The sequence below is a fragment of the Limnobacter sp. genome (assembly GCF_046297615.1).
GTDB lineage: Bacteria > Pseudomonadota > Gammaproteobacteria > Burkholderiales > Burkholderiaceae_B > Limnobacter.
In genome coordinates this window covers 113,937-171,607 of sequence record NZ_JBKBHM010000004.1, presented here as the reverse complement: position 1 = coordinate 171,607, position 57,671 = coordinate 113,937, and the positions used below count along the sequence as shown (strand labels likewise).

The following is a 57,671-nucleotide window of genomic DNA, read 5'->3' as shown; positions in this document are numbered from 1 at the left end:
GCCGCATGCGCGGAGAAAAGCCCTTCATTTTCTCCAACCTGAAGGTGGCCAAGGGCCTGGACGACATCATCGCTTTCATTGTGAAAGAGGGCATGCTGCCCCAGAAAGTGATGCCCCCCGCAGAAGCGGTCATCTGAATACAGGACATATCGATATGTTTAAACACATCAACACAAAATCCGTTCAATCCACGGGGGTGGCGCTTGGCCTGTCGAGTGTGGCCAGCCTGGCGCTGGCGCACGATGGCCACCTGCATAGCCTGGCCGATACTGCGTCCACCGGTATGGCCCTGTTGTCTGGCTTGATTCACCCCGTTACCGGCCCGGACCATCTTCTCATGCTGTTGTGTGCAGGCCTGTCGCTGAAAGCGGGTGCAGCTTTCAGGCAAGGGGGCATGTATGTTCTGGCCATGTTGCTCGGTGCCTTGGTGGCCTCGGCAGGGTGGGTTGTCCCCGGCCTCGAATGGGTGCTGGCAGCCACTGTGTTGGCCGGTGGCCTGTTGTTGCTGATACATCCACAGTCAATTCGGGGCCACGCCAGTGGGCTGCTGGCTGTGGGGTTGTCAGTCGCTTTGGCGTGTCATGGTGCAGCCCACGGGCTTGAAGCGCCCGCCGTGGGTTTTAATGCGTTCATGGCCGGTATGCTGCTGGCCAGTGGCGGATTGCTGGCGGTGGGGGTCAAAGCCCGCGAATGGCTTCAACGTTCGGCCATGCCCCATTGGAATCACTGGGTGTCGGCGGCAGTGTCCGCGTCAGGGTTGTTGATGCTGGTGACCCGGTAAGCAGACAGGAACTCCGGGGGCTGTCGTTTTGGGCGCCCGGTGTTCATGTCGATACACACCCACTGGGTGCTGCCTGTTGCAATGGTGGCCAAGTCGCTGGCCCGCACAAAGTGGTACTGCCGCAGCATGTCGGTTTTGCCTTCGTTGCGGCTGATCCACGTGGCCACCCACAGCGTGTCCCCGGCAAAACTGGGCCTTTTGTAATGAATGTCGTGGTGCCGTGCCACGCAGCCGCTGCCCAAGGCGACAAAGTCATCAAAAGTCAGCCCCAAGTGCTTGGAATGCAGCGCTGCCACGGCTTGCATCCACACCAAGTACACCGTGTTGTTGGTGTGGCCAAATTCATCCATGTGTTCCGGGCCCACAGTCAAGCTGGCCACAAAGGGCGAAGGGCAGGGCCACAGGTCGGGGCGGTGTTCGGCATCCGCTTGGCGCGTCAGCAAGTCGGCTTTGAAAATCAGTGTGGACATCGGTGGTGAAATCAGACCTGGTACAGGCTTGCCAGTGTAGCCGGGTTACCCCGCGAACGGGGCCGCAAGGCTATACTGCCAGCACGTGACTGATCAACCCAGCCTTGCCTTCCGTGAAACTGACCGAGCGCCTGCAGCACCTGTACCAAGCCCTTGAGCTGGCCATGGCCAGCCAAACCAGCCTAGTGCCGCCCAGCAGCGCGTGTTTGATGGTGTCCTACACCCATGGGGACACGCGGGCCACCGTGCTGCATGAACATGCCCCTACGCTGAAAGCCGCCTGGGAAGCACTGCTGGGCCGGTTATTGCAGCGGCCCGATTTTGCACTGACGCCCACCCTGCTGCTGCGCCTGGACGTGGCTGCCGATGTCCGCATGACCCACTGGGGGGCCTTGAAGGCCCATTTGGGCACTATCAAACGGAATTATTTTCGTGAAGGCATCGCCTTGGACGCCCAATGCCGTCATGTGTTCATGGACATGGAGTTGGCGGGCAATGCCATGCTGTACGGCAGCAACGAGAGCGAGTTTGCCCAATTGCATGAAGGCAATTTCAACCGCTATGGCCGCCTCAAGTACGGTGCCGATTTCACCCTGGATGCGCGGGACGCCCAACCCGTCTGGCTGTTCAAAACCGTGGGTGTGGTGCTGGAACCCGGTGCATCAAAGGCCTTGCCTTTGCAGTTGGTCGGCCCACGCACGGGGAGCCGCGTGTCGGAACCCCTGGATGCTCAGTCTTGCGAGGCCTTCATCCGGCGGTCCAGCGAGTTTCTGGCTGAGCAGGTGTATGCCCCCGGTAATTCAGAAGGGGTGGCTGCTGGCCGCTTTGTTTACGGCCTCTTTCCCTGTTTCGACCGCCGTGTGCCCAGCTACAACGCTTTGCGGCATGCCAGTTCCACCTACGCCATGATTGAGGCCTGGGAGGTGACGCAAAGCGACTCCCTGAAAGAATCCATCGACGCCGCGCTGCATTACCTCACCACCGAGTTGATCAAGGTGTGCGACCTGCCCCGTGGGCCCCAAGCGGCTTTCTTGGTGGACACCGGTAATGAGATCAAACTGGGCGGCAATGCCGTGTGTATCCTGGCCCTGTGCAAGTACACCGAGCTGACCCGTGACGAACAGTACTTGCCGCTGATGCACCAGTTGGCCATGGGCATCGGCGCCATGTTGAACACCGAAACCGGGCGATTCGTGCATGTGCTGAACTATCCCGACCTGTCGGTGAAAGAGCCTTTCCGCATCATTTATTACGATGGCGAGGCCGCCTTTGCCCTGATGCGCCTGTTCAGGCTGACGCGGGTCATGTTGTATCTGCAGATTGTGGAGAAGGCGTTTGAGTATTTCATCGCCGCAGGCCATGACAACATTCACGACCATTGGCTCAGCTACTGCGTCAATGAACTGACCCGCTACCGGCCGCAACGCCGTTACTTTGAGTTTGGAATCCGCAACGTGGCGGGCCACCTGGACTTTGTGCTGGAACGCATCACCACCTTTCCAACCTTGCTTGAATTGATGATGGCGGCTGAGCAGATGCTGCAACGCCTGGCCGCCAACCCCGAGCTTGAAGACTTATTGGCCCAGGTGGATGTGGACAAGTTTTACCGCGCCATGCACCACCGCGCCAACTACCTGCTGACCGGCTATTTTTGGCCTGAGTGGGCGATGTTCTACGCCTGCCCGCACAAAGTGGACGGCAGCTTTTTCATACGCCATCACGCTTACCGGGTGCGTATTGACGATGTGGAGCACTACCTCTCAGGCTTGGTGGCTTATCGCAAATTTCTGCTTCAGCGCAAACCGGTCGTGGTGCCCGAACGCCTGCGCTACAAGCCAGCATTGGGCAGGGTGCGACAACCGCACCTGCAACCGTGGGCAGACACCGCGGTGTGTTTTCTCAACCTGAACCTGGATTTTGAAATGGCGGGTTTGGAATACGCCAGCCTGCAACGCGCTGCGCTGTTTGACCGGCACCTGAACAAGCCGGTGACCGTGCTGACCACCGCCTACAACCCGCATGCCAGTGCTGCGGTGCTGGCTTTGCGCGAGCAGGGGCGGCTTAGCGACCGAACCACCGTGGTCAATTTGTTTGACAGCGTGCAGGAGATTCCCGATGGCCTGCACACACTTGGCCTGACTGCCCGACTGGTGATTCCTGAAGGGGGTACCCAGCAGGCCGTGGCCAACAGCATAGACTTCAAGGTGCACGATGCGCAGGGCCGCTTGCTGATGTATGCGGTGCATCATGGACGCACGGGCCGACTGTCGCATGTGAACCATTTTCTGGCGGGGCGCAAAGTACGCCGCGACCGCTATGACCACCGGGGTTTTCTGAGCCAGACCCAGCACCTTGACGCTAACACCGGGGCTGTGCGCCTGGAGCAATGGTTCCGGCCCGATGGTTCTGTGGCCCTTGAGCACGAGCGTTTGGCGGGTGACCGTGGCGATGTTCTCACGCAGTGGCGCATGAAAGACCGTCATCACGCCGTGGTGGCCACCTTTGATCAAGAGGCTGACTTGCGCCAGTGGTGGCTTGAACAACTGATGATGTCTGGGCAGCGCAAGCATCACCTCCTCATGGTGGACAAAAACAAGCCGTGGTTTGAAGTGGCCTTGGAGGCCCGCACCCAGTGCGAGTCCAAAGGTTTGCAAATCGCCGTGGTGCCATGCCTTCATGCGGTGCACACTCAAAGCCTGGGCCAACCGATGAGTGCGCCGCTGCTGACCGATTACCGCGCAGTGTTGAAGGGGGCTGACCAGCTTGATGGCTTGGTGACGGCCACCCAAAGCCAGGCCGCGGACTGGAAAGCACGCAGCCCAAGCAGCCCCGTGTGTGCTGTGCCGCACCCCTACGATGCCAAGGGCACACCAGTGCCTTGGTCGGAGCGCAGCCGCTTCAAGGCCGTGGTGTTGGCCCGTCTCAACCCCGAAAAGCGAATCCACTTGGCCATCGACGCCTTCGCACTCGTGGCTGCACAGTGTCCACAAGCCAGCCTGCACATTCATGGGCGGGGTGCCTTGGACGGTGAGATTGGCCGCGCCTTGCATCAGCGCATCGAACAGCTTGGCCTGAACGGGCGGGTTCATTTGTCCGGCTGGGCCGAGCACCCCGCGGAGGTGTTTGAGCATGCTGGCTTAAGCCTGTTGACCAGTGAACGCGAAGGGTTTGCCTTGGTGGCCTTGGAGAGCCAGGCCCATGGTTGCCCGGTCATTGCCTTTGATGTGCCCTATGGCCCGCGCGACTTGATCCTTCAAGCACAGACCGGCGTGCTGTGCCCCAGCGGCGATGTGCAGGCCATGGCGCGTGCCATGGCTGCGGTGTGGGCTGATGAAGCGGCCCACAAAGCGCTGTCCAACAATGCCCGCTTGCACGCCGCCCAGTTCCGAAGTGGGGCAGTGGCCCGCAAGTGGGCGCAAGCCTTGGCGCAATGGGGCTTTCAGGGTGTTACCTTGGGGAATTGAGTCATGCAGATTCGAATAAAAAGCACCATGATGGCCTGTGCGGCCGTGTTGCTCACCCTGTGCGGCCACGCATTGGCCCAGTCGGACGCCCCGGAATGGCCCGCCTTGCCCACTTGCCAACAAGGGGTGGCCAATGGCAAGGAATGGTACAACCGGGTGTTGATTGCAGGCCCGTTTCGGCTGTTCTATGCCACTGAAGGTGAGCACGCACCGCCCGATCTGACCGATACCGATGGCAATGGTCACCCCGACCGTGTGGACGACATTGCCACACAACTGCGTGCAGCTTATTGGTTTTACACCGAGCGTTTGGGCTTGGTCTCGCCATTGAACCAGCCCCGGTATGCGAACAGCGGCGCCATTGAAATCAGGCTGCTGCGCTTGAAGTCGGGCTTGGGTTTGGCGTTTGACGAGCCCACTGGCCCCAACCCCTGGCCTGCCGGTCAAGCCGTGGGCAACAGCAAGGAAAACACTGGCGCTGCTCGCGTCTGCACCTTGAAAATCAATATGCAGTCGTCGATTCAGGCCTCGCGCGCTTCAGTGCCCGCGCATGAGTTGTTTCACCTGTTTCAGTACGGCTATTCCCCATTCAAAACCCGGTGGTACCTCGAAGGCATGGCCAGTTGGGCCGAGTCTGCTTTGGCACCGCAGCGGCCAACCATCGACACCGGCGCACCCATGGCGTGTGTGGATGCGGTGCGTTTGAGCTACCGGGCAGACCGGTTTTTTCAGCAATTGTCCGTGGGGCCCGCCGCGGGTGGCCTGGCTTTGGAACCCCCGGCGCGTGGTGATTCGGCGTGGGCAGGCAAGAAATATCTGGATGGTGCCCCAGTCTTCAAACCCGGCTTTTTGGTGAACACGGCGGCACCCCGCAAGTGGTTGACCGTGGCGGGTGAATTCGGTGAACTGAGTTCGAAGCGAGCAGGGCAGGACCCACGCCGATGGCCCGAAGACCTGCAACGCAGCACGGTGTTTGACGACGAATTGTGCCGCCTGTTTGTCGAGTCTGTGGGGCGGCCTTGACAGTCATCGGCCTGCGCTGCACCGGCTGGAACCCACAGGTGCAAGGCTTGTACCAGCAATTGCAGCCGTGCGCTGACCGCGTGGTGGTGTTGCCCGATGCCCGAACCGCAGGCCCTTGCCCGACAGGCTTGAATGTTGAGGACTGGGCGCCCGTGTTGCCTGCTTTGTTGCCAATACAGGCTGACCGCTTGCCCGCCAATTACGGATGGCGCTGCGGGGACTTGGCTTTCTATACCTTGCAGCGGCACCTTGAGCAGTTGGGTGTTCAGCCCTCGTTTTTCTGGCTGGTTGAGCCTGACGTCGCTTTCCTGATGGACCCGTTGGCGTTCTTCGCTCCATTTCAGAATTCAGACACTGATTTTCTGGCGCAGGGCATTCGGCCTTCTGACGAATCGTCCATGTGGCATGCCTCCATGTTGCCCTACGGACCGGTGATGCGGTGCCAGTTTCCCTTGGTTCGCTTGTCCCGCAGGGCTTTGGCACTGTGCCTGCTGCGTCGCAGGCAACAATTGGCCGACAGTGTTGAACCAGACAGGGATTGCCCGAACGATGAAGCCTTGGTGTGCAGCACGGTGTTCAATGCGGGCATGAGTGTGTCCACGCTGGAACAAACCCACCCGGGCTGTTTTCGGTACTTTTCCACCACGGCGGCTTACCCAGACACTCCGACATTTCGCCAGCATGCGCGTGGGCAGGTGGTCCACAGTTTGCGTGACTGGCCCGACTTCGAAAAGAAGCACTTTCTGTGGAAGGCCAAATACGTGGAACCCACCCAGTGGCCTGCGTATTTTTCACGCCGCCTCAAGGCGTGCCAACCCTGGTTAAGCCCTGCGGAATATGACCAACTTCATGCCCTGTTGCTTGCTCGGGGTTACTTGCCCAATACGGCTTAGGCTTCACGGTTTGGAATTCACGACTTGGGGTTTGCCCGCATTTGGATGGGTTTGGCCCTGTGATGTCCGATTTTCGTTACCCCGCCTGCATCTAAATTTGGCCCTCGGTGGTAAAGTTCTACAGAGCCGAAAAGGCCATACAACAACGAGGAACGACCGGCTGCAGAGTGACGCATTGAATGCGCAGGCAGACCAGGCCGACCCGAACCACGGTCTTCAAACAAAGATCGACCATCGCTTCAAGGTTATGCAGTGCCGCCCATGCGTTCAGCCAAGCTGACATGGGCGCAGCCGTTGTTCGTTCAACGGAAACAATAACCATAAAGAGGAGATGCGATGTCGATGTTCAAACTCAAAACCCTGTCGGGCTGTGTCTTGGTGGCCCTTTTGGTGTCTGCCTGTAATTCCGGCGATTCTTCAAGCCCTGCGGCCTCTGGCGGCAGTAACGTGGCCCCCAATGGCGTCATTGAGACAGTGACCGGCACTGGTGCCTCTTGTGCCGATGCAAGCACCTTGGGCTGCTTCACGTCCCCGTTTGAAGAACCGATGGTCTACCGCCGTGATGCGGCCAACGACGCCAACCCCGATGCACAGGGTGTGCCCAGCGCCGACAAATGCCTGTACGACCCCGTCACCGAGCGCCTGCGCTGCAAACCTGCAGCAGGCACCATTTCGCTGCTGCCCAATGGCGACTTCCTCTACTTCAATGCCCTGGAAGGCACAGAAGATTTCGAAACAGGCATTTTGACCGACTTCGGCACCAAAGCCATCAACGACCAGACTCGGGTGATGCGCATTCCGCAGGGCTCCAATGCAGCCACAGCGTGGACGCGCCCACGGGATGTTGGGTCCGGTGCCAACCCCAATGGCTACCCAATCACCGAGCTTATTCCCGGCTTGACCAACAAGAACACCAACGGCGCGGATGGGGCATTGTTCTGTGCCGACGTGGCCATGCTGGGTGACGGGCGCATCATGGCCGTGGGCGGCACCGCCTACTACAACGAGCCGGGCATTGACGCCTTGCCCGTGGGCCTGATTGAACTGGAAGGCCTGAAAACCAGCCGTGCCTACAACCCGAACAACAACAGTTGGGCCCAACTGGCCGACATGAACTTTGGCCGCTGGTACCCCTCGGTGGTGACCTTGGCCGACAACCGCCTGTTTGTGGCCAGTGGCGTGACCAAGCTGCTCAAACCCGTCTATCCGCAGGCCCCTGAGCAGTCGGGCCGCAACGTGGTGGTGACAGAGACTTTCACGCCGCCAGCCTTGGGCTCTACCGACAAAGGTGTTTGGAAAGCCAACGGCCCTGCCGCACAACGCACCTTGCCTTTGTACCCGCGCCTGCATCTGTTGCCCAACGGCCATGTGTACTACAACGCGGGTGGGCAATCCTTCAACCCATTTGGGCAAAGTATCGACCAACCCCTGTGGAACATTGCAGCCACCTACAACCCGGGCACGGACTCCTGGTCTGACCTGGCGTATGCGGGCCTGCCCTTCAGCTTCAGTGATGCTGGGCTTGAGTCTTTCACCAAGCTGTTCAACTACACGGCGCCCAGTGAAATTGCAAAATCACTGCAAGGCTTGCTGTCGCCCAATGTGTTGATGAAGTCCCCGGCAGCCTTGCAGGCTGCAGCCACCAAGCTGAACGCGTCCAACCCCACGGCTGTGGTGCAGAAAGTGTTGGGTAGCGGCATGCGTGGGTCGACTTTTTCCATCATGATGCCCCTGCGCCCTGATGCAGACGGCAAGTACCGCGATGCATCCTTCCTCACCGCCGGCGGTGTGTTGGCCTTGGTGGCAGCGGGTTCGCCCGGCTCCTATGTGGCGGTCAGTTCTTCACGCATCGACACCGTGAAAACCCAACCTGCGGCCACCGCCAAAGAAGGCAAAGTGGTGGATTACAACAGCGAAATCACAGGCTCATTGAATGAGCCCCGCTGGTACGGCACTGGCGTGTTGCTGCCCGATGATTCCGTGATGGTGTTTTCCGGTGCAGACCGTGATGGCGTGGTTGCCCCCGGTGTGGAAATGGCCCGCCGCACCGCAGAGCGTTTCGACCCGGTCACCAAAACCTGGACCCGAATGGCCACAGCCAATAAGCCCCGCACATACCACAACACCGCATTGCTGATGCCTGATGGCCGGGTGCTGGTGGGCGGTCACGCCCCCATTTCCACCCTGTACTTCAAGAACGTCAATTTGGCGGCCTTGGGCCTGGGGCCCAACGATGGTCGGGACCCGTCGTTTGAAATCTATTCTCCACCCTACATGAGCAGTGCAGGGCGCCCAGTGCTGGCCAGCCTGGGTGGTGGCGAGAGCGTGGCGGATGTCCCCGGTTTCAGTCAGATTCCCTTGTTCCGCCCCGGCCAAACCATGAGTGTGAACATGGCGTCCATGGGCGGTGGAACCTTGGATTCCATCACTTTGGTGCGGCACACAGTGATGACCCATTTGATCGACGCTGACCAGCGGACCGTGGTGATTCCCGCGCAGGCTGTGAATGTGGGCGATGGTTCCCTGAACTTCCGCATTCCCGACCAAATGGCCATCCTGCCCGACGGGGCTTACATGGTCTTTGTGCGTGTGAAAGACGCCCAAGGCAAACTGCTGCCGTCAGCCTCGCGCAGCTTCATGCTGAGGAAATCGTGATTGTTCGACTCACATCGGCGCTGGCTGTGGCGCTGTGTTGGCTGCCCACAGCCGTGTTCGGTCATGCCGAGCACGGCCATGGGCAAGCCGAGCCCATGGTGGACCCGAAGTTTCGCCTGCCAGCGGGCGTTCAATTGAGTGTGGCCAAGAGCAATGTGCATCAGTTTGTGGTGTCCACCGACGGCCAACGCACGGTGGAAGTGATTGATGCCAGTGGCCGCCCTTATCTGAAAATTCAAGGGGGCAAAGTGCTGGGCGATGCCAACAACCCAGCGCTGTACCGCATGGTTCAGCCAGGTGGTGGCCGTGTGCCGGAGCACCTCAAGGACGGTCGAAGTTACCGCGCACTGCACGCCAAGTGGACCGAACTTGCCCAGCAGACCGGTTATGGGTGGTACGACGCGCGCCTGGTGGATGAATCAGCCAAGCCATTTCAGCTGACACTGCGTGTGGATGGCCGCCCCATGCGCGTGCCTGTGAAGTGGGGGCACCCCAATGCCTTCAAAGGCTATTGGGAGCCCCAATTTGTGCAGGTGCCCAACTCGGCCGACTTTGAAGCCCTGCTGCCTGGGCTGACCAGCGGCACACTCAGCTTGAGGGCGACAGCCAGCCGCAAGCAGGACGTGGAGGTGTTGGACAACCAAGGCAAACCCGTGATTCGCCTGACGGACCATGGGGTGTTTGTGAACAGCCAGCATGCTTGGGCCAGCCAGTTGGGGCTTTACTATGAAACTTCGGCGGCAGCGGGGTGGGTGAAGGTGTCCGAAGGCAGCATGGTGACTTACCAGGACCCACGATTGAAAGCCCCCGAGGGCAGCCAAGGTCGGCAGCGTTTTACCTGGTCGGTGCCTGTGCGCCTCAGCCAAGCGGGCAAGCCCCCACAGTCGTATCAAATCAACGGTGTTTCCGACTGGAAACCCGCCTCTTGAGCGTCGGGGCCGATGTTGGATCGGCCCCACTCTTCACTTGAAAATCTGTGATTTTTGTCACAGCTGCATCTAAATTTTTCAGAATTTAGCACCCCAACTCTAAGGGTTTTACCTATCATGGGTGATTACTGCGGAGTGGTTCTATCGTTGCCCTCCGGATTGGTCGGCTTTGGCGTTGATGCACCGCCACCGCACCCTCACCCCCATTTTTGATCAGGCAGACAAGCAATGAGCACAATTCAACTGAAATCCGGAGAACTCACCGTCACACGCGATGGACAGGCCATGAAGCTGTCCGTGGGCGATGCAGTGCTGTTCAATGACGAGGTCGTCAACACGGGTTCATCCGATGCAGTGGTCGAAATTCCTGCCTTGGTTGGCGGCCAAACCCCGGCAGTGTTGACCCTGCAGCCTGAAGCCAGTGCGCGCATTGTGCAGAAGGTGGACGTGGCCACCGGCATTGAACAGGCCGAAGTGGTGCCCACTTGCCAGAGCGGTGTCAGCATTGAAAACGAAGACGATGAATTGGCCTCAGGCATTTTGAATGCTGGCGATGGCTGTGGCTATGTGGGCTTGGTGGGTGCAGGCTTGCTGGCCGCCGGTGTGTCCCCCTTGGCTGCCGCGGCTGTTGCTGCTGGCGTGTTTGTGGCGGTTGACGACAACAACGATTCAGGCGGTGGCACAGGCGGCGGTTCATCCGGTGGTGGCAGTGGCGGCGGCGTGCCCCCCACAGGCCCGGCGGACAGCGCCGGTGGCTTGGCGGGCACTGTTGATGGTCTGAGCGAGTCAGTGTCGCAGACCCCCCTGGCCCCTGTGACTACAGTGTTGGAGCCTGTGGCCGATGCCCTGACCCAAGCCGGTGGCGCATTGAATGACGTGGCCGCCAACGACCCCACGGGCGTGGTCGGTGTGATTGCCGAAGTAGTCGGTGTAAGCACCCCCGGTGGTGGCTCGGCCGACCAAGGCTTGGTGGGTGGTGTCAATTCCGTCGCCAGTGCAGTGGCCAATGGCACTGAAGGCACGCCCTTGGCCCCGGTGGGCGAGGCGCTGGCCCCTCTGGTGGGTTCCAGCAATGGCAGCACCTCGGGCCTTGCGTCCGGTTTGGGGGCCATCGGTACTGTTTTGAACAACGACAGCAGCCCCTTGGCCCCTGTTACCTCTGGTTTACTGGGCCCTGTGGTGGGTGGTGAGGGCACCGGTGCCCAAGGCCTGCCCGGCACATTGAATGCGGTGGCTGATGGCGCGAATGCCTTGACCGCAACGGGCCCCTTGGCCCCCTTGGCCCCTGTGACTGATGCCTTGGACCAGGGCCTGAACGCGTTGGCTGGCGGCCTGTTGACCGCAGGCAACACACTGGACGAAAACAGCAGCGCCGACCCAACGGGCACGCTGGACACCGTGGCGGAATTGCTGGGTGCCCCAGTCGAACCCAAAGGCCCTGCAGCCCCCGGTGCCACCAACACTTCCTCTGGTGCAGCAGGCACCGTGGCCGATGTGGGCACCGCCCTGGCCGACACGCCGCTGGAGCCATTGACGGCAGCCACCACGCCTTTGGCCAATGGTTTGCTGACCGCTGGCAATGCAATTGGTGGTTTCAGCGACCAAGACCCCACCGGCGTAACCTCGGTGCTGGCGGGTGTGTTGGGCAGTACCGGCACACAGGGCTCTTCTGAAAGTGGATTGGCCGGTGGTGTAAATGCCCTGTCGGATGGACTGGAAGCTGGCGCGCACGACACCCCACTGGGCGAACTCATCACCCCGGTGACAGAAACTCTGGGTGCCGACAACGGCGCCATGAACGGTGTGGCCCAAGGTCTTGCCGCTGTGGGTTCGGTACTGAGCAACGACAGCAGCCCCTTGGCCCCCCTGACTTCGGGCGTGTTAGGCCCTGTGGTGGGCGGTGACAACACCGGTGCCCAAGGCCTGCCGGAAACCCTGCATCAAGTGGCTTCGGGCTTGAACGACCTGACCGCCACTGGCCCCTTGAACCCCTTGACCCCAGCCACTGATGCGCTGGCGCAGGGCGTGAATGCATTGGCCGATGGCCTGGCCACAGCCGGTGCCACACTGGACGAGAACAAAGCCGCAGACCCCACCGGCACGGTGGACTTGTTGGCCGAATTGCTGGGTGCACCGGTTGAGCCCAAAGGTGCTACAGCACCGGCCGCCACCACCGGCACCACAGGTTTGGCCGGCACACTGGCCGATGTGGGCCATGCGCTGGAAGCCACGCCACTGGCCCCTGCCACCGCCTTGACTGGCCCCCTGGCCGATGGCGCTTTGACTGCAGGCAACGCACTGGCTGGTTTTTCTGAACAAGACCCGACGGGCCTGGCCGCCCTGCTGGGCAAAACACTGGGCAGCAATGCCGCCGCCAGCAGCACAGACGATGGTTTGGTGGGCGGATTGAACGCCTTGGCCACCGGCCTGGACAAAGGGGCCGAAGGTTCACCCTTGGCTGACGTGGTGGACCCCCTGTCACGCACGGTGGGCAGCGATGAAGGACAAACCTCGGGTGTGGCCTTGGCCTTGTCCGAGATTGGTGGTGTGCTGGTTGGCGATTCCAGCCCACTGGCACCGCTCACCTCAGGGCTGTTGGGCCCTGTGGTCGGCACCCATGGCAACGAGCACGGTGGTGTGGTTCAAACCCTTGAAGGTGTGGCTGATGGCGCGAATGCCTTGACAGCCACTGGCCCATTGGCCCCCTTGGCCCCCGTCACTGACGGTGTGGCGATGGTGCTCGACACCGCGGCGGGTGGTTTGGGTACTGCGGCCGATGCACTGGCCGGTAACGCCGGGGCAGACCCCTCAGGCACCCTGCAACTGATCAGCGACCTGCTGGGCGGGCAAGCCACCGGCGGTGGTGCCCCAAGCCCCACCCCCAATGCCGACGGCTTGGCCGGTGCCTTGCTGGATGTGGGCACTGCGTTGAACAAAACACCCCTGTCGCCTTTGGCTGCAGTCACCGACGCCCTGGGCAGTGGCCTTCTGGCCGCGGGTAGCGCCTTGGGCGATGTGGCTGCACAAGACCCCACCGGGCTGGCCACGCTGCTGACCCATGTGCTGGGCACCACCGACACCCAGGTCAGCACCGATTCCGGCGTGGTGGGTGTGTTGAATGCCATCGCAGCCGGGCTGGATGCGGGCACCACAGGTTCCCCGCTGGAAGGCCTGATCGACCCCGTGTCTGAGTTGGTGGGTTCTCAAGAAGGCGCCACCAACGGTGTGGCCGCGGGCGTGGCTGCCTTGGGCACAACCCTGGCGCTGGACGACTCCCCATTGGCCCCTTTGACCAGCGGTATTCTGTCGCCAGTGGTGGGCCAATCCGCGGGTGTTGAAAGCGGCTTGCCTTCAACTTTGCACCAAGTGGCCTTGGGATTGGGCGACCTCACCACCGACAGCGTGCTGGCCCCCCTGGCCCCCGTGACCGACGCCTTGGCCACCGTGCTGGACACTGTGGGCGGTGGTTTGGCGCAGGGTGGGGCGGCCATCACCGACTTCTCCGCGCAGGACCCATCCGGCGTGGCCCACCTGTTGGGCGACTTGCTGGGCGGTGGCAGTGGTGTGGGCATTGCTTCCACCTCAGTGGACTTTTCGGCATTCGAGCTGCCCCGTCTGCCCGCCAACCTGCCGTTCTAAGCGGTATTCAGTGCCGGTGAAATTTTTTTCATCGGCACTGCCTCCAATGGCATAGCCCCCGTGTACTGGGTAGGACAGCCTGTTTTACGGCTGCACTAAACCCTGTATTTTCTGGAGCTTTGCAATGACCTCTCGCATTCTGTCCGGTGCCGCTGTTCTGGTGGCCGTATCTACCCTGTCCGCCTGTGGCCTGTTGTCCACTCAACCTGCGTTTGATCAATCCAGCTTGCCCGAGGCCGTGAAAGTGCCCGCTGGCAATGCGGTTGCCCTGGAAACTGTGGGTGTGGGCGAAATCACCTATGAATGCCGTGACAAGAAAGACGCCGCTGGCCAGACCGAGTGGGTGTTTGTAGGCCCCAAAGCCGTGTTGAACGACCGCAAAGGCAAAATGGTCGGCAGCTACTACGGCCCCCCCGCCACTTGGGAATCGGCTGACGGTTCCAAGTTCACTGGCACACAAGTGGCTGTTTCCCCAGCCGCCGCTGGCAACATTCCCCTGCAACTGGTCAAGGCCAACCCCGCCACCGGCAATGGTGCGTTCAACGGCGTGACTTACGTTCAGCGTGTGGCCACTGTGGGCGGCGTAGCCCCCAAAGCCGAATGCAGCCCAGCCACCAAAGGCCAGAAACAAGTGGTGCAGTACCAGGCTGACTACATTCTGTACAAAGCGAGCAGCTACTGATCGACTCAGGCCAACCCCGGTGACCTGTGAGGTGTACCCGGGTTGGCCCATGGCCGGTGGCAAAGCTGTATAGTGATCGTATTCATGAATTCTTGCTGCGCCCCCGGCCTGGTCCTTCACCCCATGTCTGCTCTGCCCACGCCTGCTTCAAACTCTGGCGAATTCCCTTATGACGATGAAATCCTGCGTTGTGCGCAAGGCGACCATCGGGCCCTTGAGCGCCTGTACCAGCAGGAATCGTCGAGGTTGATGGGCGTGGCTTTCCGTATCCTGAACGACCGGTCTCAAGCTGAAGACGTGCTTCACGACACGTTTGTGAATGCATGGAACAAGGCCCACACCTTTGACCCCCGGCGTGGCCTTGGGCGGGCCTGGCTGTACAGCATTACCCGGCACCTGGCCCTGAACCTGATCCGTGACAACCACGGGCAGGCCACCTTGGACGAAGACACACTGACTGCGATGGACACCGAGGCGGCCATGGACCGTTGGGCCGACATGCAGGACCATTTTCAATGGCGCAGCATGGAAGGCCGGTTGACCCACTGTTTGGGGCACCTGGAAACGGTGCGCCGCAACTGCCTGTTGCACGCCTATGTGGATGGTTTGTCGCACAGCCAGATTGCCCAAAAACTGGATGCCCCTGTGGGCTCGGTGAAAGCATGGATCAAGCGTGGCTTGGTGGCCCTGCGGGAGTGCATGGCATGAGCAAGCCCTGGGACACCATGACCGACGATGAATTGAACAGCCTGGCCGGTGAATACGTGCTGGGCACCCTGAGTGGCGACAAGCGTGCGGAGCTTCAAAGCCGCTTGGACCGCGACCCTGCCCTGTTGGCAGCAGTGCAGTATTGGGAAAACCGGTTGACGGGTTTAAACGCGTTGACGCAACCCGTTGAGCCACCTGCCCATGTGTGGGCCCGCATTGCTGCGTCCACGGCGGCTACTGCCGCCACTGCAGCCGCCACCGCAGCCCCCACCGCAAGGGCCATTGTTCGCCCCGGCTTGCTGGCCAGCCTGTGGAACAACCTGAATGTGTGGCGTGGCTTGGGCCTCGGTGGTGCCGCAGCGGCTGCCGCCTTGTCGGTGGTGCTGATGGTGCAAGGCCCGCACAGCGGGCCATCAGTGAAGTATGTGGTGGTGCTGGTGGCCCCACAGGCCAATACACCGGGCTGGGTGGTGCACGCCCGGGATTCCCGTTATGTGGAGCTGATTCCCTTGGGGATGCAGGAAGTGCCCGAGGACAAGGCCCTTCAGTTCTGGACCAAGGCTGACGGCTGGGCTGGGCCTGTGTCGCTGGGTTTGGTCAAACCCGGCCAGCCTTTGCGCGTGCCGGTGGACAGTCTGCCGCCACTGACCCAAAACCAGTTGTTTGAGCTAACCCTTGAGCCTTACAACGGCTCGCCCATTGGCAAACCAACCGGGCCGGTGCAGTTCATCGGCCGTTCGGTGAAGGTTGACTTGTAAGACTCGCGGCTTCTGGTTAACCCACAACGCAGGCATTCAATCTCAAGCCCTCGACTAAATTTGAGAGCCCCAAATCTGCTCGGATGTAAGTAACCCTTTCGGGGGAGTGGCATCCGCGGAGCAGAATCAGTCTGCAAATGGCATACATTGGCGTTTTTTGGCGTGTTTGTTTTTGCTGGTATCTGGCATAACTTATCGATACCAGTTCGCTTTGCTTGATATTGACTTTTGATTCTTTTCAATAAAAACAAAGGGATAATGGTTTAATGGGTTTGTTTTCTTGATCTGGCACTAAACTTGCGCATACAGTCATAGTGTTAGCTCTTCAGGATGACTGCCATGACTCTTGACCCCGCTGTGTTGGCCCGTGCGCAATTCGGCGCCAACATCACATTCCATATCTTGTTTCCCACCATCACCATCGCCTTGGCGTGGATTCTGTTGTTCTTCAAGGTGCAATCCAACCGAACCGGTGAGTCACACTGGATGCAGGCCTATGGCTTTTGGGTCAAAGTGTTCGCGCTGACTTTTGCCTTGGGTGTGGTGTCTGGGGTCACCATGAGTTTTCAGTTTGGCACCAACTGGCCCGGCTTCATGGAAACGGTGGGCAACGTGGCGGGCCCCATGCTGGCCTACGAAGTGCTGACCGCCTTCTTTCTGGAGGCCACCTTTCTCGCGGTGATGCTGTTTGGCCAAAAGCGGGTCAGCAACCGCATGCACACCGTGGCCACTTTGTTGGTTGCGGCGGGCACCACCTTCTCAGCCTTCTGGATTCTGGCCTTGAATTCCTGGATGCAAACCCCCGCGGGTTTTGAAATGGTGAATGGCAAAGCCATGGTGCTTGACTGGTTTGAAGTCATCTTTAACCCATCCTTCCCTTACCGTTTGGCCCACATGTTGCTGGCCTGCGGATTGACCGGTGCTTTCTTGGTGGCAGGCGTCTCCGCCTGGCAATGGCGCAAGGGGCAGCGCACACCTGCAGTGGCTGCTGCTTTGCGCACGGGGGCAACGCTGGCTGCCGTGCTGATCCCCATCCAGATCATGGCCGGTGACATGCATGGCCTGAATACCTTTGAACATCAACCCCAGAAAGTCGCCGCGATGGAAGGTGTGTGGAACACCGAGAAAGGTGCGCCTCTGTTGTTGTTCGCCATTCCTGATGAGAAGACGCGCAGCAATCACTTTGAAGTGCCGGTGCCCAATGTGGCGTCCTTGATTTTGACGCACGACCCTGAAGGTGAGATTCGTGGCTTGAATGAATTTGTTGGGGAGCATCCACCCGTGCTTCCCGTGTTCTGGGGTTTTCGCGTGATGGTGGGCGTTGGTTTGCTGATGCTGGCTGTGAGCTGGCTGGCGGTGTGGCGCTTGTGGCGTAAGCCCACTCTTCAGGCGGCGTTGTCACCCTTGACCTTGCGGTTGTTGGTGGCCATGACGTTCTCGGGCTGGGTGGCCACGGTGGCCGGTTGGTACGTCACTGAAATGGGGCGTCAACCTTATCTGGTCAGTGGTGTGTTGAGAACCGCCGATGCCATTTCAAGTGTGCCGCCCACCATGGTGCTGTCCACCTTGGTGGCTTACATCCTCATTTATCTGGGCTTGATTGCCGCGTATGTGAGCACGGTGTTTTATCTGGCGGGCAAGCAAGGTGTATCCAAGCCCGCCGCCGCCCTGAGTGAAAAAGGAGCCCATCATGCACATGCCTGAGCCCATGACTTTTGAAACCTTGTTGCCCGTCATTTTCATGTTCCTCATGGGCATTGCCATGCTGGCCTATGTGATTCTGGACGGCTACGACTTGGGTGTCGGTACCCTGATGGGGCTGGCCGATGACTCCGAGAAAGACACCATGATTGCGTCCATCGGGCCATTCTGGGATGCGAATGAAACCTGGTTGGTTTTGGGGGTGGGGCTGTTGCTGGTGGCATTCCCCATGGCCCATGGCTTGATTCTCAGCAAGCTGTATTTGCCAGTCACCCTCATGCTGTTCTCATTGATTCTGCGCGGTGTGGCTTTCGATTTCCGTGTGAAAGTGCCTGCTGAACGCAAGCACCTGTGGAACAAATTGTTTGTGCTCGGTTCTGTAGGCGCTGCGCTGTGCCAAGGGTACATGCTGGGGGCTTATCTCACCGGTTTTAAGTTCACGGTGATGGGCGGTGTGTTTGAGTTTCTGACCGCGCTGTGTTTGTTGGCCGGTTATGTACTCATGGGTTCTGGCTGGTTGTTGATGAAAGCCGAAGGGGCGCTGCAATTGAAAGCCGTGACTTGGGCACGCGGCAGCTTGTGGGGTGCGGGTGTCGGGATTGCCGCCATTTCCGCAGTCACCCCCTTCATCAGCGAGCGCATTTTTCAAAAATGGTTTGCAATTGAAAATTTCTTTCTGTTGTTACCCATTCCCTTGGCCACGCTCGGTTTGTTCTTCATTGCGGACCGCACCCTGCGCCGCTTGCCCAGCCGCTTAGGCCAAGGCAACGAGTATGGCGTGTGGGTGCCGTTCGCCTGCACAGTGGGCATTTTCTTTCTGTCCTTTTATGGCCTGGCGTACAGCCTGTTCCCCTACCTGGTGCTGGATCAGGTTGATGTGTGGCAAGCCGCCAGCCACCCAGATTCACTCAAGGTGATTCTGTGGGGCGCACTCATCGTGTTGCCCGCCATTCTGGCCTACACGGTGTATGCCTACCGTGTGTTTTGGGGCAAGGCGACCAGTTTGAGTTACGAGTAAAAAATACAATTGGAGAGGTGAGATGAACAAGGTTTTGGAACAGAACATCACAGTGTCAGGGCAATTGAGTCAAGACGATGTACGCACACTGGCCGCCCAAGGCGTGAAGGCCATTGTCAACAACCGGCCTGACTTTGAGGAGCCCGGCCAACCCACCAACGCGCAATTGGAGGCTGTGGCCCATGGCTTGGGTGTGCAGTGGGTGTTTCTGCCGTTGGTGGCCGGCCAAAAACCTGACCTGACGCTGGCCAAAGCCTATCGCGATGCAATGCGGGCCCAACAGGGGCCTGTGCATGTGTTTTGCCGCACCGGGCGCCGTTCGGAAATGATTCATCAGGCTGCATCGGGCTTGATGCAAGAGTCGAGTCAGGGGCGTGCGTTTGATGTGCTCGTGGTGGGTGCTGGCACGGCTGGTATCTCGGTCATCACCAGTTTGCTCAATCGGGATTCAAGCCTGCGCATCGCCGTCATTGACCCTGCAAAAACGCACGATTACCAAGCAGCGTGGACTTTGGTGGGTGGCGGAGAATATGACTCTGCGGCCACGCGCAAACCCATGGAAGCGGTGATTCCCAAAGGGGTGGTGTGGATCAACCAGCCAGTCGACACCTTCCAGCCCGAACAGAACCGTGTGACCCTGGCCGATGGTACCGAAGTGGCTTACCAGCAGTTGGTGGTTTGCCCCGGGCTGAAGCTGAACTGGGCGGCCATTGAAGGCCTGACGGACACCCTGGGCAGCAATGGGGTGACCTCGAATTACCGGTATGATCTGGCGCCCTACACTTGGGAACTGGTGCAGAAAACCCGGCGAGGCCGTGCCATCTTTACACAGCCTGCCATGCCCATCAAATGCGCCGGTGCTCCTCAAAAGGCCATGTACCTGAGCTGCAGCGAATGGGAGCAGCGGGGTGTACTCAAGGATGTTGAGGTTGAGATGTACAACGCAGGCGCTGTGGTGTTTGGTGTGCCCACCTTTGTGCCCCCTTTGATGGAATACATCAAAAGGTATGGTGCCCAAGTGAATTTTGCGCACAACCTGGTGAAGATTGATGGCCCCGGCAAAGTGGCCACCTTTGAAGTGGTAGGGACTGATGGCAGCAAGACTCTGGTTGAGCGTGAGTTCGACATGATTCATGTGGTGCCGCCCCAAGTGGCCCCTGACTTTGTGGCCCAAAGCCCACTGGCGAATGCCGCAGGTTGGGTCGATGTGAATCAACATTCCATGCAGCACGTGCGGTATCCCAATGTGTTTGCGCTGGGCGATGCCGGGTCCATGCCCAATGCAAAGACCACAGCCGCCATTCGCAAACAGGCGCCGATTGTGGCTGCCAATGTGTTGCGGGTGCGTCAAGGGCAGCCCGTGATGAATGCTTATGACGGTTACGGGGCCTGCCCGCTGACCGTGGAAAAGGGCAAGGTGGTGTTGGCTGAATTTGCCTATGGTGGCGCGTTGGCCCCCACGTTCCCTCTGAACCCCGCTGTGCCACGTCGGTTCAACTGGGTTCTGAAAAAATACGTGTTCCCGGCCCTCTACTGGTTTGGTGCCTTGAAAGGGCGCGAGTGGTTGACGGCCTGCGGCAAAGTGAAGGTGTGAGGACCTGGCGCCATGAACCCTAAATCCTGGTTGGGTTGCCTGCACTGGTTGCCCGGGTATGACAAAGCCACCTTGGCGTCTGATGCTGTGGCGGCGCTGGTGGTGACCATCATGCTGATTCCGCAGAGCCTGGCTTATGCGCTGCTGGCGGGTTTGCCCCCGCAAGTTGGCCTGTACGCCAGCATGGCTCCGTTGCTGGCTTATGCGGTGTTTGGCAGCAGCCGAACCATGGCGGTGGGCCCGGTGGCCGTGGCCTCGCTGATGTCGGCTGCCGCTGCCGGGCAATTCGCGCAAGGCGATGTGGCCCTGTTTTATCAGGCCTCGGTGGCCATGGCCTTGCTGGGTGGTGTGGTGTTGTTCACCTTGGGGGCATTCAAGGCAGGTTTCGTGGCGAACTTGCTCAGTCACCCTGTGGTGGGTGGGTTCGTCACGGCCTCGGCATTGCTGATTGCGGTGGGTCAGTTTGGTGCCCTCATTGGGGTGTCGGCCAAAGGTGAAACCTTTGTTCACACCGTGATGGCGTTGATCAAACATTTTCCGTTGTTCAATGCATGGACTGCCGCCATCGGCTTGAGCAGCCTGTTGTGGTTGTGGCTGGTGCGCAAACGTGGCAAGCAAGTGCTGGCTGGTCTGGGTTTGAGCGGCCTACCTTTGGAATTGTTGTTGCGCGGTGCGCCTGTATTGGCCTTAGTGGTCAGCATTGTTGTGGTCAGTGTGTGGGCACCGGAAGGTGTGCGCACCGTTGGGGTGATCCCTACGGATTTGCCGGGGTTGATGTTGCCTGCATTGAGTCAGGACCAGTGGCTTTCCCTCGTGGTACCCGGCAGCTTGATTGCCTTGGTGGGCTTTGTGGAGACCGTGTCGGTGGGGCATGCCTTGGCGGCCCGTCGCAAACAGCGGATTGATCCGAATCAGGAGTTACTCGGTTTGGGCGCTGCCAATGTGGCCTCGGGCCTGTTTGGCGGGTACAGCGTGACGGGTGGTTTTTCCCGTTCGGTGGTGAATTTCGATGCAGGTGCGCAAACGCCCATGGCGGGTGTGTTCACAGCCGGTGGTATTTTGCTGGCCACCCTGTTCCTGACCCCTTGGTTGGCTAACCTGCCGCAGGCCACCTTGGCAGCCACCATTGTGATTGCGGTGGTGGCCTTGATTGACACCGACTTGCCTCGTATGCTTTGGCGCTATTCCCGCAAAGACTTTGCAGCCTACGCAGTCACCGTGGCCTTGGTGCTGGTGGCCGGCGTGGAAGCAGGCATCATGGCCGGTGTGGGTTTTTCTGTGTTGGCTTTGTTGGTCTCGATTGGAAAGCCCCATTGGGCCGTGGTGGGGCAGGTGCCGGGCACCGAGCATTACCGCAATGTCAAACGCCATGCAGTGACGACAGTCGACGGCGTACTGTCCGTGCGTATCGATGAAAGCCTGTATTTTCCCAACGCGCAGTGGCTGGAAGATTTGCTTTTGCGGCTTGCGGCGGACCTGGGCACCACACGCGCCTTAATCCTGCAGTGCAGCGCCATCAATCACATTGATGCCAGTGCGCTGGAAAGCCTGGAGAAGGTGGATGAGAACCTGCAGGCCATGGGCGTGCGTTTCTACCTGTCCGAAGTAAAAGGCCCTGTCACCGACAAACTCAAGAACACCCATTGGTATTCCTCGATTCAAGCGAGGATTGCCTTGACCCACACCGATGCCATGAGCATGGCAGTATGCGAGATGAAGGAGTAACACCATGGACTTTGCCCCCATCAATTTTCAGGTCGATCTGACTCAGGTTCCCAAGGTTCAACATTTTTTTGATGAACAAAGCAACACCTTCAGCTACGTGGTGCAAGACCCTCACAGCCAGTCGTGCGCCATCATCGACTCGGTGCTTGACATAGACTACGCTGCCGGCCGATTGAATTACGCTGGTGCCGATGCCATCGTGAATTATGTGAAGGCCAACGACCTGAAGGTCGAATGGATCATCGAAACCCATGTGCATGCAGACCACCTGTCCGCCGCCCCTTACCTGAAAAGCAAGTTGGGTGGCCTGATCGGCATTGGCGAGCGAATTGATGTGGTGCAGAACACGTTTGGCAAAGTGTTCAATGAAGGCACTGATTTTCAGCGGGATGGTTCGCAGTTTGACCGCTTGTTTGCCGATGGGGACTCCTATCAAATCGGCACTTTGGTGGCCCATGCACTGCACACCCCAGGCCACACACCCGCCTGTATGGTGCATGTCATCGGTAATTCCGCATTTGTCGGTGACACCATTTTCATGCCAGATTCCGGTTCCGCACGCGCAGATTTCCCCGGTGGTGACGCACGCACGCTGTTCAGGTCGATCCACCGGGTGCTCAGTCTCCCCGAGGAAGTTGTGCTTTACATGTGCCATGACTACGGCCCCAATGGCCGCGAATTGAAGCACGTAAGCACCGTGGGCGAGCAGCGCCGCCTGAACATTCATGTGGCTGATGCCATTTCCGAAGACGACTACGTCAAGATGCGTGAGGCACGGGATGCCACTTTGGCCATGCCCAAACTCATTATTCCGTCGATTCAGGTCAACATGAAGGCCGGGGACTTGCCTGCGCCTGACAGCAATGGCACACGCTATTTGAAAGTACCGATTAACGGACTGTGATGCGATGGCGGCATCGCGGTACAGATGGACCTTGGGAGTGACAAAAGCTGCCTAACATGGCATTTTTGTCACTCCAAGGATTCGAAAGACGAAGCACCCAATGAGTAGCCTTCAGGTCAATAACCTCATTTCCTACCTGGAACACGACCCTGACCCAGCCATCGTCATGGATGTGGACTACACCATCCTCGGTGCCAACCGGGCCTATCGCCAGCACTATGGGTACGATGGTATGGTTGGACCAGTCGGTCGAAAGTGCTTTCAAATTTCACATCGTTACGACAAGCCCTGTGACCAGTCCGGAGAGCAGTGCCCCATGAGCATGGCCCGTCAAACGGGTGGGGTGGCACGCCTGCTGCACATCCACTACACCCCCAAGGGTCAGGAACATGTGGACGTGGAGCTGCGCCCCATTCTTGATGAGGCTGGCGAAATCGTGGCCTATGTGGAGCGTATTCGCACCCTGCGCACAGCATCGGTGGGGCCGACGGGCCAGGGCTTGGTGGGCTCTTCGAGGGCATTCAATCAGGCCTTGTCCGATCTTTCCCGCGTGGCACCCACCGATTTACCCGTGTTGTTACAAGGCGAAAGCGGAACGGGCAAGGAGTTGTTTGCCCGTGCGGTGCACGACGCCAGCGAACGAAAACTCAACCCCTTTGTGGTGGTGGATTGCACGGGGCTGTCCGACACCTTGTTTGAAAGTGAGCTGTTTGGTTACGAGAAAGGCGCCTTTACCGGGGCAACACAGGCCAAGGCCGGTTTGATTGAAACCGCCAATGGAGGCACTGTATTTTTCGACGAGATTGGTGATGTGCCCTTGACGATGCAAGTCAAGCTTCTGAGATTGCTGGAATCGGGCACCTTCCGACGCGTGGGCGGCTTGGACACCAAAACCGCCGATTTCAGGTTGGTGGCGGCTACCCACAAGCCTTTGCAGCGCATGGTGGACGAGGGTACCTTCCGAGCCGATTTGTTCTACCGCATCTGTGTGTTTCCCATCGAGCTGCCCTCGCTTCGGCAACGGGTTGAGGACATTCCGCGTTTGGTGCATTCCCTGTTGCGCCGTGGGGCAGGGCCTTTGGGAACCCAATACGTGGTGAGCGAAGCCGCCATGCTGGCGTTACAGCGCTATGACTGGCCGGGCAATGTACGCCAGTTGAAGAACGTGCTGGACAGGGCCCGCGTGTTTGCAGACGATGGCCGCATCGACCTGGACCAACTGCCCAATGAGGTGTTGCGTGGCGCCACTGCTGTGCAGCTTTTTCAGCCCAAGCCGGATCTACCGCTAATTCCACCAACCCCGGTGGGTAAGGCCAAAGGCATCAGGGCTCGCCGTTTGGACGGTGCCACCCTCAAGGCCATGGAAGCTGAATTCATGGGCTCGCGCAAAGAACTGGCCGCCCAGTTGGGCATCAGCGAACGCACCCTGTATCGAAAACTGAATGAGGACTCAGCGCAGTAGCGCAGTCAACTTTCGTTGAGATTCAGCACAGCACTGGCCAATGTTTTGCCGTTTATCAGCAGCTCTACCCGGTGGGTACCCGGGTGGTGTTTGCGCGTGGACAACTCGGCAAATGCGTGTGTCTTGTCGATCATCACCGTGTCCCCCCCGGCCAGTGTCAACGTTCGTAGCTTGAACACTTTGGCGTTGGTGCGGCCATTCTTCTTCACGTAGTGCACGGCATAGTCCACCACCAGCGTTTGTGGGTGCTCTGCTGAAGAGGCAATAGTCATGTGCAGTGTGGTGCTGTCTCCAATCTTCAATTGGTTGATTGAAGCGTGCAAGGTTGCGCTGATACCCTCCGTGGCTTGCGCACCCACCAAGGCCAAGGCGCGCGGGTGTCCGGCCTTGATGAGTGTGCGAAGGGCATGCTTGGCCACCCAGCGGGGGTGGGCCTCTTGCAGTGGCCAGCTTTCCAGGGTGTCCAACAACCATTCCGGGTGGATGCGGGACAAGTCATTCAAGGTGTTGGCCACGGATTTGCGCACATAGGCGCTGGAATCATTGCGCAGGGCATTGAGCACAGGCAGGATTCGTTCGGGCGGGTGGGCCAGTTGGTCCAGCCGTTTGCCCCATGGCAAGCGGGGCCGCAAGGCCTCACTGGCCAGTCGTCGGGTGTGCGGGTCGCTGTGGTGGGTCCACTTCAGGCACTGCGCAATCACCGCGTCGGTGTGTTGTTCCACCCAAGGGCGGATGGCAAATTCAGAGGTGCCAAAACGCGTCAGCCTGCGCAGGGCGTCCAGAACCTCGTCCTTGCCCCATTGGCCAGCCAGGCTTGCACAGGCTGACATCGCCATGCCACAAAATGCATTGGGCACTGTTGGTCCAATTGCCTCAAGGTCATCCACCAAGGTGTGGTAGGGCCCAGGGTGGCACTGGGCCAGAGCATGGGCAGCTGTATGGACCCGTCGCATGATGGATTCCTGCGCCAATTGGCTGTTACAAAGCTGCAGGAATTGATTAAGGTTGAATTGTCGCTGTTGCTCAAGCATGGCTTGGCCCAATTGACGAACCGTCGCGTCATCCAACAGGTTTTTCAGGGCAGGGTAGGTGTGGGTGCTCATGGGGCGGCGAACGATCTGGGTTTTGCGACAGCGCAGTGCGCAAGCATAGCCCGTTTTACCCTAGGTGCGACCTTGTGTCGCATCGACACGCGCCGGGGTGCGCTGCACAATGAAGTCATGAACTTCAATGAATTGCAGGTGTTGTGATGAAAAAAACAATCGCTGGTTTGATGATGTGCGTGTTGGGTGCGCTGCACTTCAGCGCCCAAGCCTGCCCTGACCACGATGCGCCCAAGGCTGACCTGAAAACGTCGGCGCCTTCCACACCCGTACCGCCTAAATCCTGAGCTTCACTCTCTCAGGTTTTTCATGGGAGCGACGATCCCCGCTCCCTTTTTTGCATTGCGCAGCGGGTTTTAATGGGTGCGGCGTCCGCCTGCATGGTTTTGCAAGGCGGATTGGTATTCCAGCATCTCAGGGCGGGTGATGACATACCCCGATTTGTTCTTCAGCACCAAGCCTTCTGCCTGAAGTTTGGACAATTCACGCGCCACCACTTCCCGCTGTGTGTTGGCCCGCATCGCAATTTCCTGATGTGTGGGCAGGTTGTCCACGTACAGGCCGTCTTCGCTGGCGCGTGCCAGCTCCAGCAACACTTTCTGAATGCGCTGATTGGCCTTCAAGGTCACCAACTCAGCCATCCGGGTGTTCATTTCACGCAGATAGCCGGTCAACTGTTGCATTTGGCGCAGGGAAATATTCGGGTTGTGGGTGAGCAAGGTCAGGAAGTTTTTCTGGGAAATGAAACCCACCACGCAATTGCTCAGGGCGGTGACATTGGCTGAGCGGGGCAGGTTGTCGATGGCAGCCCAGTCGCCAAACAGCTCGCCTTGGTGGATGTCCCGAATCATGACCTGTTTGCCTTGCGCGCCAGTGCGCGTCACCCGTGCGGAGCCGCTGCACATGGCCAGCACGTGGTTGCTGGAGTCATTTTCGCAAATGATGCTCTGGCCTTCGGCAAAGGTGCGTGTCTCAAAGTAGTGGCTCAAGCCTTGAATTGAGCGTTCATCAAGGTCTTTGAGGATCAGAATCGATTGGAGGTGCTGAATCAGGGGGCTGCTGTTCATGGTAGTCCTCGCATGGATATGAATCTGGCTTGGCTCCAGATTCTTTAATTTGTGCCGAGTCTACCAATGTCAATTTCCCGAACATTGCAGAACATTGCAATTTACTGGGGCTGTTCGGTATCGCGTCCTAAAAGCGACAATTTTTCTGGGTTGGGGATGAGATAGCTGCTTTTTTGTTTGACCAATAAGCCCAGCCCTTGCAGTTTGGACAGCTCCCGGGCCACCACCTCCCGCTGTGTGCTGGCGCGCATGGCGATTTCATGGTGAGAAGGGGCGTCTTGAAGCAAAAGCCCGTCCGGGCTTGGGTTGGCCAGTTCCAGCAATACCCGGTGAATCCGCTGATTGGCCTTCAAGGTGATCAGGTCGGACATGCGCACATTCATGTGGCGAAGGTGGCCAGTCAGTTGCTGCATCTGGCGCAGGGCCACTTGCGGGTTGTGATTCAGCAGCGTCAAAAAGTGCTGTTGGCTGATGAAACCAACGCAGCAGTCGGTGAGCGCTTGAACATTGGCTGACCTTGGCAGGTTGTCGATGGCAGCCCAGTCGCCGAACAATTCGCCCTGAAGAATGTCGCGGATTAGAATCTGCTTGCTCTGGCTGCCGGTATAAGTGACTCGGGCCATGCCATTGCACATGGCCAGCACATGATGGCTGTCGTCATTCTCGGTGAGAATGAATTCACCAGCCACGTACGTTTTTGTTTCAAAAAAGTGAGAGATGCCCTGTATGGAGCGCTCGTCAAGATCGCGCAGGATCAGTATTGACCTGAGATGCTGCGTCAGTAGGCTGTTGGGCATTCTTGGGGTTGTCCGGTTGTCCTCAGGTAGCCGCATGACCGCCATTAATCACCGGCTACTATTTAACTATAGCGTTTTCTGCGCTTTCTTGGTGACTGCGCCCGCATTTGCGCAACAAACCGTGTTTCCGGATGCGTTTGCCCACGAGCCCCCACGGGTTCGGGCCGCGCTGGAAACGGCCTACATCACTGCGGATGCTGGCGAGCGATTGGGCGGCCCGAACATCGCGTACCTGGAGTATTGCGAGGCGGCGCGCATGGGCAGTGCCGAAGGGCATTACCGGGCAGGTTTGGTGGCCATGGGGTTGAATCAGGACGCTGCCAACAGGGCTCTGTTCCATTGGCGGGCTGCTGAAGAACTGGGGCATGCCGGTGCCAGCCTGGCCTTGGCGCAGTTGGTGATGCAACTGAAGGGCCAGCCCACGGACATGCGGGTTCTCAGAGACCCGCCCGATTGCCTTGTCAGCCCACCTGACCTCATTGCCTTGAAGGCCTTGGCGCTGGCCCCGGCGGTGGCGCCCGGCCTGGATTTCGAGGTGTATGCCCGCCGTCTGCCGGTGGACAGGCGAACGGTGCTGGACATTGTGCAGAAGCTGGCGGCCAAGTCGGCAGTCAGCCCGGCGTTCATCATGGCGATCGCGGCTGCTGAGTCCAACTTCAATTCCCGCGCTTTGTCCCCGAAAAATGCCATGGGTGTGATGCAGTTGATTCCGGCCACGGCCCAACGCTTTGGTGTACGCGACCCCTACGACCCCCACGACAACATTCGGGGAGGCATTCGCTATCTGGAGTGGTTGCATGCCCGTTTCAAGGGGGATTTGAAGCTGGTGGCGGCCGCCTATAACGCCGGTGAAGGGGCGGTTGAACGGCACCGTGGAGTGCCCCCTTACAACGAGACCCAGCTCTATGTTCAGAAGGTATTGCGTTTCACAGGCCATGGAAGCGGTGCACAAAAGTGATTTATTGCACTGTCGCGGCCAATGAACGGACCCACTTTGGTTCGATTTAACATTATTTAAAAAATACTCCCAGCGGCTTAATCAGTTGGGGGGATACACTAAAGCGTATTTGTCTATCCACCCAACTTGTCTGTCCAACGAGAGTATGCGTCGAACCACCATCGCCCTGTTGATTTCTGGCCTGATTTCCAGCGCCACCTTGCTGGCTGTAGCCCCTGTGCACGCCCAGTCAGTTAACCAGAACTCCAAGATAGAAGTACGCAACACCAGTGATACCCTTCGCCTGTCCATGGATTTGGACGCGGGTACGCTCGGAACCGTTAACCTCGCCCAAGGCAAGAAGGGGAGTGCGCTGAGTGTGGAGCTTAAAGGGGTGAACTCCTCCGAGGCCCGCCGCATTGCCGGCAGCCTGGCTGAATCCCGAGACATTGATTCCTACGACGTGGTGCCCGGTTTGGATGGGCGCAGCGTTTTGGTGGTGCGCTTCAAGCAGTTCATGCGGATTCTGGACGAAACCGTGGTGGCGTATGAAGAGTCCAAATCCCGCTGGGAAATTGTGCTGGAAGGCGTGCCCGGTGACGCGGAGGTGACCCCTCTGGTGCAAGTTGCGCCCTTGCTGGGCTCGCTGGACTTCGGTGCAACTGACAACCGCTTGGACCTGATTTTCAACGGTAACCTGGCCCTGCAGACTGATGTGTCTCTGTCCGCCGACTCCACCGAGTTGGTGGTTGAGTTGCCCGGTGTGGCTGAAGCGGCGGTTAAAACGGCGGTTCAGGAAGTGCTGGCCTTGCCCCCTTTGGTGGACAAGATTGCCGTGGATGCGACCAAGGCAGGGGCCCGCATCACCTACAAAATGAACCGGCCTGTGGACATTGTTGACACCTCGGGCGCCGCATTCGGTCAAAGTGGTGTGGTGGTGTTGTCTGTGGTGCCCGACGCCAAACCCCGTGCGAACTCCGGCTCCAAGCTGGTTGGCATCAAAACCGTGGACACGCCCAGCGGCGTGGCGCTGGACCTTCAAGGGGTGACCGACCAAGAACAAACAACCTTTTTCCTGGACAACCCGCCCCGCTTGGTGGTGGACCTGCTGGGCTGGAAGCCCGAGCAAGTGCGTGTGGCTGCCCAGAAGTTCAAGTCCTCCCACGATGTGGTGAAGGACGTGGTGGCCACTGACACGCGCCTGGGTTCTGCCCGACTGGTGTTTGCCTTGACCACGCCTTTGAGCTTGTCCAGCACCAACCAGACCACCGATTCCCAAGGTTTGCTGGGTGGCTTGCAGTTGTCTCTGGCGCCGCTGGACATTCGTTCATTCAGCATGGCGCGTGTGGGTGTTGATTTCGGCTTGCGCCGCGACCTGCAAAACCTTCGCAGCCCTGAAATTGTCGTCAAACCCGTTCAATTGCCCGGCAATTACGCCAAGGCGATTGTTCAAGCCCGTGTGGGCAATACCTTCCGCTTGATGGACCTGGCCCAGAAAGCCAAGTCCAGCGACCCGAAATACCAAGCCGCCCTGGCCGATTACCAAGTGGCTGTGGAGCAGACCAAGCAGGCCCAGGCCGGTTACCTGCCCGTGGTGAATTTGGATGCGCAGGCTGCCCGAACCAATCAGGACCTGAAGAAGTCGCCCAACCCCACGTTTGCGCAGGTGAACAACCGCTTCACCGGCAACAATTACAACCTCACGATCACCCAGCCGATTGTTCGCGTCCAGAACCTCGTGCGTATCCAGCAGGCGGATTTGGGGCTGGAGCAGGCGCAGTTGGTGCTTGCCGCGGCTGAGCAGGACCTGCTGTTGCGCGTGGCCGGTGCTTACCTGAATTTGCTGGCCGCTGTGGACGGTGTGGATTTGGCCAAGGCAGAAAAGCTGGCCGTGGGCAAACAATTGGAGTTGGCGCGTTCCCGCTTCCAGGCTGGCTTGGGTACTCAAGCCCAACTGTACGACACCGAGGCCCGCTATTCACTGACGGTGGCCCGCGAGATTGACGCGGTGAACCGTCACGATGACGCCAAGTCCGCCCTGCGTGAAATTGTGGGTGAGGACATTGCGGGTGTGAAGGGCTTCAAGCGCGACTTCCTGGCCGTGCCACCACGCCCCGCAAAAGTGGACAACTGGGTGAGCGCTGCGCTGGAACAGAACCTGTCCTTGCGCGCGCGTTCCATGGCCACACTGGTGGCTGCGAAGGAAATCAAACGCCAACAGGCCGGGCACCTGCCCACGCTGGACGCATTTGCCACACAGGGCCGTCAGAACTCGACCGGCACCCTGTTTGGTGGCGCGCAGGACATTGTCTCCCGCGAGTTTGGTGCCCGTTTGAATGTGCCGATTTTTGCCGGCGGCAACACCAGCTCTCTGGTGCGTGAAGCCATGGCCCGTCGCGACCGTGTCCTGCAGGAGCAGGAAGAGGAAATGCGCAAAACAGAACGCACCGCCCGGGCTTCCTTCCTTGGGGTTCAAGGCAGCGTGGCCTCTTTGGATGCTTTGCGCAAAAACGTGATTGCCCAGGAAAGTGCCTTGCAAACGAAGCTGGAAGGCTTCCGCGTGGGTGTGCAATCAGTAGTGACTGTGGTGGATGCCTACCGCCTGTTCTTCTCGGCCCGCCGCGATTACCTGCAAGCCCGCTACGACTACCTGATTAACCGCCTGCGCTTGAAGCAGTCGGTCGGCAGTTTGGCCGAGAACGATCTGGAGTTGTTGGCTTCCTTGCTTGAGTGAGCCCGGAACGACGCAGCACACGCAACACCGCATTTGAATTGAATTAGATCAAAAGGTTGCCCTCTCCATTCAGGGCGACTGCAACAGGAGTAAATACCATGGCCAAGTCACACAAACCCGCCCAAGCCCGCACCATGAATGCGGCCCAACGCTTGCGGCATTATTTGCGTGTGCCTTCACTGAAACGCTCTGATGCAAGCCGTCCACCCCGTCGCCCCGGTGTGGTGGTTGAGCAGATGGAGCCGCGTTTCCTGTTGTCGTCTGAAGGTTTTGTGCCGCCACCCAGCATCGACCCAGGTGCGGAGTTGGTGCTGCACCAACCGTTCTCGTTCACGGATGATTCTGTGGCCAAGCAGTTGAAAACCCAGGCTGAATGGAAAACCTGGGACGATCTGAATGCGCAATCCACTGCGGAACAGGCGGTCAAAACGCCGGACGAAATCATTTTTGTAGACAGCCGCGTTGACAACTTCGAGTCATTGGTCGGCCAAGCGCTGCTGCAGAAAGACAACCTCAAGCCCGGCGAGCGCAACAAGGTTGAAGTGGTGTTGCTCGATTCCAGCCGTGATGGTGTGGAACAGATCAGCAGCTGGCTGTCCCATTACAACAATGTTCAGACTGTGCACGTGATTTCCCACGGCGCTGAAGGCAAGCTGTACCTGGGCAGCGGGCAGTTGACTGCTGAATCACTGGAGTCTTATGAAGGCCAGTTGATGCAGTGGAAAACATCCATGGCCGAAGGCGGCGATGTCATGCTGTACGGCTGTGATGTGGCTGCGGGTGAATTTGGCAAGCGTTTTGTCAGCCAACTGGCTGAAGTGACAGGCCTGGATTTCGCGGCCTCTGACAACGCCACCGCGGGTGCTGCACAGGGTGGGGACTGGCGCCTGGAATACATGACCGGTTCCTTGGCGGGTGACTCTCTGTTCGGCTTTGGCCCTCAATTTGCAAGCCGTTTGAGTGCTTACACCTTCGACAGCAATTCCGCGTTTGATGGCTCGGAAACCAATGTGGCTGATGGCGACATTCTGGACTTCTCCGGCGTGGCTGATGGCCTGAATTTCAGCGTGGTCAACGGCAAAATCAGTGTAACCAAAAAGTCCGGCGGCGATGCACTGGTGTTCAACGTGGCAGCCAATGGCCGCGTTGATTTGCTGGGTGGCTTGGGTGCGGACACGTTCCTTATTTCCGCGCTGGACCTGGTGAGCAAAGTGGACGGCGGCGCGGATGTGGACACTGTGAAGTTCACTGGCTTGGCCCCCGTGACTGTGGGCAAGAACATGAGCGGTTTGGTCACGGCCTATGAAACCGCCAACGGCCCGAATGCGATCATCAATGCAGAATCCTTGTCTGGCAGTATCTCCATTGCCCAAACCCTGGGCGCAGCAGCAAAAGCCGAACTCTCCGGCGCCATCCAGAAGTCCTCTCAAGCCCTCGGCGAATTCGCCAAATCCGAAGTTCTCTCCAGAAAGCTCCCACTGATCAACAAGTCACTGTCTGACTTGGTGGGCGATGCCTTTTTTGACAAGCAACTGAACACAGCCACCAACAAAGTGGCCCAATTGTTGACCATCGAGTTGCAGTCCGGTGTGGATCTCCTTGATGCCAGTGTTGGCGACCTTGCCGGCATTGAACAGCGCGTGAGCAACCTGCTCAATGGTGACGCTGAAACCCCCATGTTTGATGTCAAGGTGGCCTTGAAGGGCGACCTGACCGGCCTGAGCGTGGACGTGGGCTTTGTCCAGTCCGCCACGATCAATGGCTTGATGCCCGCATTGTCCGATGAACTGGTTAATGCGTTGGCCAGCGCAGGCTTTGCGCTGAATGTAGCCACCCTGCTGAACACTGCATTGCAGGTTCGCGGTGGCTTTAATGTGCAACTGACTGGTTTTGGTGCGGGTTTGACCCCCAAAGCCTCGGTGGCTCTGAATCCTCTGGATGTGTTGGTGAATGTTCAAGCCACCGGCTTGACCGCTGGCGTGGGCTTGAGCAGTGCCGTGTTTGGCTCTGCAACCACAGTGAATGTGAACAATGGCACCTTGGAGCTGAACGCCCGTGCTGTGTTGAACTATGACGGCCAGACCGACGAGCAGGGCCGCTTGCTGATTGGCAGTTTGAACGACCTGACTGGACTGGCTTCGCAGTTGCAGACTGAAGCGTCCGGCAGTCTGAGTGTCGTATTGCCTTTGAACGCCCAATTGGGCGGCTTCAACCTGAGTGCAGACTTTGGCACCCCCACTTTGTTGCTCAATGCCGATGAGTTGTTCTTCAAGGACACCGATGGCAGCTTGAAACTGACTTCGCCAGCCGTGTCGCTGGATGTAAAAATCAGTGAGCGTCTGAAAGAGCAAGTGCTGGGCCTGTTGGACAATTTGCAGGATTTGGGTTCGCAACTGCCCTTTGATGCGCTGAACCAGGAGATTCCTGGCTTGGGTCAAAGCCTGAACGAGCTGATCTCCAATCAGAAGAATGCCGTGGACGGCGTGGGTGGCGTATTCAATCTGAAAGACGCCGCCACCACTTACTTCGCTGGCTTCTCGTTTGGCAACCCCTCGCTGCCCAATCTGCCTGACTTCCCGTCCATTCGTGGCCTGTTGGATGCACTGAATGCAGCCATTGCGAAGCTGACCTCGGTCAAGTTCTCGCTCGATAAAATTGATTGGTCTGGCAAAAACCTGCGTGGTTTCGACTTTGCGAAGTACCTGCGCGACCTGAACCTGGATTTGTCGTCCCTGCGTGGGCTGAACTTTTCGGGTGCCGACCTGCGTGGTGCCAGCTTCAAAGGCTTGGACCTGACCGGTATCGACTTCTCTGGCGCCCGATTTGACCTGAACACGGATTTCACAGGCGCCATTCTGCGCCATGTGAATTTCTTCGCGGCTGACCTGCGCGGTGTGAACTTCAGTGGCCTTGACCTGCGTTTTGCCGACTTCACCGGTGCCTTGATTGACGGCGTCAAGTTCGTTGGTGCTTCGCTGTTGGACGTGGATTTCTCGGGCGTACGTTTTGGCGTCAACCTGCCCGACCTGCGCTTCTCTCTGATTAACTTTGACCTGCCTTCGATTTTTGGCAACAGCACAGGTGCAGTCCGTCTTAAGGCTGGGCTTGACCTGTCCGCAGGGTTGACCAATGGTGGTATCAAGTACAGCCTGAAAGGCTTTGACCTTTCCGGCATCAACTTCACCGGCATGAAGCTGGACGGCCTGGATTTCAGCCTGACCAACCTGCGCAATGCGATCTTCAAGGGTGCAAGTTTCATTGGTTCCCTGTTTACCGACGCATTCGCCTGGAATGTGACTTGGGACAGCGGCAGCAAACCAGCAGGCGTCAAAGACCAAAGCAGTGCGTCTAACGCCTTCATCAATTTCAACTTCTCGGGCCTGGACCTGAGTGGTTTGAACCTGTCTGGTTTTGACCTGACCGGTGCCAAGTTTGTAGGCAGTATCCTGCGCGGTGCACAACTGAACTGGTCGACGCTGACCGCGTTCACCAACTTCTCGTTCGCGGACTTCCGGGGCTTTGACCTGAGCAATTTGCCGTCCATTAATCTGGATGGATTCACCAAAACCCTCAAAGGCCTGTTCCGTGGCGCAGATTTCTCTGGTCTGGATTTCGCAGGTGTCCGTTTCGACGTCGGCTCGCTGGATTTCACAGCCGCCAAATTCATCAATGCGCTGAACCTCAAAGGCTTGTTCTTTGATTTGGGCGATGGCGTACGTCGACTCTTCAAAGGCGTTGATTTCTCGGGTGTTGACCTCAGTAATGTTGGCAACCTGAACTTCCGCTTCGGTGATTTTGTCGGCTCGATTTTCCGTGGTGCCAACTTGTCCGGCTTGACGCTGGATGGTGTGAACTTCTCCTTCGGCGACTTCTTCAACGCCAACTTCACCGGCACCTCACTGTTCGACGTGAACTTCTCGGGTGCAGACCTGAGCAAGTTGCTGGGCCAGTTGCCCACGAAAATCAAGGGCGCCATCATCAGCGCTCTGTCCAAGTTGGCTTCCGGCTTTGATGTTCAAGCTTTCGACCGATCAATTGCCGATGATTTGCTGGACAACGGCCCCAAAGGCCCTCCCTTCGCCTTCGCTGGCGGTGTGATGTTCAATGGCCAGTCAATTCAACTGAAATTGAACCTGCAAGCCAACCAGCAGTTTGGAATTTCTAAAGAGTTCAAGCTCAGTTCGAGTGCCTTGGGGTTGGAGAACAACTCTGTTGTGCCGCAAATTGACCTCAGTGCAGTGGCCTCTGGTTTGGCCGCTTTCGCATTCGATATCACGTTTGGCCTGGACCTGATGACCAAGCCCACCACGCTGGTGGGCGTGTCAGTGCCGTTGCCTGACCTCAGCACCCTTGATCCGTTCATCCAGATCAACCGTTTTGATTTGGCTGCGCAGCTTGAATTGACTGACTTGTTCGGTGAACTCAGCGTTGCAGGCTTTGCAGGCGTGGCCTTGATGGATTCCCGCGCGCAAGTGCGTGCCGGTGCGCGTCTGGAATTGAACCGCAGCAAAGACCCGAACGGCGATGGCCGTTTGTCCCTCTCCGAGCTTAAAGCACTCAAAGTGACCAGCCCGGATGCCCCTTACAGCGGGTTGATTGCGGTCACCCCATCAGTGACGCTGGATGCCGACCTGGCCTTCGCCACCACCTTGCAGGTGGGCGGTCAGAATATCGGTGAGTATTTGGGCACACCAGTGGTTAAGGTTCAGAGTGATTCGCTCTTCGAACTTGATCAAGACGGCAAGGTCCGTTTTGTAGCCCCCGATGTGGCCATTGATGTTGAACTGAATGCCACGCAACGTGATGGTTTGATTGATGTATTGACCAAGTTGAAGGAAACCGGCGAGGGTGCCCTCAACAGCGAATTCCTTACCACAGAGTTGCCGCTGATTGGCAAGAGCCTGAATGCGATGTTTGCATCGGGTCAAAGCCAGGAAACAGTGCTCTCCCGCGTGTTTAACCTGGTGGATGCTGCCAAGGCTTACTTCGACACCACGCAGTTGGGCGTCGCCAGCCCAACCTTGAACCAGGCGACCATTGATGGCCAACCCAAGGCCCGGTTGTCCACCCTGTTGGAGGCCTTGAACACTGCTCTGCGTCAGAAGGTATCCATCCAGTTCAACCCGGCTGTGTCTGACCTCAGCGGCAAGAATCTGGCCTTTGTGGACTTCTCCGGCCTGAACCTGCGTGGCTTTGACTTCACCGGTGCAGACCTGACTGGCGCCAATTTCGCGGGTGCCGACCTGACCGGCGCAAGCTTCAAGAATGCCATTCTGATTGGTGCAAGTTTTGCAGACCGTCAGGCCGCTGACAGCAACGGCTACAAAGCAGTTCGCCGCGCCGTGGGCGTGGCCGGTGGTGCAGACTTGGGGCATGTTGATTTCAGTGGTGCTGTGCTGTCCGGTGTGAACCTGTCCGGTTTGAACCTGCGTAATGCCAATTTCGCCGGTGCGTTCCTGCAATCCTCAGATTTGCGCAATTCGTCCTTGATTGGTGCTGAGTTTGATGATGCACGCACCGATGCTTCCACCAAGTTCAACGGCTCGATTGTGATTGGTCTGCCCACCGGGCTGACTTCCGCGCAAGCCTTGACTGCCGTGAATCTGGGCGTGAGCGGTGTCTCTTTGGCGGCGTATGACCTCACTGGGTTTGACTTCAGTGGTTTGTCTTTGGTGGGCGTGAACCTGTCCAATGCGGTATTGACTCAGGCCAATCTGCGTGGTGCCGACCTGGCGTCTGCCAACCTCACCGGGGCTGTGCTGAAGAGTGCTTTTGCAGTGCATGCGAAGTTTGCTGGTTCGACAGTTACTTCCTCAACAGACATTGCCGGTTTGGTCATCGACAGCTCGGATACCGCTCCTGCTGGCGCAACCGGTGCAGCCGTCAAGCTGGGGACGGGAGTGTCCTTGGCTGGCCGGGACCTGAGCGGCTTTGACCTGACTGGTTTGGACTTCACCGGGGTGGACCTGAGTGGAACTAACTTGTCTGGCACGGTGCTCAGTGGGGTCAAGCTCGCAGGTGCGACACTGTCAGACACCACCGATTTCACCGGTGCCAGTTTCAAGGGCATCAGCGAACTGACTGTTTCTGGCCTGACCGCGCCTGCCTTGAGCTTGCCGGTCGACATGAAAGGCATCTTCACCCGCGCCAACTTCAGTGGTTTGAATCTGCAAGGTCTGGTGTTCGATGGTGTGCGTCTGGATGGCGCCAACTTCAATGGCGCCGTGTTGTCGAACACCAAGCTGGAGCGAGTCGATCTGCGCTCGGCAGACCTCCGTGGTGTGACTCGTGCCAATGGAACGACAACGAGTGTTGCCGGTTCCTTCTTCGATGACGAAACCCGCTTTGCTGCCAGTGGTCTGGGGCAAATTCTGAAGCAGCAGATGTTGCCTCGGGTGCTTGACGATGCGATGGACCTGAACATCGATGGGCCCACGTTTGAGTTTTCCGGTGGCCTGGATGTCAGCGGCAGTGAAATGACACTGGCCCTGAACTTCAAGGTGAATTTGTTCAAGGAGTTGGGTTTTGACTTTAATTTGGGCAGTGCGGACTTGCCGGCGTCGGTTCGTTCGCTGCTGCCCAACATTGGGGTGTCTGGCAGCGTAGGCGGGTACCTGTTTGCGGCGGCCGATGTGGACCTTGGTCTGGTGCTGGGCACGCGTCAGGTCGGTGGTGGATTCTCCATTCCCAACAGCGCGCGTGCGTACTTTGACGTGAACCGCCTGGAGGCGGGCACCAAACTGGTGTTGAACAACCTGAACGCCAACGTGTCGGTGTTTGGTCTGCTCGATGCCCAAGTGGTTGATGGCACAGCGACACTGGAAGCGGGGCTGCGCGTGGGCGTGGACGACCCAGACAACGCCGATGGCCTGGACCGCATTTACCTGGATGAGATTCCCCAAGCGGGCGTCAGCTCCCTGGTGAGCCTGGACACCTCGGGCTCGTTTGCCTCACGCTTTACCATCAACGCCCAAGGTGCGGGCATCAACCTCAATGACTTTGGTCAACCCGTGGTTGCACTGGATGCGCCCGTGTTGTTCGTGCGTGATGCAGCCACCGGCAAATTCACGGTCAACAAACCCGATGCCAGCCTGGACATCCGCCTGACCAAGAACCTGCGCGACAGCCTGATTGGCACCTTCGATGCCATGGGCAACGTGGTCGAGAAGGGCCTGCTGGGCTCCATTGACGAGACCGTCAATGACGACATTTTGGGCACCGGCTTTTTGAACCAGAAGATTCCTGGCCTGAACAAATCAGTGAACGAACTGGTGGGCTTTGACAGCGACGACAGCGACGATGTGGACATCAAAGTGTTCGCGCTGAAGTCCATCGCCAAGGAATTCTTTGATCGCTACACCTTTGCCAGCCTGGAGACCTCACCAACCCTGAAGGCCTTTGCCGACTTTGTACAGGTCGAGCTGGCCAAACGGTTCCCACTGCCCCTGAATGCCTCGGAAACCGACTTCAGCGGACGGGACCTGCGCGGCTACGACTTTGCCAAGATGGGCAATGACATCCGCAACTTCAAGTTCGTCGATGCCAACCTGGCAGGGGCCAACTTCAGCGGCGTAGACCTGACGGGCGTGGACTTTAGCGGAGCCAACCTGGATGGCGCCATTTTTGATGAGCACAGCATACTGCGCGGAGCCGACTTCACAGGCGCCTCGATGGTGGGCGTCAAATTCAAAGGTGTGGGCGCCAACAGCACAGGCGAAGTGTTCCTGCGCGGCACGCACTTTAACGACATCAACACGGGAGATGTCTTCCGTGAAGGCATCAAGTTCACACGGGCCAACCTCAGTGGTGCAGACCTGTCGGGCCTGGACCTGAGCGGGATTGACCTGACTGGCGCGAACCTGAGCAATGCCAACCTGAGCGGAGCCAACCTGCGCGGAGCACTGCTGGTGGGCGCCAACCTGAAGGGCGCCAACCTGATGGGCGCTTTTGCGCTGGATGCCAACTTCTCGGCAGCCCGCGCCAACGCGTTGACCACGTTCGACCATATGTTGACCAACTACAGCCTGAAGGCGACATTTGGCAACCTGGCCGAGAACATCATCAACCTGGCCGTGCCCAAAGGCATCACCATTCCAACGATCGACCTGGGTGCGATCAACTTCAACTTTGACTGGTCCGGTTGGGACCTCTCGGGCATCGACTTCAGCGTCCTGAAGAAACTGAAGTTTGGCATCAACATCAACCTCAGTGGCATCAACCTGAGCGGGCTGGACCTGCGCGGCTGGGACTTCAGCGGCATCACGCTGCCCAACATCAACTTCAAGAACATCTTTGCCTTTGGCACCAAGTTCGCAGTAACGCTGTCGGGCGGTTTGGACGCGGACAAGTTCCCCCCCGGCTATGATGGCGACACTGTGTACCGTTTGCCTGCAGACGGTGGCAAGACAGGCGGTTACAGCTTTGACGGATTTGATTTCCGGGGCTGGAGCTTCCGGGGTCTGAACTTCAACATTCCAGGCTTCAAACTGGACTTTGGCAACGCGAAGCTGGACTTTGCGGTGCTGATCAATGTGAACTTTGGCGACATCAACTTTGACTTTGATGCCAGCCTGAATGGCTCGTTCTGGAAGAACCTGAAGTTCAACACGCCGGACATCAAGCTGCCCAACTTCCTTCGCAACATCCGCTTCGAAGGCTTTGACTTTGGCACCTTGTTCGGTGCACCGACCTTTACGCCACACTTTGGCCCATGGGACGGTTTTGGTCCAACCAGCGCACCGGACCTGAGCGGCTCGAACTTCGAGTTCTCGTTCAACCTGGACAAATTCCTGATCAGCCTGCACCTGAAGTTCAAGGCCCTGAAGGCCTCGTTCCCCAACATCAAGCTGCCCGAGATCGACTTCAGCGGTGTCAGCTTCAAGGGCGTGGACCTGAGCGGTCTGTTGAACATCAACCTGCCCGACTTTAACTTCAAGAACCTGTTCAAGGGCTTTAAGCTGCCGCGCATCGACTTCACGGGCACCATCATGCCCGTGTTCCTCGATCCGATGCTGCCAGCCAATGACCCGAACAACGGCTTTAGCTTTGACTTCTCGGGCATCGACCTGAGTTTTGCGAAGTTCAAGTTCCCCAATGTCTCGTTGCCCAAGTTCAACTTCAGCGGCGCAACGCTGACAGGCATTGACCTGAGCTTCCTGCTGAACCTGTTCCGTGGCGGCTCGCTGGGCAGTGGTGCGACGCTGGACCTGTCGGGCTTGCCCGCACTGGACATCCAGACCAAGGGCGAGTTGGCCAGTTTTGAGATTGACCCTGTGGTGCTGGACGATGTGTTCGGCAAGGTCACAGGCCCAGCCTTCGCTTTCATTCCCAAGTTCGACCTGGGCTCGCCCGAGGTCATCCTCGGATTCCAACTCATCACCAACCTGGACACCGGATTCGATTCGGATTTCAGTTTCACCACCGATGACCTGGGCATCCCCACCGGACTGGCTGAAGTGTCAGCCAGTGGTCATGCGCTGGGCCGCTTTGTCCTGCTCTCCGACATTGAAGCAGGCATCATTGTGGGCACCCGTCAGGGCGATCTGCCCGTGGTCGGCTCCGTTCCCCTGCCCACCAGCGGTGACCTGTACTTCAAGGTCAACCGTTTTGACACAGGCGCTTCGCTGGATGTGACCAACCTGCAAGCCAATGTGGGCTTGCTGGGTGTGGCCAACGTGGGCCTGAAGGACAGCGAGTTCTCCGGCAAAGTGGCTGCCCGTGTGGCGGTCAGCGACCCGAACAATGTGGATGGCAAGAACCGCGTTACCCTCAAGGACCTGCAAGGCCTGCGTGCCCAAGGTCAACCCCTGAGCTCGATTTTCACGATCACACCCGCCGGAACGTTAGATGGCCGTTTCGTATTCGATGTGGGCGTGGGCGAGCTGGGTAACCTCACCGACATTCTGGGCAACCCCGTGTTGGAGATCACCTCCACGATTGAGGGCAAGACCCTGAAGCTGGACTACGCACTGGACATTCAGTTGAATGCCGACCAGCGTGACCTGCTGTTGGATGTCCTGGATGCCTTGAAGTCTGCAGGCGATGGTGCCACTGATTTCCTGGACACCACAATTCCGCTGGTCAACAAGAAGCTGGGTGATTTGTTTGCCTCTGGCCAGAGCCAGGACAATCTGCTCAAGCGCCTGTTCAACCTGAGCGATGCCGCCCGTGCTTACTTCAACAACACCGACCTGAACCTGACCAGCACCAATGGCCTGCCACCAGCCACGCTGCTGGGCCTGGTCGATGCCTTGAACGAGGCGCTGACCAAGAAGGTCACCATTGACTTTGATCCGGTCAACACCAACCTGCGCGGCCAGAACCTGTCCTTCGTGGACTTCTCCGGACTGAACCTGCGCGGCTTTGACTTCACCGGTGCAGACCTGACTGGTGCCAACTTCGCCGGTGCAGACCTGACTGGTGCCATCTTCAAGAATGCCATCCTGGTGGGCGCCACTTTTGCAACGCGCGGTGACGCCAACGCCCAAAGTGGGCCTTATCAAGGCTACAAGTCCGTCGACCGTTCGGCAGGCAAGGCTGGTGCTGCCCGCCTGCGTGGAGTGGACTTCACCGGTGCCATCCTGACTGGTGCCAACCTGTCTGGTCTGGATCTGCGTGGTGCTGATTTCAGCAACGCCTCCATGGGCAGTGTGGACCTGCGCAAAGCATCCCTGATCGACGCCACCTTCACCAGTGTGGAGAGCTCGACCAAGCTCAACGGGGCTTTGTACAATGGTTTTGCCACTGGCGTGGGCAACGGCCTGCTGGCCATGCTCAATGTGGCGGACAGTAGCACAGACCTGACCGGTTACGACATGACCGGCTTTGACCTGTCTGGCCTGACACTGGCCAGCGGTGTGAAGCTGAACAACGCACTGCTCAATGGCGCGAACCTGCGCGGCACCACCTTCACTGGTGTGAACCTGACCGGTGCCAACCTGACCAATGCATTTGCTGTCAATGCCACTTTCACTGGCGCCACAGTCACATTGGCCACCCAAATCACCGGTCTGGTTTTGGACAAAGGCCAAACTGCGCCGTCCGGTGCAAATGGCAGCGCCATCATCATTGACACAGGTGCGTCACTGGCCAACCGCAACTTGAGCGGTTTGGACCTGACTGGCCTGAATTTCACCGGTGTGAACCTCAGTGGCGCCAACCTGTCCGGCACCATCCTGAAGGATGCCAAGCTGGCCGACGCAATGCTCACTGACACCACCGATTTCACCGGTGCCGATTTCCGTGGCATCGCCACCGTTGCCGGTGGCAGCGCCAGCGATCCAGCAATCAGCTTGCCTGATGAAGTTAAAGGGATTTTCACGCGCGCCAATTTCAGCGGTGTGAACCTGCAAGGCCTGCTGTTTGACGGCGTCAAGCTCAACGGTGCAGACCTGAGCAATGCCATCCTGACCAACGCCAAGTTTGAGCGTGTTGATTTCCGTGCCACCGATCTGCGCGGTGTAACCCGCGCCAATGGCAGCACCACCAGTGTGGCTGGTGCGATTGTCAATGAAGAAACCCTGGTGTCCGCCAGCGGTTTGGGCCAGATCCTGTTGCCGGTGATGAAACAGGTCGAGATCACTGACCCCACCGAGTTGGGCGTCAATGGCCCAACCTTCGAGTTCGATGGCGGTCTGGAGATCACCGATGGTGAGATCAAGCTGGCCCTGAACTTCAAGGTGAATTTGTTCAAGGAGTTGGGTTTTGACTTTAATTTGGGCAGTGCGGACTTGCCGGCGTCGGTTCGTTCGCTGCTGCCCAACATTGGGGTGTCTGGCAGCGTAGGCGGGTACCTGTTTGCGGCGGCCGATGTGGACCTTGGTCTGGTGCTGGGCACGCGTCAGGTCGGTGGTGGATTCTCCATTCCCAACAGCGCGCGTGCGTACTTTGACGTGAACCGCCTGGAGGCGGGCACCAAACTGGTGTTGAACAACCTGAACGCCAACGTGTCGGTGTTTGGTCTGCTCGATGCCCAAGTGGTTGATGGCACAGCGACACTGGAAGCGGGGCTGCGCGTGGGCGTGGACGACCCAGACAACGCCGATGGCCTGGACCGCATTTACCTGGATGAGATTCCCCAAGCGGGCGTCAGCTCCCTGGTGAGCCTGGACACCTCGGGCTCGTTTGCCTCACGCTTTACCATCAACGCCCAAGGTGCGGGCATCAACCTCAATGACTTTGGTCAACCCGTGGTTGCACTGGATGCGCCCGTGTTGTTCGTGCGTGATGCAGCCACCGGCAAATTCACGGTCAACAAACCCGATGCCAGCCTGGACATCCGCCTGACCAAGAACCTGCGCGACAGCCTGATTGGCACCTTCGATGCCATGGGCAACGTGGTCGAGAAGGGCCTGCTGGGCTCCATTGACGAGACCGTCAATGACGACATTTTGGGCACCGGCTTTTTGAACCAGAAGATTCCTGGCCTGAACAAATCAGTGAACGAACTGGTGGGCTTTGACAGCGACGACAGCGACGATGTGGACATCAAAGTGTTCGCGCTGAAGTCCATCGCCAAGGAATTCTTTGATCGCTACACCTTTGCCAGCCTGGAGACCTCACCAACCCTGAAGGCCTTTGCCGACTTTGTACAGGTCGAGCTGGCCAAACGGTTCCCACTGCCCCTGAATGCCTCGGAAACCGACTTCAGCGGACGGGACCTGCGCGGCTACGACTTTGCCAAGATGGGCAATGACATCCGCAACTTCAAGTTCGTCGATGCCAACCTGGCAGGGGCCAACTTCAGCGGCGTAGACCTGACGGGCGTGGACTTTAGCGGAGCCAACCTGGATGGCGCCATTTTTGATGAGCACAGCATACTGCGCGGAGCCGACTTCACAGGCGCCTCGATGGTGGGCGTCAAATTCAAAGGTGTGGGCGCCAACAGCACAGGCGAAGTGTTCCTGCGCGGCACGCACTTTAACGACATCAACACGGGAGATGTCTTCCGTGAAGGCATCAAGTTCACACGGGCCAACCTCAGTGGTGCAGACCTGTCGGGCCTGGACCTGAGCGGGATTGACCTGACTGGCGCGAACCTGAGCAATGCCAACCTGAGCGGAGCCAACCTGCGCGGAGCACTGCTGGTGGGCGCCAACCTGAAGGGCGCCAACCTGATGGGCGCTTTTGCGCTGGATGCCAACTTCTCGGCAGCCCGCGCCAACGCGTTGACCACGTTCGACCATATGTTGACCAACTACAGCCTGAAGGCGACATTTGGCAACCTGGCCGAGAACATCATCAACCTGGCCGTGCCCAAAGGCATCACCATTCCAACGATCGACCTGGGTGCGATCAACTTCAACTTTGACTGGTCCGGTTGGGACCTCTCGGGCATCGACTTCAGCGTCCTGAAGAAACTGAAGTTTGGCATCAACATCAACCTCAGTGGCATCAACCTGAGCGGGCTGGACCTGCGCGGCTGGGACTTCAGCGGCATCACGCTGCCCAACATCAACTTCAAGAACATCTTTGCCTTTGGCACCAAGTTCGCAGTAACGCTGTCGGGCGGTTTGGACGCGGACAAGTTCCCCCCCGGCTATGATGGCGACACTGTGTACCGTTTGCCTGCAGACGGTGGCAAGACAGGCGGTTACAGCTTTGACGGATTTGATTTCCGGGGCTGGAGCTTCCGGGGTCTGAACTTCAACATTCCAGGCTTCAAACTGGACTTTGGCAACGCGAAGCTGGACTTTGCGGTGCTGATCAATGTGAACTTTGGCGACATCAACTTTGACTTTGATGCCAGCCTGAATGGCTCGTTCTGGAAGAACCTGAAGTTCAACACGCCGGACATCAAGCTGCCCAACTTCCTTCGCAACATCCGCTTCGAAGGCTTTGACTTTGGCACCTTGTTCGGTGCACCGACCTTTACGCCACACTTTGGCCCATGGGACGGTTTTGGTCCAACCAGCGCACCGGACCTGAGCGGCTCGAACTTCGAGTTCTCGTTCAACCTGGACAAATTCCTGATCAGCCTGCACCTGAAGTTCAAGGCCCTGAAGGCCTCGTTCCCCAACATCAAGCTGCCCGAGATCGACTTCAGCGGTGTCAGCTTCAAGGGCGTGGACCTGAGCGGTCTGTTGAACATCAACCTGCCCGACTTTAACTTCAAGAACCTGTTCAAGGGCTTTAAGCTGCCGCGCATCGACTTCACGGGCACCATCATGCCCGTGTTCCTCGATCCGATGCTGCCAGCCAATGACCCGAACAACGGCTTTAGCTTTGACTTCTCGGGCATCGACCTGAGTTTTGCGAAGTTCAAGTTCCCCAATGTCTCGTTGCCCAAGTTCAACTTCAGCGGCGCAACGCTGACAGGCATTGACCTGAGCTTCCTGCTGAACCTGTTCCGTGGCGGCTCGCTGGGCAGTGGTGCGACGCTGGACCTGTCGGGCTTGCCCGCACTGGACATCCAGACCAAGGGCGAGTTGGCCAGTTTTGAGATTGACCCTGTGGTGCTGGACGATGTGTTCGGCAAGGTCACAGGCCCAGCCTTCGCTTTCATTCCCAAGTTCGACCTGGGCTCGCCCGAGGTCATCCTCGGATTCCAACTCATCACCAACCTGGACACCGGATTCGATTCGGATTTCAACCTCGATTCTGCAACGCTCGGTCTGGGTGATGTGGCCTCTGTGGCCGCCAGCGGTCACGCCTTGGGTCGATTTGTATTGTTGTCCGACATTGAAGTCGGTGTTGCAATCGGCACACGGTCAGGCAATGTGCCGGTCGTGGGCACATTGCCGCTGCCAACTGGCGCAGACTTGTTCTTCCGTTTGAACCGCTTGGACACTGGGGCCTCACTTGAGGTGACGGGTCTGAATGTGACTGCCGCCTTGGGTGGCAGCAGTGGTATCACTGCGCAATTGATTGATTCCGAAGTCTCCGGAAAAATCGCAGCCAGCGTCAAAGCAACCGACCCAGACAACACCGACAACAAAGGGCGCATTACCCTGAAAGACATTCAGGGATTGTCCGGTCAGGGCAAAACACTGGGTTCGATCTTCACCGTGACCCCTGCGGGCACCTTTGATGCCCGTTTGACCTTCGACGGCAGCGTCGGCGGCTTGAATCTGGGGCAACTGGGTAACCCAATCCTCAACATCACGTCTGAGATCGTCAACAACAAGCTTGAACTGAGCTATTTCTTTGACATCAGCATTGACGGGGTTGATGCCAAGCGCAATCTGACCAGTTTGTTTGACTCGGTTGGCGACATTACCAACGGTCTGGATGATTCGTCACTGCTGAGCACAGCGTTGCCTTTGGTGAACAAGTCCCTGGGTCAATTGATGCAGTCCAAAGATGGCCGCAGCTTGGGTGATGTATTGTCTTTCCAGCGCGTTCTGGCTGATGGTTCCAAACAGGACGTGTTGGAAGCCTATTACGCGAAAGAGGGAATTCACACCCTGTCTGGCCTGATTGCCGAACTGCGCGACTACATCGGTGCCAAAGGTGATTACGCCGATTTGCAATCCCTATTCCCGGCACAAAGCGGTGAAACAGAGGTTGGGCCATTCACGATTGGTGGTGGCTTTGACTTCAACACATCCGAAGCAGTCGCCATTGGCGTGGCTGGGGATGTCGATACCTTCAAATTGAGCTTCGGTGGTCAAACCACCGCAAACATTGTTCGTGGTGCAAACGATGCTGCAACCGCTGCCAATATTCAGGCAGCGCTGGAGGCCCTCAGCGCCATCACCTTGACTGGATCTTCCTCAGCCGTCACAACCCTGATGGGCAATGTGATGGTGAAAACAGTTGGCCCTAACCTGTTTGTGGCCACCTTCGCCAACGCCCTGGCACAGAAGGACATCAACGAACTGATGACCTCTCCGACGGCAGGTGTGTTGACCCGCGTTCAAACCCAGGGTGAAACCAAAGAGATTCGTCTTGACCTCAAACTGAATTTGGAACAGTTGTTCAATACGGCGCTCGATTTGTCCGTCGGTATCGACAACCCCGAGTTGAAGTTCAAAGGCGGTGCAGACCTGGAGTTCCAGGGCAATGTGCTGTTCGATTTCTCGTTTGGTCTGGGCTTCAAGAACCTGAGCGATTTGGCCACAGCCAATTCGCCGTTCTTCCAACTGCGCGATGCACAGGCAAGTGTGTCCGCAAATGCCAAGAACGTGAATGCTGGTATTTCTTTGGGCATTCTTGATGCCAACATCGATCGCGGTACCTTGGATTTCGCAGCGAAAGCCAGCCTGGGCTTTGATCTGGATGGAGAGGAGGGCACTGGCTTTGCCAGTGGAATGCGTGCAAGCCTGAAGAACATTCAGGATGCAACACTCAGCTTCAGCGATATGTTTAACGTGGCGGCAGACTTGTACGCCACGGCGGATCTGCCTATCAAGGCCCAATTGTTTGGTGGTGACCTCACCAAGTTGACTGGTGGAAACAACCCCAAGCTGGTAATCGAATACGGTACAGAAGATTTGCCAGTAGCGTTTGAAGACCTGAGCAACACCACACCAGTGGTGCGCAAGGAGAACTTCAGCAACCTGACCAGCCTGACCAATCTGAGCCCTGCCCAGATTATTCAAATGCTGGCCAACATTGGTAACTTCCTTGCGGAGTTCCGGAATTCTGAAGCGTTTGACATTCAGGTGCCTTTCACAAACACCGATCTTGGCGACATCTTTGATTTCGCCAATGGTTACACCCAGGCGCTGAACAATGCCTTGCAAGGCGTAATTTCCAACTCCATCGTCGGTGACGATGTGGTAAGCCCCCGCTTGAGTGACGATGTTGCGTTCACCTTGATGATCAAGCGCAAAGGCGATGCACAGGCAACGCCTTACACCATCAAGCTACTGAAGGCTGACACAGCTGCATTCACACACATCAACGAGCTTGCAGAGTATGTGAATGCCAAAGTGGCCGAGGTTGCACAGGGAGCACTCACCGTTCAAACGGGCGTGATTACGGGGCAGACTGAGACCACGGTGACCGATGTTGACCGTCAGACCAGTGAACAAAGCGAGGCCGCGAAAGGCGCTGTGGCCACTGTCACCACGGTTCAGGAGGGCGGTGAAGCAATTCCGGCCATCTTGCTTGTCGAGTTGGGTATTGGTGCAGGTACTGTCACCCTGAAGATGGGTTCAAAAACACAAACTGTCACATTGAGTGACAGCGACAGTGATTTGGATGTGGCCAACAAGTTGCAGGCAGGTTTTGCAACCTTGGCCGGAGTCGATGCGGCGTCGATCAAAGTGAGCTTCAGCACACGTGCTGAAGGTTACCGCATCGAGTTTGGTGGCGCGCTAGCCGGCCGTCCATACATTGCTCAAGAAACCTTGAATGACGTGATCAGCGTTAAGGGCAAGGTTGTTACTTTGCAAATTGGTAATGGTTCTGGCGTAGTCAAGCTGACCCAGAATAACCCGGCCTTGACGCAGACCTTCACCATTGGTGAAACGGAGTCCGCAGCCAGCATTTTGAACAAATTGCGCACGGCCGTGGGTGCCATGTATTCGGTTGACCCCAATACCTTGACGGTGTCAGGCAACCGCGTGGACGGCTTCAAGGTTACCTTCCCAAGCCTGTTGTTCCTCAATGGCCTGAAGGGCAGCCTGATGCTTCAGGGGTCGAATGTCGTTGAACTCTCATTCAACAAAACGACCACGGCGAACTTCGACATTGCCGAGGTGCTGAACCACGAAGCCGGAATTTCTGAGCAGAAGGTCATCTCTTTTGCAGGCATTTCCGGCGGGACCTTCGAGCTGGAGATTTTCGGCAAACGTTCTGGTCCAATCGTCTATCTGGCGGACCCCACAGTGCAGGTGCAGCTGATCCAGAAAGCCATGGATGGCTTGATCGGTGCAGGCAATGTGGTGGTGTCCTTCCCAAGTCGTGACCCCTTCGATTCATCGCTGCGTAACACAGGTACCGCACCGCGCTTCCTGCTCGATTTCTCCCAGGGCCGCTACACGCAGACCAACGTACCTGACATGCGCTTCTATCCGGGTGCGCTGAAGTTCAGTAACTTTGCGCCTGCAGGCCGTGAAGCCGGTATGAAAATTACTGAGTTCCTGTCTGGCAAGAACGCCACGGGCGAGATTCAAGCCATTACTGTGGGTGTTGGGGCCAATCCGTCCAGCACCACTTTCAGGCTTTCGCTCAGTCATGGTGGCAAGACCTACACCACCGCTGTAATCAGTGCTGACATCAGTGCAGGCAAGGTTCGTGAAGCCTTGCTGAACGCCGTTGACTCCAACAATGTGAAGTTGTCCGATGGCATCGCTGGTGTTGATCTGAAGGTCACTTCACCAAAGACCGGTGTGTGGCGGGTGAGCTTCGAGGGTGCTCTGCGAGGTCAGGAAATCGCTGATCTTGTATTCGCTCAGGCCCCGGTTAACACCGTTGCCAGTACCGTTGGGTTCCGGACCGTACAGACAGCAGAAGTCCGTTCGGAAGTACAAACATTGCAACTGAACGCCAGCAGTGGGGAATTCAGAATTCAGCTGGGTGAAGCAGGCGAGCTTTCGCAAGCCGTCTCTGCCAACATCACAGCCGCTGAGTTGCAGTTGTTGCTTGAAAAGTTGCCCGAAGTTGGAAAGGGCAATGTCACGGTCACCAGTAAAGCTCAAGGCGATGGCGACTCACTGACCTTTGAAATCCGCTTCAAGGACTCTTTGGCCGGCCGCAATCTGGGTCAACTGATTGTGACCCCTGTTCAGGTGATTGGGAAAGCCGTATTCAACCCAAGCACGGTCAGTGGAGACTCAACGGCAGTATCCCTGTCTTTTGCTGATGACCTTGACACCGTCATCAAGGTTGATATCACCGGTAAGACGCCCGCACAAATTGCAGGTGAGCTGAAGTCCGCATTGCTCGGCCTTAAAGGGGTTGACGAGGTCAACGTCACGGTTCGTGAGAACGGCGACTTTGAGATCCTCTTCCTGGGCAAACTGGCTGGGCAGGCCACAGCGGCGCTGTCGGTGACTCGCGAAGTCAAAGGGGTCGACCAGGTCGTCCGTAAAGACCCAACCATCACCACCAAAACAGTCGCTGCCAGCCTGATTCGTGTCAGCGCATTTGAAACACGTCAGATTGGTAATCTGACTCACGGCAAGCTGCAGTTTGTTCCGATCAATCCAGACCAGTTTGAAGAATTCTCGATTCTTCCTGCTGCATTCGCAGTGATCGTTACAGAGGTCGAAGGTGGGGTTGGGGGCTCCAATGAAGTCCAGCGCCTCATGTTGAGTAACGCGGGTGGAGCATCGGGCGGAAAAACCTCCAGCTTCCAGTTGCAGTTTGCGACCAAAGACGCAAACGGCCTTGACGTACAGAGCATGTTGACCGTCCTCTTGGCGCCTGATGCAACTGCGGCTCAGATCCAAGCGGCAATCAACGCTCGTTTGGGCGCAAATGCAGTCACCGTGACCGAGGTCGAAGAAATTGCCGGTGATCCATTGCCGTACGGTATCCGGATGTTGAACATCGAGTTCACAGGCGACAGTGTCAAAGGGATGGACCTGTCGGAAGGTGGAGCATTCTTCACAGCGTCAACAGACGGCAGTACTTCACTGACCTCCAGCACCGCACTTCGTGCTTCGACCCCCATCACGGTCGTCGCCTATGCTTTGCAGGAAGGCGCTTCGAAGACAACGACGTCTATCGCAAAAAATGAAGTACAACGCGTTGTCCTGGACGATGTTGCAGGCGGCTTCTTCGGCAGCAATATTGTCATCGACGGGGTGACCTACGCCACTCAGCAAGGCGTGAAGTTGAACATGACCGGGGCTGAGCTTGATGCAGCTTTGGCGAAAGCGGGGGTAACCGTCGCTGCTGGTGCCAGCGACACCGACAAGTATTCGGCGTTGCTCAGCAAGGTCATTACCCGAACCTTTGCCAACGCGGACAAACCATTGATTGGCGCTTCTGCGGACGTACGAGTTGTGGAAATGTCGGAAAACACGCTGGTGTTCGACATTGAATACCGGGGAACGGTCGGTGCTCGTAATCTGCAGACCATCACTGTATTTGCTGATTTCCTGAAGGGCATAGATGACCCTGTCAGTTACGGCAACGGGGCACAGATACTGGGCTTTAGCCCAGTCGGAAAGAATGCCACGGTCGAGAAAGGGCCGCGCTTCAACACCTTGGCCGACATTGCCCCGATTCTTCAGGACATGGTGGCGCAGCTTCTGCCCAATGGCGAAGTGTTCAGTATCAGCCCTCGGTTCGACGCTGAAGCCATGGACTTCATGTTTGACCTGAAGCTGACTCCGCGGCTTCCAACGATTGATGTGCCACTGAATCTGGACTTCGATCTTGACCCATTGGCGTCTTTGACAACCAGCGGAAACCTGACCATCGATGCAGGCATCAGCCTGTTGGCAACTATTGGCATTGACTTCAATCGCCCCGAGAACTTCAACGTCAGCATGGGCGTGAAGAAGGTCAATACCGCCACAGGCGATGTAGCTGTTCCTGCGACTTCTTCTTTCGCGTCAGCGGGGACGCCTACACGCACATTCCGGTTTGTTCTGGATGGCGAAACATTCAATGTTATTTTGCCTGCTAACGCAGCGGCCACTACTCAGACCAGCACTGAACTGGTGACGAGTATCAACAATGCATTGAAGGCTCAGACACTCCGAGTGGGTTCTAAGCTGGCCACTTCTGGCTATGCCAAGCTTGGCGATGCCCTCAGCGTTAAGCTGAACGCCGACAACAAGCTGTCTTTTGAATTGATTGCACAGCAGGTGCTGGAGTTCACTGTTTCTGCCACTGATGCAGGTGCGAAGGCGGTCTTCGGTTCAAGTCCAGTGACTGGCGAGCCGACCATCAGTCAGGTGTTCTTGCCTGCCAGCGTGACGTTTACAGATCCTCAAGTCTTCCAGCTCGCAGTTGATGGTGCTGAAGATGCCTTGGGCACAAGCTCGTCACGCAAAGACGATGTCATCACGATCACTATTGCAGCGGGAACCTACACACAGGATCAACTGATTGCTGCGTTCAATACCGCATTTGCTGCAATCACTGGTGACGACCTTGGGCCACTGAATGGCGTGGACGGTGTCAACAGCCTGGCCGATGTATTCAAGGCCAGGGCTGCGATTGCCGATGGAAGCAACCGCGTAATACAGTTCATGACCATGAAGGAGAAGATCAGCACACTTCGCTTCCTGGGCTCAGAGACCACAGACCTCGCCAAAGTGCTTGGTATGCAGTTTGGTGTGCAACTCGAAGCATCTTCGGTGGGTGTGTTCCTGCAGGATGCCTCGCTGGGCGGCAATTTTGACGCCCGCGTGGACAACTTTACCGGCGAAGCCTCACTCAGCATCATCAACCTCAAGCTGAACCATCTGACAGCAGCATTCAGTGCTGGTGTTCTGCTGCAGCTTAAGGGTGGGCCCGATGGCGATGCAGGCGACCGTGTTTATGTCGGAGAATTGATTCAAGCCGCGACAAATCGTTTCAGCGATTTGGGTGTACGAGGTGATGTCACGGCCGCCAAAGGTGGGCGGGTACTTCTCGATGCTGCAGTCAAAAATGCATCGACTGAGATGTTGGGCTCCCTGAGTGCTGATGTCGGCTTCACCATCAAGTTGACCCCTGATGCGCCCGCCGGCCAGACGGCCAAGCCCATTGAATTGGTGGTCACCCTGTTGGCCAAGGATACCGAGGGCTTTACTACCCTTGATCAATTGGTTACCTATGCCAACACCCGAATTGCGTCCGCAATTACCACTTACAACTTGAAGCATCCAACGGCAACTCTGCCTACCAGCTTCAGTTTCGGTGGTGGTGCAACCAAGTTCATCAGCAAGGCCAGCAACACCGATCCGATGGGTAACGTGGTCAATGTGTTGGCGTTCAATGCGCCAACTACGCATGCCTTGGAAGTGGTGGGACGACGGTTGATTTCTGAGTACGTCACCGACTTTATCTTCACCGACTCCAGTTACAACCTGGATTCAACACCGACAGCAACACTACTGATTGACGGTGTCAGCATTGATGCCGGTGGTATCACGTTGTTGCCAGCCGATGTGGTCCCACAGATTGACATTTCTGTTCCAGTCATTGATGTCTGGAAGGGTGCGGTTTCACTGGCGGACGCAGTCAAGGTCAATGTGCTGGGTGCAGATTACCTGACCAACTTCAAGAACCTGTCGTTTGCACAGATTGTTGAAGGCTTGCGACTGGTGTCGAACATGCTTGGCAAGTTGAGCACCTTCAGCTTCCTGAATCAGAAGATTCCAATCATTGACAAGAGCGTCAATGACATCTTCAACGTTGCGGCAGACCTGGCCAAAGCCATCGACAAGCTTGGCTCCAACCCTGCCCAAGGTGTTGCGGAGCTGCGTCGTGTGCTGTCCGAAAGTTTCGGAATTCCGGTTTATGACCCAGCCCGTCCCAATGTGTTCGGTCTTGACATTGGCTATGACAATGTCAGCAACGCGCTTCGCATTGACATCCCGTTCCAGTATCAGTTGTTCAACCAGCAGTTCCCGATCAACATCGACCTGCAAACTTTGGGCGACCTGATAGGCGGTGATGCTTTTGCAGACGTGTTGGGTACCGTGAGCAACCTGATTGACCTGCAGGCCTCGGCCCAGGTCACTGTGGTACCCACAGCCAGCATCAATCTGTCGCTGGGCTTTGACTTGTCTTCTGGTGAGTTCTTTGTCTATGACTTCTTCAACAATAACACGCCGACTGACTTCACTGATGACAAGGGCACTTTCGCTCGTCTGACAGCGCTGATCAACGGCGAGTCACTGAACTTTGCTGCACGCCTTGGTCCTGTAACTCTGGGCATTCGCGATGGTTCGGCTGACATCAATATTGAAGCGGGCTTGTTCCTGAAAGATGACCCCAATGGCGCGATTGGACAGGGCGATGGCAAGCATTATTTCAATGCGGCCATGTCGGTACAAACCCTTCAAACGGGTACTGCACAGGGACTGATCTTCAACAGCACAGCGCTGGCTTCCACGCAGGTTGCAATTTCGGGGTCTGCCACTCAAGCAGCTCCCTTGAATGTTGTACCCAAGATGGACAGCAGCTTCCAATTGCGGTTCCAGGTCGGTGGGGTCACTTATTCCACAGCGCCGATTTTGAACAGTTTTGATGCCGCTGGCGTCAAGGCTGCCATTGAGTCATCCTTGCTGTTTGGGCCAGCAGCGCTGCGTGGTGCTGTTTCTGTGACCTTGAACGACCCCAAGGACACGACCAAGGGCTTCAAAGTGGTTCTGAGCGGTGCCGGGTTCGACGGGAAAACCATCACTGCTGCTGCTCATGGATTGAATGCACAAAACCCTGTGGGTGCAATCAACACGGTTCAATGGCTCAAGTTGGTGTCCGGCAGCGCCGGAACCTTCAAGCTGTCCGTAGAGTATGGTGACAGCACTTACACCACAGGCGATATTGCCTACAACGCAACGCCTGCCGTGGTTAAAGCCGCGCTGGAAGCGGCCTTCCGTTCACCAACGGGTTCCAACAAGCCATTGCCTGGTGCCGTGGTCAATGTGACCTATCACGCGAGCGGCAAGCCTGCGGAGGGCTGGGACATTGAGTTTGCTGGCACCGAATTCACCGGCAAGCCGGTGGATCGTCTTGATGCAGATGAGTCCAAGATCACCTTCAAAGGTCAGATCAGTGTGGTGCCTCTCACCATGGGTGGCGTGGCCGGTGCGGTTGCTGTCAGCCGCGTCACCATGATCTCTGGCACTGGTGGCACCTTCGATTTGTCATTCAAGTACGGCACGGTGACCAAAACCGTCAGCGACATTGACTACGACGTGACTGCCGATGAGCTTGAACAGATGCTCAACGCGGCTGTGTCGCCAACCTACAAAGGCATCTCCGTTGAAGTGGATCGTGATTCCGGCGGGTTCAAGATCACTTTTGGCGGCAGCACCTTCAAGAACAAGGCAGTCGAAGTGTCGGTTAACACCGATGATCTGACGGCCACAGCGTTCGGTGCAGTATTCCGTGACCTGGATGTTGCCTTTGATGGCAGCGCCAAGGTGACGTTGCCAACATTTGTGCAGTTGCCCTCCGAAATTTTCGACCTTGGCACCACCTTGGGTCTGATCCCCAGTGGCACAGACAACCCGATTGCAGTTGGCGACATTCAGCTGGGTATTGGCAGCCTCAAAACGTTCTTTACCCGCATTTTTGATGGCGAGTCCATTCGCTCACAGAACGTCACTGGTCAATTCCCCACCATTTTTGCAGCCAATGTCGATGTGTATTACAAGCTGCCGGGTGTAGGCCAGTACCTTGAGATCTTCCGTCTGAAGAACCCGCTGTTCCAGTTGCTGCGCGATCCGAGCGTTCTGTTCGATGGCATCAACTTTGCACTGGACAGCATCAAGAGTGGTATCGAAACACTGACCAAGATTCCTCTGCCGCTGATTGGTGACCAGTTGGCCAAGGGCGCGGACTTCATCTCCCTGTTCCAGGAGAAGGTGCTTGGCGCCATCCAGCGTATTCTGGACGAACAACTCGACCAGTACGGCGGTTTGGACAATGCACTTCGTGAGCTGCTTTTCCGCATTTTCACCGAAGACAGTAACAAGGACGGCATCATCAACCCTGCCAAGGACTTGATCGATTACCTGTCCAACAAGAACAATGCCGGATACGCATTTGACAATCCGTTGTTGAACTTCCTGAAGGACTACAACTTCGATGGCTTGGTGACTTCAGACGACATCGTGCTGGAGTACATTGCGATGGGTAACGCGACCCGAAGCAAAGGCATTGAAGACGGCACACGTCTGGGCTACGTTTTGGCTGGTGAAACCAGCATGGAGCGTAACAACAAGAAGGGTGGCGACATCATTGATGTGGTCGATGGTGTCACTGCGCTGGATGACGCAGGTGCATTGCAGTTGCGGATGCATTTGGGCCAAAGCCTGCTGTCCCGCGATGTCGATATTTCCTTTGACATCGGATTCCCTGGCCTGAGCCTTGAAGTGGACGGTGGGTTGCAGCTCGACCTCGGCTGGGACTTCTTCTTCGGCTTCGGTCTGAGTATTGATGATGGTTTGTACCTCATTAGCAAGATGACTGACCACGCCGGGCTTGGCGACATTGACTACTTCGATGCGGCTTATCTGGAAAGCCTTGGGCTTTTGGACACGGTCAGCGCTGGCTCGACAACACTGAAACACGAGGCCTACCTGGAAAGCATCGGCTTCATCAACCCACAGGGTGAGGTGGAGTATCGGCAGGATCAGGTACGCAATGAACTGATCGAGAACGTCCTGGATCTTCCTGACACTGGGGCGAACGCTGCGGTTAAGGAAATTGCCATCAATTTCGACGCATACCTGCAAGGGCGTGATCGCAATGGCGACGGTGTGGTTGACCCTGCTCAGTTGAAGGCCAATATTTTCTTCTTGACTGGAACAATTGTGGACGACTGGAGTAACTCCATCCGTCTGCCTGATCAGAGCATCGTCAATTCACCCGATTTGTTTGACCGGGGAATCGGCTCGCGGACGTACTTCCGGGGCAGCTTCACAATCGATATCCGGGACAGGAACGACGATGGACGTCTGACCTTCGGCGAGATGAACTCCGGTAAGTTCCTGGACAACTTCAAGTCTGAATTGAACGCCAAGGCCCAAGCCAACTTCAACCTGGATTTGTCCGTTCAAGGACAACGGTCTCTGCCCAGGTTGCTGGCCGACTTCCACCTGACATATTCGCTCAAAGCGATTGATGTCAGCGCTTTGGCCGCGAACAGTGCTGAGGCGAAGTATCGCAAGCTGTTTGGCCCATCGCCAACCATCTGGATTTCTGACCTCGCCTTGGACATGGGAAGCTTCTTCAGTGACTTCCTGAATCCGATTGTTAAAGAGATCAGACCGTTCACCGACGAGATCAAGAAGATCACGGACATTTTGGACAAGGAAATTCCGGGGACCTCTTTGTTCAATGGTGGCCGTAACCTGACGATTCTCAGTTTGGCGGAGCTGTTTGGCCAAGGCGGTACCAAGCAGATTCAGTTCTTGAAGCAGTTCAAGAGCCTGATTGACATCATCAGTGCCATTCCGAAAGACGCAGGCAACCTGGTCATTCCGATTGGTGCGGTGTTTACCCTCAGTGGCAATGTCAATTCCAGCTCCGGCAAGAAAGGTTCATCCTTGTCCGGCAGTGTCATGGACATTAACAGTGCCTTGAACTCGCCAGTCACGCCCAAGGCATTGACTGCCGGTGGAACTAGCACCCCGCAGGCCCCATCGGCCAGCGCGAAGAGCGGGGTGTTGGGCTTCTTGGCCAAGTTGAATGACCCTAACAGTGCACTCCGAGTGCCTTTCTTGGCAGACTTCTCGAAGATTCTGGACCTGATCACAGGCAAAACCGTCGACTTGGTCACGTTCACGCCCAAGCCCTTGGTGTATCAAACCGAAATTGAGCTCGCGACCGTGTTGTATTCTGCACCCACAGTAAGTGCAGGTATCCGTGGTCACCTGGGTGTTGAGATCAATCTTGGCTTTGGCTTCGATACCTTTGGTATCAACAAGTACTTCCAAACCAAGAACGTCGCACACATCTTCGATGGTTTCTACATCAGTGACAATTTTGTCAATGGCAAAGACATGCCGGACATTATTTTCACGGCAGGTCTGGAGGTGTTTGCCGAACTGAATGCCTACATT

25 protein-coding genes (2 of these 25 cut by a window edge) are annotated in these 57,671 nt (G+C 57.5%); 21 read left to right on the top strand and 4 right to left on the bottom strand.

Going from position 1 to position 57,671, the window contains the following annotated elements; translation table 11 throughout:
- Positions 1-137 carry the 3' end of an urease accessory protein UreG gene (gene ureG, locus ACK4FF_RS09920; protein WP_409708246.1) on the top strand. 514 nt of this gene lie to the left of the window's left edge, so the window shows 137 of its 651 coding nt (coding positions 515-651); the start codon falls outside the window, past its left edge; its stop codon occupies positions 135-137.
- Between the two features lie 17 nt (positions 138-154).
- Positions 155-781, top strand: coding sequence for a HupE/UreJ family protein (locus tag ACK4FF_RS09915; RefSeq protein WP_409708243.1), 627 nt, complete (start codon positions 155-157; stop codon positions 779-781).
- Here ACK4FF_RS09915 and ACK4FF_RS09910 read toward each other — a convergent pair.
- Positions 724-1,251, bottom strand: a complete 528-nt coding sequence (locus ACK4FF_RS09910; protein ID WP_409708240.1) for an acyl-CoA thioesterase — start codon at positions 1,249-1,251, stop codon at positions 724-726. The two genes, ACK4FF_RS09915 and ACK4FF_RS09910, sit on opposite strands and share 58 nt — an antisense overlap.
- Before the next feature lie 113 nt (positions 1,252-1,364).
- Between ACK4FF_RS09910 and ACK4FF_RS09905 the strand changes: the two genes are divergently transcribed.
- The 15 genes from ACK4FF_RS09905 (at position 1,365) to ACK4FF_RS09835 (ending at position 24,406) form a co-directional block, all read left to right on the top strand.
- Positions 1,365-4,715, top strand: coding sequence for a glycosyltransferase (locus ACK4FF_RS09905; protein ID WP_409708727.1), 3,351 nt, complete (start codon positions 1,365-1,367; stop codon positions 4,713-4,715).
- Positions 4,716-4,718: 3 nt separating this feature from the next.
- On the top strand, positions 4,719-5,738 hold the full coding sequence (locus tag ACK4FF_RS09900) for a hypothetical protein (RefSeq protein WP_409708237.1): 1,020 nt from the start codon (positions 4,719-4,721) through the stop codon (positions 5,736-5,738).
- Positions 5,735-6,631 carry a hypothetical protein gene (locus tag ACK4FF_RS09895; RefSeq protein ID WP_409708234.1) on the top strand — a complete coding sequence of 299 codons (897 nt, stop codon included), beginning with the start codon at positions 5,735-5,737 and terminating at the stop codon, positions 6,629-6,631. Before ACK4FF_RS09900 ends, ACK4FF_RS09895 begins: the two co-directional genes overlap by 4 nt.
- Positions 6,632-6,967: 336 nt before the next feature.
- Positions 6,968-9,286 (top strand): galactose oxidase-like domain-containing protein, encoded by a 2,319-nt coding sequence (locus ACK4FF_RS09890; RefSeq protein ID WP_409708231.1) that lies wholly within the window; start codon positions 6,968-6,970, stop codon positions 9,284-9,286.
- A complete protein-coding gene (locus ACK4FF_RS09885; RefSeq protein WP_409708228.1) occupies positions 9,283-10,215 on the top strand; it encodes a hypothetical protein in 933 nt (310 codons plus the stop codon). Before ACK4FF_RS09890 ends, ACK4FF_RS09885 begins: the two co-directional genes overlap by 4 nt.
- Before the next feature lie 228 nt (positions 10,216-10,443).
- Positions 10,444-13,854, top strand: coding sequence for a beta strand repeat-containing protein (locus ACK4FF_RS09880; RefSeq protein WP_409708225.1), 3,411 nt, complete (start codon positions 10,444-10,446; stop codon positions 13,852-13,854).
- Positions 13,855-13,978: 124 nt separating this feature from the next.
- The gene (locus ACK4FF_RS09875) at positions 13,979-14,536 is read left to right on the top strand and encodes a DUF3455 domain-containing protein (RefSeq protein ID WP_409708222.1); all 558 of its coding nucleotides are present in this window, start codon (positions 13,979-13,981) and stop codon (positions 14,534-14,536) included.
- 123 nt (positions 14,537-14,659) lie between these two features.
- On the top strand, positions 14,660-15,244 hold the full coding sequence (locus ACK4FF_RS09870) for a sigma-70 family RNA polymerase sigma factor (protein ID WP_409708219.1): 585 nt from the start codon (positions 14,660-14,662) through the stop codon (positions 15,242-15,244).
- Positions 15,241-16,002 (top strand): anti-sigma factor domain-containing protein, encoded by a 762-nt coding sequence (locus ACK4FF_RS09865; RefSeq protein ID WP_409708216.1) that lies wholly within the window; start codon positions 15,241-15,243, stop codon positions 16,000-16,002. The genes ACK4FF_RS09870 and ACK4FF_RS09865 overlap by 4 nt, the downstream gene beginning before the upstream one ends.
- Before the next feature lie 339 nt (positions 16,003-16,341).
- Complete coding sequence (locus tag ACK4FF_RS09860) at positions 16,342-17,706, top strand: cytochrome ubiquinol oxidase subunit I (protein WP_409708213.1); 1,365 nt, start codon at positions 16,342-16,344, stop codon at positions 17,704-17,706.
- Positions 17,693-18,721: a cytochrome d ubiquinol oxidase subunit II gene (locus tag ACK4FF_RS09855; RefSeq protein ID WP_409708210.1), complete on the top strand. Its 1,029-nt coding sequence runs from the start codon at positions 17,693-17,695 to the stop codon at positions 18,719-18,721. Before ACK4FF_RS09860 ends, ACK4FF_RS09855 begins: the two co-directional genes overlap by 14 nt.
- Positions 18,722-18,743: 22 nt before the next feature.
- A complete protein-coding gene (locus ACK4FF_RS09850) occupies positions 18,744-20,315 on the top strand; it encodes a beta-lactamase hydrolase domain-containing protein (RefSeq protein ID WP_409708207.1) in 1,572 nt (523 codons plus the stop codon).
- 12 nt (positions 20,316-20,327) lie between these two features.
- The gene (locus ACK4FF_RS09845) at positions 20,328-22,040 is read left to right on the top strand and encodes a SulP family inorganic anion transporter (RefSeq protein ID WP_409708204.1); all 1,713 of its coding nucleotides are present in this window, start codon (positions 20,328-20,330) and stop codon (positions 22,038-22,040) included.
- Between the two features lie 4 nt (positions 22,041-22,044).
- Complete coding sequence (locus ACK4FF_RS09840; protein ID WP_409708201.1) at positions 22,045-22,944, top strand: MBL fold metallo-hydrolase; 900 nt, start codon at positions 22,045-22,047, stop codon at positions 22,942-22,944.
- A 100-nt stretch (positions 22,945-23,044) separates the two neighbouring features.
- Positions 23,045-24,406, top strand: a complete 1,362-nt coding sequence (locus ACK4FF_RS09835; RefSeq protein ID WP_409708198.1) for a sigma-54 interaction domain-containing protein — start codon at positions 23,045-23,047, stop codon at positions 24,404-24,406.
- A 5-nt stretch (positions 24,407-24,411) separates the two neighbouring features.
- On the opposite strand, the gene ACK4FF_RS09830 is transcribed toward ACK4FF_RS09835, so the two are convergent.
- A complete protein-coding gene (locus tag ACK4FF_RS09830; RefSeq protein ID WP_409708195.1) occupies positions 24,412-25,509 on the bottom strand; it encodes a DNA alkylation repair protein in 1,098 nt (365 codons plus the stop codon).
- A gap of 146 nt (positions 25,510-25,655) precedes the next feature.
- Between ACK4FF_RS09830 and ACK4FF_RS09825 the strand changes: the two genes are divergently transcribed.
- Positions 25,656-25,796 (top strand): hypothetical protein, encoded by a 141-nt coding sequence (locus ACK4FF_RS09825; protein ID WP_409708192.1) that lies wholly within the window; start codon positions 25,656-25,658, stop codon positions 25,794-25,796.
- 69 nt (positions 25,797-25,865) lie between these two features.
- Here the strand turns inward: ACK4FF_RS09825 and ACK4FF_RS09820 are convergent, their stop codons facing one another.
- Positions 25,866-26,576: a Crp/Fnr family transcriptional regulator gene (locus tag ACK4FF_RS09820; protein ID WP_409708189.1), complete on the bottom strand. Its 711-nt coding sequence runs from the start codon at positions 26,574-26,576 to the stop codon at positions 25,866-25,868.
- A gap of 101 nt (positions 26,577-26,677) precedes the next feature.
- On the bottom strand, positions 26,678-27,373 hold the full coding sequence (locus ACK4FF_RS09815) for a Crp/Fnr family transcriptional regulator (protein ID WP_409708186.1): 696 nt from the start codon (positions 27,371-27,373) through the stop codon (positions 26,678-26,680).
- 91 nt (positions 27,374-27,464) lie between these two features.
- On the opposite strand from ACK4FF_RS09815, the gene ACK4FF_RS09810 reads away from it, so the two are divergent.
- The 3 genes from ACK4FF_RS09810 to ACK4FF_RS09800 form a co-directional block, all read left to right on the top strand.
- A complete protein-coding gene (locus ACK4FF_RS09810; RefSeq protein ID WP_409708183.1) occupies positions 27,465-28,331 on the top strand; it encodes a lytic transglycosylase domain-containing protein in 867 nt (288 codons plus the stop codon).
- A 145-nt stretch (positions 28,332-28,476) separates the two neighbouring features.
- Positions 28,477-31,044 (top strand): TolC family outer membrane protein, encoded by a 2,568-nt coding sequence (locus ACK4FF_RS09805; protein ID WP_409708180.1) that lies wholly within the window; start codon positions 28,477-28,479, stop codon positions 31,042-31,044.
- A 98-nt stretch (positions 31,045-31,142) separates the two neighbouring features.
- Positions 31,143-57,671, top strand: partial view of a pentapeptide repeat-containing protein gene (locus tag ACK4FF_RS09800; RefSeq protein ID WP_409708177.1) — the 5' portion only. It continues 7,659 nt past the right edge of the window; the window shows 26,529 of its 34,188 coding nt (coding positions 1-26,529); it begins with the start codon at positions 31,143-31,145; its stop codon lies beyond the right edge, outside the window.

Excerpts from the sequence above, each read along its gene's own strand:
- ACK4FF_RS09890 (WP_409708231.1), top strand. The coding sequence starts at position 6,968 with ATGTCGATGTTCAAACTCAAAACCCTGTCGGGCTGTGTCTTGGTGGCC.
- ACK4FF_RS09865 (WP_409708216.1), top strand. The coding sequence starts at position 15,241 with ATGAGCAAGCCCTGGGACACCATGACCGACGATGAATTGAACAGCCTG.
- ACK4FF_RS09840 (WP_409708201.1), top strand. The coding sequence starts at position 22,045 with ATGGACTTTGCCCCCATCAATTTTCAGGTCGATCTGACTCAGGTTCCC.
- ACK4FF_RS09825 (WP_409708192.1), top strand. The coding sequence starts at position 25,656 with ATGAAAAAAACAATCGCTGGTTTGATGATGTGCGTGTTGGGTGCGCTG.
- ACK4FF_RS09870 (WP_409708219.1), top strand. The coding sequence starts at position 14,660 with ATGTCTGCTCTGCCCACGCCTGCTTCAAACTCTGGCGAATTCCCTTAT.
- ACK4FF_RS09850 (WP_409708207.1), top strand. The coding sequence starts at position 18,744 with ATGAACAAGGTTTTGGAACAGAACATCACAGTGTCAGGGCAATTGAGT.
- ACK4FF_RS09805 (WP_409708180.1), top strand. The coding sequence starts at position 28,477 with ATGCGTCGAACCACCATCGCCCTGTTGATTTCTGGCCTGATTTCCAGC.
- ACK4FF_RS09875 (WP_409708222.1), top strand. The coding sequence starts at position 13,979 with ATGACCTCTCGCATTCTGTCCGGTGCCGCTGTTCTGGTGGCCGTATCT.
- ACK4FF_RS09910 (WP_409708240.1), bottom strand. The coding sequence starts at position 1,251 with ATGTCCACACTGATTTTCAAAGCCGACTTGCTGACGCGCCAAGCGGAT.
- ACK4FF_RS09845 (WP_409708204.1), top strand. The coding sequence starts at position 20,328 with ATGAACCCTAAATCCTGGTTGGGTTGCCTGCACTGGTTGCCCGGGTAT.
- ACK4FF_RS09860 (WP_409708213.1), top strand. The coding sequence starts at position 16,342 with ATGACTCTTGACCCCGCTGTGTTGGCCCGTGCGCAATTCGGCGCCAAC.
- ACK4FF_RS09855 (WP_409708210.1), top strand. The coding sequence starts at position 17,693 with ATGCACATGCCTGAGCCCATGACTTTTGAAACCTTGTTGCCCGTCATT.
- ACK4FF_RS09830 (WP_409708195.1), bottom strand. The coding sequence starts at position 25,509 with ATGAGCACCCACACCTACCCTGCCCTGAAAAACCTGTTGGATGACGCG.
- ACK4FF_RS09815 (WP_409708186.1), bottom strand. The coding sequence starts at position 27,373 with ATGCCCAACAGCCTACTGACGCAGCATCTCAGGTCAATACTGATCCTG.
- ACK4FF_RS09900 (WP_409708237.1), top strand. The coding sequence starts at position 4,719 with ATGCAGATTCGAATAAAAAGCACCATGATGGCCTGTGCGGCCGTGTTG.
- ACK4FF_RS09835 (WP_409708198.1), top strand. The coding sequence starts at position 23,045 with ATGAGTAGCCTTCAGGTCAATAACCTCATTTCCTACCTGGAACACGAC.
- ACK4FF_RS09915 (WP_409708243.1), top strand. The coding sequence starts at position 155 with ATGTTTAAACACATCAACACAAAATCCGTTCAATCCACGGGGGTGGCG.
- ACK4FF_RS09880 (WP_409708225.1), top strand. The coding sequence starts at position 10,444 with ATGAGCACAATTCAACTGAAATCCGGAGAACTCACCGTCACACGCGAT.
- ACK4FF_RS09820 (WP_409708189.1), bottom strand. The coding sequence starts at position 26,576 with ATGAACAGCAGCCCCCTGATTCAGCACCTCCAATCGATTCTGATCCTC.